Annotated in this window: 47 protein-coding genes and 1 pseudogene (2 of these 48 cut by a window edge); 29 read left to right on the top strand and 19 right to left on the bottom strand. The window is 73.7% G+C overall.

Annotated features, from left to right (window positions below; genetic code table 11):
• Nucleotides 1-121 carry the 5' end (the start) of a class I mannose-6-phosphate isomerase gene (locus tag OIE12_RS00775; RefSeq protein WP_329130574.1) on the bottom strand. It extends 1,598 nt beyond the left edge of the window, so only the first 121 of its 1,719 coding nucleotides appear in the window; it begins with the start codon at nt 119-121; its stop codon lies beyond the left edge, outside the window.
• Between the two features lie 291 nt (nt 122-412).
• Between OIE12_RS00775 and OIE12_RS00770 the strand changes: the two genes are divergently transcribed.
• From OIE12_RS00770 to OIE12_RS00740, 7 genes are all read left to right on the top strand, one after another.
• Nucleotides 413-1,726, top strand: coding sequence for an ABC transporter substrate-binding protein (locus tag OIE12_RS00770; protein WP_329130572.1), 1,314 nt, complete (start codon nt 413-415; stop codon nt 1,724-1,726).
• Entirely contained in the window at nt 1,723-2,688 is a 966-nt protein-coding gene (locus tag OIE12_RS00765; RefSeq protein ID WP_329130570.1) for a carbohydrate ABC transporter permease, read from the top strand. Before OIE12_RS00770 ends, OIE12_RS00765 begins: the two co-directional genes overlap by 4 nt.
• A gap of 3 nt (nt 2,689-2,691) precedes the next feature.
• Nucleotides 2,692-3,507 carry a carbohydrate ABC transporter permease gene (locus tag OIE12_RS00760; RefSeq protein ID WP_329130568.1) on the top strand — a complete coding sequence of 272 codons (816 nt, stop codon included), beginning with the start codon at nt 2,692-2,694 and terminating at the stop codon, nt 3,505-3,507.
• 45 nt (nt 3,508-3,552) lie between these two features.
• Complete coding sequence (locus OIE12_RS00755) at nt 3,553-4,758, top strand: glycoside hydrolase family 76 protein (protein WP_329130566.1); 1,206 nt, start codon at nt 3,553-3,555, stop codon at nt 4,756-4,758.
• 86 nt (nt 4,759-4,844) lie between these two features.
• Nucleotides 4,845-7,970 carry a glycoside hydrolase family 38 C-terminal domain-containing protein gene (locus OIE12_RS00750; RefSeq protein ID WP_329130564.1) on the top strand — a complete coding sequence of 1,042 codons (3,126 nt, stop codon included), beginning with the start codon at nt 4,845-4,847 and terminating at the stop codon, nt 7,968-7,970.
• Nucleotides 7,971-8,102: 132 nt separating this feature from the next.
• Complete coding sequence (locus OIE12_RS00745; RefSeq protein ID WP_329130562.1) at nt 8,103-10,076, top strand: acetoacetate--CoA ligase; 1,974 nt, start codon at nt 8,103-8,105, stop codon at nt 10,074-10,076.
• Nucleotides 10,077-10,192: 116 nt separating this feature from the next.
• The gene (locus tag OIE12_RS00740) at nt 10,193-12,151 is read left to right on the top strand and encodes a helix-turn-helix domain-containing protein (RefSeq protein ID WP_329130559.1); all 1,959 of its coding nucleotides are present in this window, start codon (nt 10,193-10,195) and stop codon (nt 12,149-12,151) included.
• Here OIE12_RS00740 and OIE12_RS00735 read toward each other — a convergent pair.
• Complete coding sequence (locus OIE12_RS00735) at nt 12,129-13,040, bottom strand: cyclase family protein (RefSeq protein WP_329130557.1); 912 nt, start codon at nt 13,038-13,040, stop codon at nt 12,129-12,131. The genes OIE12_RS00740 and OIE12_RS00735 overlap by 23 nt on opposite strands.
• A 194-nt stretch (nt 13,041-13,234) precedes the next feature.
• On the opposite strand from OIE12_RS00735, the gene OIE12_RS00730 reads away from it, so the two are divergent.
• Nucleotides 13,235-15,106 carry a LamG-like jellyroll fold domain-containing protein gene (locus OIE12_RS00730; protein ID WP_329130555.1) on the top strand — a complete coding sequence of 624 codons (1,872 nt, stop codon included), beginning with the start codon at nt 13,235-13,237 and terminating at the stop codon, nt 15,104-15,106.
• Here OIE12_RS00730 and OIE12_RS00725 read toward each other — a convergent pair.
• On the bottom strand, nt 15,090-17,426 hold the full coding sequence (locus OIE12_RS00725) for a wHTH domain-containing protein (RefSeq protein ID WP_329130553.1): 2,337 nt from the start codon (nt 17,424-17,426) through the stop codon (nt 15,090-15,092). The genes OIE12_RS00730 and OIE12_RS00725 overlap by 17 nt on opposite strands.
• Before the next feature lie 36 nt (nt 17,427-17,462).
• Nucleotides 17,463-18,431 carry an STM4015 family protein gene (locus OIE12_RS00720; RefSeq protein ID WP_329130551.1) on the bottom strand — a complete coding sequence of 323 codons (969 nt, stop codon included), beginning with the start codon at nt 18,429-18,431 and terminating at the stop codon, nt 17,463-17,465.
• 210 nt (nt 18,432-18,641) lie between these two features.
• On the opposite strand from OIE12_RS00720, the gene OIE12_RS00715 reads away from it, so the two are divergent.
• The 3 genes from OIE12_RS00715 (at nt 18,642) to OIE12_RS00705 (ending at nt 23,809) form a co-directional block, all read left to right on the top strand.
• A complete protein-coding gene (locus tag OIE12_RS00715; protein WP_329130549.1) occupies nt 18,642-19,631 on the top strand; it encodes an NAD(P)-dependent alcohol dehydrogenase in 990 nt (329 codons plus the stop codon).
• Nucleotides 19,632-19,733: 102 nt separating this feature from the next.
• Nucleotides 19,734-21,167, top strand: coding sequence for an SWIM zinc finger family protein (locus tag OIE12_RS00710; protein WP_329130547.1), 1,434 nt, complete (start codon nt 19,734-19,736; stop codon nt 21,165-21,167).
• Entirely contained in the window at nt 21,167-23,809 is a 2,643-nt protein-coding gene (locus OIE12_RS00705; protein WP_329130545.1) for a DUF6493 family protein, read from the top strand. Before OIE12_RS00710 ends, OIE12_RS00705 begins: the two co-directional genes overlap by 1 nt.
• Nucleotides 23,810-23,842: 33 nt before the next feature.
• On the opposite strand, the gene OIE12_RS00700 is transcribed toward OIE12_RS00705, so the two are convergent.
• From OIE12_RS00700 to OIE12_RS00690, 3 genes are all read right to left on the bottom strand, one after another.
• Nucleotides 23,843-25,042 carry a PP2C family protein-serine/threonine phosphatase gene (locus OIE12_RS00700; RefSeq protein ID WP_329130544.1) on the bottom strand — a complete coding sequence of 400 codons (1,200 nt, stop codon included), beginning with the start codon at nt 25,040-25,042 and terminating at the stop codon, nt 23,843-23,845.
• A 222-nt stretch (nt 25,043-25,264) separates the two neighbouring features.
• A complete protein-coding gene (locus OIE12_RS00695) occupies nt 25,265-25,684 on the bottom strand; it encodes a spore-associated protein A (RefSeq protein ID WP_329130543.1) in 420 nt (139 codons plus the stop codon).
• Nucleotides 25,685-25,888: 204 nt separating this feature from the next.
• Nucleotides 25,889-27,859: a sigma-70 family RNA polymerase sigma factor gene (locus tag OIE12_RS00690; RefSeq protein ID WP_329130542.1), complete on the bottom strand. Its 1,971-nt coding sequence runs from the start codon at nt 27,857-27,859 to the stop codon at nt 25,889-25,891.
• A gap of 261 nt (nt 27,860-28,120) precedes the next feature.
• On the opposite strand from OIE12_RS00690, the gene OIE12_RS00685 reads away from it, so the two are divergent.
• Nucleotides 28,121-29,329 (top strand): metallophosphoesterase, encoded by a 1,209-nt coding sequence (locus OIE12_RS00685; RefSeq protein ID WP_443054010.1) that lies wholly within the window; start codon nt 28,121-28,123, stop codon nt 29,327-29,329.
• On the opposite strand, the gene OIE12_RS00680 is transcribed toward OIE12_RS00685, so the two are convergent.
• Nucleotides 29,298-30,860, bottom strand: coding sequence for a monooxygenase (locus OIE12_RS00680; protein ID WP_329130541.1), 1,563 nt, complete (start codon nt 30,858-30,860; stop codon nt 29,298-29,300). The two genes, OIE12_RS00685 and OIE12_RS00680, sit on opposite strands and share 32 nt — an antisense overlap.
• Nucleotides 30,861-30,918: 58 nt before the next feature.
• Between OIE12_RS00680 and OIE12_RS00675 the strand changes: the two genes are divergently transcribed.
• Nucleotides 30,919-31,605, top strand: a complete 687-nt coding sequence (locus tag OIE12_RS00675; protein WP_329130540.1) for a TetR/AcrR family transcriptional regulator C-terminal domain-containing protein — start codon at nt 30,919-30,921, stop codon at nt 31,603-31,605.
• Between the two features lie 10 nt (nt 31,606-31,615).
• On the opposite strand, the gene OIE12_RS00670 is transcribed toward OIE12_RS00675, so the two are convergent.
• The gene (locus tag OIE12_RS00670) at nt 31,616-32,053 is read right to left on the bottom strand and encodes a VOC family protein (protein ID WP_030377259.1); all 438 of its coding nucleotides are present in this window, start codon (nt 32,051-32,053) and stop codon (nt 31,616-31,618) included.
• A 228-nt stretch (nt 32,054-32,281) separates the two neighbouring features.
• On the opposite strand from OIE12_RS00670, the gene OIE12_RS00665 reads away from it, so the two are divergent.
• Together OIE12_RS00665 and OIE12_RS00660 are read left to right on the top strand one after the other, a co-directional pair.
• Nucleotides 32,282-32,416 (top strand): hypothetical protein, encoded by a 135-nt coding sequence (locus tag OIE12_RS00665; protein WP_329130536.1) that lies wholly within the window; start codon nt 32,282-32,284, stop codon nt 32,414-32,416.
• On the top strand, nt 32,413-32,703 hold the full coding sequence (locus OIE12_RS00660; protein WP_329130534.1) for a low temperature requirement protein A: 291 nt from the start codon (nt 32,413-32,415) through the stop codon (nt 32,701-32,703). The genes OIE12_RS00665 and OIE12_RS00660 overlap by 4 nt, the downstream gene beginning before the upstream one ends.
• A gap of 73 nt (nt 32,704-32,776) precedes the next feature.
• On the opposite strand, the gene OIE12_RS00655 is transcribed toward OIE12_RS00660, so the two are convergent.
• From OIE12_RS00655 to OIE12_RS00645, 3 genes are read right to left on the bottom strand one after another with little or no spacing between them, the layout of a single operon-like run.
• The gene (locus OIE12_RS00655) at nt 32,777-34,105 is read right to left on the bottom strand and encodes an alpha-L-fucosidase (RefSeq protein ID WP_329130532.1); all 1,329 of its coding nucleotides are present in this window, start codon (nt 34,103-34,105) and stop codon (nt 32,777-32,779) included.
• Between the two features lie 41 nt (nt 34,106-34,146).
• Nucleotides 34,147-34,887: an SDR family NAD(P)-dependent oxidoreductase gene (locus OIE12_RS00650; protein ID WP_329130529.1), complete on the bottom strand. Its 741-nt coding sequence runs from the start codon at nt 34,885-34,887 to the stop codon at nt 34,147-34,149.
• Nucleotides 34,884-35,720, bottom strand: coding sequence for a fumarylacetoacetate hydrolase family protein (locus OIE12_RS00645; protein WP_329130526.1), 837 nt, complete (start codon nt 35,718-35,720; stop codon nt 34,884-34,886). The genes OIE12_RS00650 and OIE12_RS00645 overlap by 4 nt, the downstream gene beginning before the upstream one ends.
• A gap of 136 nt (nt 35,721-35,856) precedes the next feature.
• Here OIE12_RS00645 and OIE12_RS00640 point away from each other — a divergent pair, with 136 nt between their 5' ends.
• The gene (locus tag OIE12_RS00640; RefSeq protein WP_329130525.1) at nt 35,857-37,155 is read left to right on the top strand and encodes an L-fuconate dehydratase; all 1,299 of its coding nucleotides are present in this window, start codon (nt 35,857-35,859) and stop codon (nt 37,153-37,155) included.
• Entirely contained in the window at nt 37,152-38,090 is a 939-nt protein-coding gene (locus OIE12_RS00635; RefSeq protein ID WP_329130523.1) for an aldo/keto reductase, read from the top strand. The genes OIE12_RS00640 and OIE12_RS00635 overlap by 4 nt, the downstream gene beginning before the upstream one ends.
• 10 nt (nt 38,091-38,100) lie before the next feature.
• Here the strand turns inward: OIE12_RS00635 and OIE12_RS00630 are convergent, their stop codons facing one another.
• Together OIE12_RS00630 and OIE12_RS00625 are read right to left on the bottom strand one after the other, a co-directional pair.
• Complete coding sequence (locus OIE12_RS00630) at nt 38,101-38,973, bottom strand: amidohydrolase family protein (RefSeq protein ID WP_329130521.1); 873 nt, start codon at nt 38,971-38,973, stop codon at nt 38,101-38,103.
• Complete coding sequence (locus OIE12_RS00625) at nt 38,973-39,644, bottom strand: FadR/GntR family transcriptional regulator (RefSeq protein ID WP_329130519.1); 672 nt, start codon at nt 39,642-39,644, stop codon at nt 38,973-38,975. Before OIE12_RS00625 ends, OIE12_RS00630 begins: the two co-directional genes overlap by 1 nt.
• Before the next feature lie 68 nt (nt 39,645-39,712).
• Between OIE12_RS00625 and OIE12_RS00620 the strand changes: the two genes are divergently transcribed.
• The 3 genes from OIE12_RS00620 to OIE12_RS00610 all read left to right on the top strand — a co-directional run bounded on the left by OIE12_RS00620 (nt 39,713) and on the right by OIE12_RS00610 (nt 42,669).
• A complete protein-coding gene (locus tag OIE12_RS00620) occupies nt 39,713-40,369 on the top strand; it encodes a maleylpyruvate isomerase N-terminal domain-containing protein (RefSeq protein ID WP_329130517.1) in 657 nt (218 codons plus the stop codon).
• Between the two features lie 126 nt (nt 40,370-40,495).
• Complete coding sequence (locus OIE12_RS00615; RefSeq protein WP_329130515.1) at nt 40,496-41,983, top strand: PepSY-associated TM helix domain-containing protein; 1,488 nt, start codon at nt 40,496-40,498, stop codon at nt 41,981-41,983.
• Nucleotides 41,980-42,669: a DUF5134 domain-containing protein gene (locus tag OIE12_RS00610; RefSeq protein ID WP_329130513.1), complete on the top strand. Its 690-nt coding sequence runs from the start codon at nt 41,980-41,982 to the stop codon at nt 42,667-42,669. Before OIE12_RS00615 ends, OIE12_RS00610 begins: the two co-directional genes overlap by 4 nt.
• A 54-nt stretch (nt 42,670-42,723) precedes the next feature.
• On the opposite strand, the gene OIE12_RS00605 is transcribed toward OIE12_RS00610, so the two are convergent.
• The gene (locus OIE12_RS00605; RefSeq protein ID WP_329130511.1) at nt 42,724-43,386 is read right to left on the bottom strand and encodes a TetR/AcrR family transcriptional regulator; all 663 of its coding nucleotides are present in this window, start codon (nt 43,384-43,386) and stop codon (nt 42,724-42,726) included.
• Between the two features lie 58 nt (nt 43,387-43,444).
• Between OIE12_RS00605 and OIE12_RS00600 the strand changes: the two genes are divergently transcribed.
• From OIE12_RS00600 to OIE12_RS00590, 3 genes are all read left to right on the top strand, one after another.
• Entirely contained in the window at nt 43,445-44,374 is a 930-nt protein-coding gene (locus OIE12_RS00600; protein WP_329130509.1) for an SDR family NAD(P)-dependent oxidoreductase, read from the top strand.
• Between the two features lie 76 nt (nt 44,375-44,450).
• Nucleotides 44,451-45,815, top strand: coding sequence for an MFS transporter (locus tag OIE12_RS00595; RefSeq protein ID WP_329130507.1), 1,365 nt, complete (start codon nt 44,451-44,453; stop codon nt 45,813-45,815).
• A gap of 232 nt (nt 45,816-46,047) precedes the next feature.
• Complete coding sequence (locus OIE12_RS00590) at nt 46,048-46,881, top strand: PIG-L family deacetylase (RefSeq protein ID WP_329130505.1); 834 nt, start codon at nt 46,048-46,050, stop codon at nt 46,879-46,881.
• A 195-nt stretch (nt 46,882-47,076) separates the two neighbouring features.
• Here OIE12_RS00590 and OIE12_RS00585 read toward each other — a convergent pair whose 3' ends face one another.
• Nucleotides 47,077-49,818 carry an FUSC family protein gene (locus OIE12_RS00585; protein WP_329130502.1) on the bottom strand — a complete coding sequence of 914 codons (2,742 nt, stop codon included), beginning with the start codon at nt 49,816-49,818 and terminating at the stop codon, nt 47,077-47,079.
• Complete coding sequence (locus OIE12_RS00580; RefSeq protein ID WP_329130500.1) at nt 49,815-50,291, bottom strand: MarR family winged helix-turn-helix transcriptional regulator; 477 nt, start codon at nt 50,289-50,291, stop codon at nt 49,815-49,817. Before OIE12_RS00580 ends, OIE12_RS00585 begins: the two co-directional genes overlap by 4 nt.
• Before the next feature lie 141 nt (nt 50,292-50,432).
• Here OIE12_RS00580 and OIE12_RS00575 point away from each other — a divergent pair, with 141 nt between their 5' ends.
• The 6 genes from OIE12_RS00575 to OIE12_RS00550 all read left to right on the top strand — a co-directional run bounded on the left by OIE12_RS00575 (nt 50,433) and on the right by OIE12_RS00550 (nt 56,224).
• Nucleotides 50,433-53,738 carry a CHAT domain-containing protein gene (locus OIE12_RS00575; protein ID WP_329130499.1) on the top strand — a complete coding sequence of 1,102 codons (3,306 nt, stop codon included), beginning with the start codon at nt 50,433-50,435 and terminating at the stop codon, nt 53,736-53,738.
• A gap of 37 nt (nt 53,739-53,775) precedes the next feature.
• Nucleotides 53,776-54,195 (top strand): hypothetical protein, encoded by a 420-nt coding sequence (locus OIE12_RS00570; RefSeq protein WP_329130497.1) that lies wholly within the window; start codon nt 53,776-53,778, stop codon nt 54,193-54,195.
• Nucleotides 54,192-54,824, top strand: a complete 633-nt coding sequence (locus OIE12_RS00565) for a hypothetical protein (protein ID WP_329130495.1) — start codon at nt 54,192-54,194, stop codon at nt 54,822-54,824. Before OIE12_RS00570 ends, OIE12_RS00565 begins: the two co-directional genes overlap by 4 nt.
• A gap of 68 nt (nt 54,825-54,892) precedes the next feature.
• Nucleotides 54,893-55,078, top strand: a complete 186-nt coding sequence (locus OIE12_RS00560) for a hypothetical protein (protein WP_329130492.1) — start codon at nt 54,893-54,895, stop codon at nt 55,076-55,078.
• On the top strand, nt 55,075-55,386 hold the full coding sequence (locus tag OIE12_RS00555) for a hypothetical protein (protein WP_329130490.1): 312 nt from the start codon (nt 55,075-55,077) through the stop codon (nt 55,384-55,386). Before OIE12_RS00560 ends, OIE12_RS00555 begins: the two co-directional genes overlap by 4 nt.
• Nucleotides 55,387-55,495: 109 nt before the next feature.
• Entirely contained in the window at nt 55,496-56,224 is a 729-nt protein-coding gene (locus OIE12_RS00550; RefSeq protein WP_329130488.1) for an MgtC/SapB family protein, read from the top strand.
• Between the two features lie 46 nt (nt 56,225-56,270).
• On the opposite strand, the pseudogene OIE12_RS00545 reads toward OIE12_RS00550, so the two are convergent.
• Together OIE12_RS00545 and OIE12_RS00540 are read right to left on the bottom strand one after the other, a co-directional pair.
• Nucleotides 56,271-56,693: pseudogene (locus tag OIE12_RS00545) on the bottom strand (response regulator); the annotation flags it as partial.
• 47 nt (nt 56,694-56,740) lie between these two features.
• Nucleotides 56,741-57,108, bottom strand: partial view of a hypothetical protein gene (locus OIE12_RS00540; RefSeq protein ID WP_329130486.1) — the end only. The gene runs 544 nt beyond the window's last position; 368 of the gene's 912 nt are visible here — the last part of the coding sequence; the start codon falls outside the window, past its right edge — the gene reads right to left on this strand; it ends in the stop codon at nt 56,741-56,743.

Genomic DNA, 57,108 nt, shown 5'->3' with positions numbered 1-57,108 from the left:
CCACCGCCAGGACGAGCGGGCCGGGCGGCAGCGCCGCGGCCGGGACGGACCAGCCGGCGGCCACCTCCCCGGCGGCCGGCGGATAGCTGGGCAGAGGGTCGTACGAACGGGACACGGGCACAGCTTGCTCCTTGCTCGGCTCCACGGTGTCAGTTAACGATAACAACGCTTGGCCGAAGGTGTCCATGGTGGTTCGGATGTCTCCATGAAACTCGTGTGCGTCCATAACCAGCATGTTTACTGGCATCGGCTCGCCGCGCGGATTCTTTTCCTTTCGAAGCCTTGCTACCGCTGGAATGGTGTCGTTAACCTCCACGCAACACGTACCGGGCAGCTCCGGGGTTCCTCCGGCGTCGCGCGCCCTGTGCTTCACATCCGGCCATGCAGTGGCCCGATTCCGTGAAGGTGATCAATGTCAGCATCGGGCAGGACCAGCCGTGCGGCGGAGCCGCTCGCCCGGCGCCGCTTCCTCGCCGGGGTGGCCGCCGGCGCGGCCGCCCTGACGGCCGGGGGCTGCGCACGGGGAACGAGCACGTCCGCACAGCCGGGCACCACGAGCATCTCCAACGACAACGCCACCTGGGACGACGGCTACCGCGCGGCCGGCCAGGAGCTGAAGAGGATCACCGGGTACTCGCTCAGGCCGCTGTCGAACCCGTCGGTCACCTCCTATCAGCAGGTCGTGCAGATGACCTTGCAGACCTCGAAATCCTCCGACCTCGTGAAGTGGGCCTCCGGCTACCAGCTCAAACGGCTGGCCCGGGCCGGCGGCCTCACCGACCTGGGCGGGGTCTGGAAGGGGTACGCGGACAAGGGCTGGGTCCGCGGCGCGTCCCGGGACGCCTTCTCCTACCGCGGCACGGTGTACGGCATCCCGCTGTACGAGTCGTACTACGTGCTCTTCTACAGCAAGCCGGTGTTCAAGAAGCTGGGCCTGTCCGCCCCGGCGAGCTGGGACGAGCTCCTGCACTGCGCCGAAGTCCTCAAACGCAACAAGATCACGCCGTTCCTCGCCAGCCAGGTGGGCGGCTGGCCCGCCATCGAGTGGTTCCAGGAACTGGTCAGCAAGACCGACCCGCACTTCTACCAGCGGCTGGTGGCCGGGCAGGCCTCCTACACCGACGAGCCGGCCCGCCGGGCGATGGACCTCTGGCAGGACTTCATGCGCAAGGGCTGGATGACACCCCCCGACTTCGACCAGGCACGCGGTCCCGGCGCCCTCAAGGAGGGCACGCTGGGCATGTTCCTGCACGGCACCTGGCAGGCCGCCGGCATGGCCGCGGCGGGCATGAAAGCGGGCACCGACTACGGCGCCTTCCTCCTGCCGACGGTGCGCCCCACCACCGCCAAGAGCGTGATCGCCGAATCGGGCGTCTTCGTCGTGCCCAGCCGGGCCTCCTCGCACCAGGCGGCCATGGCGAACGTCGCGGCCTGGCTCGACCCGTCCGTGCAGCGGGTGTGGAGCGACTTCCTCCAGGACAGCTCCGCCAACCCCACGGTGCGCTCGAGTAACCCGGTGGTGGCGGCACTCCAGCGGGACATCGCCCGCGACCACCGGCTGCCGCTGGTCCGCTACTGGGAGGCCAGTCCGCCCAGCCTCATCCAGGGCAACACCGACGACCTCGGCGGCTTCATGGCCGGGCAGACCTCACCGGCCACGACCCTGCGCCGGATGCAGGAGCGCGCACACGACGAATGGGCGGCCTGGAAGCGAGACGAAGCATGAGCACCTCCCTCACCTCCCTCACCTCCCTCACCGACCGACGCCCGCCGAGCGCGGCCGACGGACCGACCGCACCCCGGCGCACGGCCCCCGGGCACTCCCGGCACACCCTGCGCGAACGGCTGGCGGCCGGCGGTTTCATGGCCCCGGCCGTCGTCCTGGTCGCCCTGTTCCTGCTGGCCCCCTTCGTGTGGACGGTCTACCGCAGCCTCTTCGGCGACTCGCGGACCTCGCCGTTCAGCTGGTTCGACAACTACGCGCTGTTCGCCTCCGACCCGGCCCTGGCCCGCTCCGTCCAGAACACCCTGCTCTGGGTGGTCGGCACGGTCGCCCTCCCGTTCGTGCTCGGCCTCGCCATCGCCTGCATGACCAACGCCGGCCGCTTCTCCCGCCTCGCCCGGCTCTGCGTCGTCCTGCCCTACGCGCTCTCGGGTTCCGCGGTGGCGGTGGTGTGGAACTTCATGCTCACCACCGACGGCGCCGTCAACCAGGTCCTGACCACCCTGGGCCTGGACTCACTGGCGCAGGGCTGGCTGCTGACCTGGCCCGGCAACACCCTGGTGATGATCCTCGCCAACGCCTGGCAGGCCACCGGTGTGGCCGTCATCCTCTTCCTCGTCGGACTGCAGTCCATCCCGCCCGAGACCCTGGAGGCCGGCGCCCTGGACGGCGCGAGCGGCTGGCAGCAGTTCCGCCACATCGTCCTGCCCCAGCTCCGCCCCGTGTCGATCATCGTGATCGGGATGAGCCTGGTCAACGGCCTCAAGTCGTTCGACCTGATCTGGGTGCTCACCCAGGGCGGCCCCGGACGGGCCACCGAGACACTCGCGGTGTCCATGTACAACGAGACCTTCCTGGAACTGCGGCCCGGCGCGGGAGCGGCGATCGCGGTCGTCCTCACCGTGATCGTGCTGGCGGCCTCCTGGCTCTATCTGCGCCGCCAGCTCGACGTGAAAGGCGTGTGACCCATGTCCCTCGGCCGCGTACTGCGCAACGCCACCATCGCCGTCCTCGCCCTGCTGTGGCTGGTGCCCACCTGGCTCCTCGTCGTCAACGCGCTGGTCCCCGCGACGAGTTACTCCGGCAGCCCGCACTGGCTGCCCCAGGACTTCGGGCTCTTCGACAACATGTCCCAGGCCTGGGACAAGGCCCACCTCGGACCGGCCCTCGGCAACAGCCTCCTGTACGCCGTGGTCAGCGCCGTGGCCGCCGCGGTGCTGGCCGGCTTCGCGGCCTTCGCCACCGTCATCATGCCCGTCAGACGGCAGGCGGTGTGGTTCTGGGTCATCTACTCCGGCACCCTCCTGCCCCTCCAGGTCTTCCTGCGGCCCCTGTTCCTGTCGTACGCGCACACCTCGCTCTACGACACCCAGCTCGGGCTCGTGCTCATCTACACGGCGATCGCGGTCCCGTTCGCGTTCTTCGTCCTGCGCAACTACGCCCTGACGCTGCCGCGCGAGGTCGTGGAGGCCGCGCGCATCGACGGCGCCTCCTGGTGGCGGGTGTTCTGGCAGATCCACGTCCCGCTGACCCGGTCCGCGATGATCGCCGTGTTCGTGTTCCAGTTCGTGGCCGTCTGGAACGACCTGATGTTCGGCATCACCATGGTCACCAGCCGCAACATCCGGCCCGTGATGGCCGCGCTCGCCGATCTGCAGGGCAACTACTCCAACGTCGGACCGCCCGTCGTCCTGGCCGGCGCCCTGCTGGTCTCGCTGCCGACCCTGGTGCTGTTCTTCTCCGCCCAGCGCTTCTTCGTCAGCAGCCTGAAGATCCACCGCTGATCCCGCACGCCTCTTCCCCTTCCGTCGTCACCAAGGGACACCTCGATGCCGCGCTCACTGCTCACCCGTGCCGCCGCCCCCGTACTCTGCGCCGGACTGCTCTGGACCGCCGCCCCCGCCCACGCCCAGAGCCCCGCACCCGCCCGCCCCGTCACCTCCGGTACCTGGGCCGACCGCGCCACCGGCGCCTACCGGGCGCTCCAGAACCACCTGTACGAGGGCTCCGACCACCACGGCCTGTACCTGGAACACACCCCCCGGCAGGCCGGCGACCAGGAGCACTCCTTCCTCTGGCCGTTCCGCGAGGCCGCGCAGGCCGCCGTCGACATGCAGGAACTGCCGGGCACCGGGCCCGCCTACCGGCAGGACGCGGCCGAGCGCTTCGACACCGCCGAGCTGTACTTCGCCGGCGGCGACCGCCCCGGCTACGCCTCCTATCTGCCCGCCCCCCTCGGCACGGGCGGCGACACGTACTACGACGACAACGCCGTGGTCGCCCTCACCGAACTCGACCAGTACGAGGCGACCGGCGAGGCACGCTACCTGGAGCGGGCCGAGCGGATCCTGCCCGTCGTCTCCCGGGCCTGGGACGAGGACACCGCCAAGGCCTGCCCGGGCGGCATGGACTGGTACGACTCGCCGAACAACACCATCCGCGCCACCAACGTCACCGCCCTGTCCGCCCAGCTCGCCGCGCGCCTCTACACGCACACCCACGACCGCGCCCACCTGGACAAGGCGGAGCGGTGGTACGGCTGGGTGTACTCCTGCATGCGCAAGGCGCCCGGCCTGTACGTCAACGACCGCGGCGACGACGGCACTACGAACGAGACCCTGTGGACCTACAACTCCGGCGCCATGATCGGCACCGCCACCGCGCTCTACCGGGGCACCGGAGACACCGGGTACCTGAAGAAGGCGGTGGCCGACGCCCGCGGCTCCCTGGCGTACTGGACCGAGGGCAGCAGGCTGCACGACCAGCCGGCCGTGTTCAACTCCTTCTACTTCAAGGACCTGCTCGACCTGGACGCCGTCCGTCCCGACCCCGCCTACCTCAAGGCCATGAGCACCTACGCGGACAGCACCTACAAGTCCAACCGGGACCCCGCCACCGGGCTGTTCCGCTTCCAGCCCTCCAACGGCGGCGACTACGACCCGGCGGCGCCGGCCGCGACCCTCAACCAGTCGGCCATGGTCCAGATCTTCGCCACCCTCGCCGACGCCACCCGGCACAAGCACCGGCGTTCCTGACGCGACGGACCGCACCACCCCCACCGGCGCTCCCGACGCTACGGACCGCACCGCCGCACCCCCAACGCAAAGGACCTCACCGCACCATGTCCAAGCCACCGCTCACCCGGCCCTCCTGGTGGGACGCCGACCTCGCGCGCGACCTGCTGAAGGAGCGCGTGGCCACCACCGCCCACCTCGGCGGCGCGCGGGTGCGGCTCTCCGGCGAGCCACTGCTGCGCCACGACGGCAGGGGCGGCCTGCTGCAGTCCGTCCGGCTGCGGGTGGACCGCCCCGACGGCACCCGCCCGCCGCGCCTCACCAGGGCCCGGATCACCACCGCCGGGGGCACCCCCGTCCACTGCGAGCTGCTCCCGGGCCCGGACGGCGACACCCGCCTCCTCGTCCCCGAAGTGACCGCGCCCACCCCCCTGTCGATCGAACTCCCCGAACTCCAGGAGGGCACCGCCCTCCCCTTCGAGGCACACCCGCAGCGCCACTGGACCCTGCACCTCGTCCAGCACTCCCACCTGGACATCGGCTACACCGACCCGCAGGGCAGGGTGATGGCCGAGAGCCGCGCCTACCTCGACTCCCTCCTGGAACTGTGCCGCGACACCGACGACTGGCCGGAGCCCGCCCGGTTCCGCTGGGCCGTCGAGGGGTTCCACTCCTTCCAGGACTGGCGGGCCCACCGGCCCCGGCGCCAGGTGGACAACTTCCTGGACCGGGTCCGCGAGGGACGCGTCGAACTCACGGCCATGCCGTTCAACCTGCACACCGAGACCTGCTCCACCGACGAACTGCACGAACTGCTGCGCCCCGTCGCGGAGTTGCGCGAACGGCACGGCATCGAGCTCACCACGGCCATGCAGACGGACGTGCCCGGCCAGGTCGTCGGGCTGCCCGACGTCCTCGCGGACAACGGCATCCGCTACCTGTCCGTCGCCCACAACTGGGCAGGCCGCGCCGTGCCCCACCTCGTCGGCGGGGAGCACCTGCCCCGGCTGTTCCGCTGGCAGGCGCCCAGCGGCAACAGCGTCCTGGTGTGGCGCACCGACACCCCGCACGGCCTGGCCTACATGGAGGGCTCGATCCTCGGCTTCGACGAGTCCTACGACCACGTCGACGACCTGCTGCCCGCCTACCTCGGCGCCCTGGCCCACTTCCCCTACCCCCACCAGGGGCGCGGCATCCCCGGCTTCCCCGCGCTCGACCTGCCCGGCACGGCGGACCCCTACCCGTGGGACGTCCTGCACCTGCGGGTGCTCGGCAAGTTCGCCGACAACGGCCCGCCCCGCCGCATCATCTCCGACACCGTGCGCCGCTGGAACGAGGAGTGGGCCTACCCGCGGCTGCGCGCCTCCCGCAACCAGGACTTCTTCGAGGACGCGGAGAAGCGGGTCGGGGACCGCCTGGAGACCTACCGGGGCGACTGGACCGACTGGTGGGTCGACGGCGTCGGCGCCGGCGCCGTCCCGCTGGCCGCCACCCGGCGCGGCCAGGCGGCCCTCGCCGAGGCGCAGACCGTGGCCGGGTACGCCCAACTGCTCGGCGTACCCGACAGCACGGCGGTCACCGCGGGCGCCCCGGCCGTCTACCGCTCCGCCTCGCTGTTCAACGAGCACACCTGGGGCGCCGGCGACCCCTGGACCCACGGCGACCACGGCCACGGCTCCGGCGAGACGCAGTGGCACTGGAAGTACGCCCAGGCCCTGCGCGCCCACGACGACGCCGAGACCCTCCTGGACGCCGCCTCCGCCCTGCTGGGGGAGGCCCTCGCCCCCGCCGCCGACGCGCTCGCCTCCTTCTACGCCGTCAACACGTGCAGTTGGCCGCGGACCGAGACGGCCCGGCTCTTCCTCCCGGAGAGCACGGTCGCGCTCGACGAGGCGGTCCACGTCCTCGACGGACGCACCGGAGAGCCCCTCTCCTTCGCCGAGGAGGCCCAGAGCAACGACCGCCACCGCGCGGCGGGCCGCTTCCTGAACGTACCCGTCACCGACGTGCCGGCCTGCGGGGCCGTGCGCCTGGACGTCGTCACCGGCACCGCCTCCCCGGCGCGGGAGGACGCGTCGGCGGCGGGAACCGTCCTGGAGAACGACCACCTGCGCGTCACCGTCGACCTGCGCGAGGCATGCGTCTCCTCCGTCGTCGACAAGGCCACCGGCCGCGAGATGGTGCGCCAGGACGCCGCCGTCGGCTTCAACGGGTACGTCTACGACGAGTACGCCACGGCCGGCGGCTTCAACCACCAGTCCAGCAAGACCGTGGCCGACGACTCGATGCACCTGCTCGCCTCCCGCAGCACCGCCCCGCCCGCCGCACTCGTCGACCGCACCACGGACGCCACCGGCCAGACCCTCGTCTACGAGTGCGCCCCCGCCGGCACCCGCAGGCTCCGCGTACGGGTGCACCTGCCGCACCATGCGGCCCGTCTCGACATCGAGAACCGGATCGACAAGAGGGCGACCCTCACCAAGGAGAGCGCCTACTTCGCCTTCCCCTTCGCCCTCGACCGCCCCACCGTGCACACGGAGACCACCGGCGGCGTCCTGGGCACCGACCGCGAGACCGTGCCGGGCTCGGCGGCCCACATGCGTGCCGTGCGGCGCTGGATCAGCCTCAGCGACGGTACGCACCACGCCGCCCTGGCGACGGCCGACGCCCCGCTCGTGCAGCTCGGCGGAATCGCGATCCCCTACGTGCCCTACCCGCCGTCACTGCCCCGGGAGGAGCCGGGCACCGTCTTCTCCTGGGTGCACAACAACATCTGGGACACCAACTTCCCCGCCCAGCAGGCGTTCGACCACGTCTTCCGCTACAGCGTCGGCTTCACCACGGCCGAGGAGGACCCCTCGGCGCACGCCGCACGTGTCGCCGCCGTCACCAGCCACCCCCTGGTGCCGGTCCGCGCCCGTGCCGGAGCCGGGGCCGTGTCCCCGGCGCGGACACGGTTCCTGACCGTGGACGACCCCCGGGTACGGCTCGTCGGGCTCACCATCCCCGCCGACGGCCAACTCCTGGTGCGCCTGCAATCGGTGGCCGACACGCCCGTCACCTGTCGTCTGCACACCCCCTTCCCGGTGGCCCGCGCGGCGCGCACCACCTATCTGGGGCTGGCCCCGCGCGACATCGGTCCGCGGCCGGACGGCGCGGTCCCGGTCGACGTTCCGGCGCTCGGCACGGCGGCGGTCGTGCTGCACCTGTCCGCGTCCGGGAGCGGAGCCTGATCCGCGGGACGGCTCCCGCGGACGGTATGTGCTCCGGCACACGGGCACGCCCGCCTCTGTGTGCTCCCGGGGGATCGCCCCTGCCCGCGTTCCGGCCTTGACTGGGGAGTCGTCGGACAGGAGGGCAGGGACGTGACAGTGGAGAACCAGTACGGCGGAGGGCGGGACCACGCGGTGACCGGACTGGGGCAGGACCCGTCCGCACTGGGGGCCTTCTGCCGCCGGCTCCGGGAGAAGCGGGGGCTGGACTTCGCCGACTACGGGGAGCTGCACCGCTGGTCGGTGACCGACCTGCCCGGCTTCTGGTCCGCCGTGCAGCAGTACCTCGGCGTACCGTTCCGCACCGCCTACCGGGACGTACTGGAGGAGGAACGGATGCCGGGGGCCCGCTGGTTCCCCGGCGTCCGCACCAACTACGCCGACGGACTGCTCGCGGACGGCGATCCGCGGGAACCGGCACTGATCACCGTCCGCGAGGACGGCACCGCCGCACCCCTGCCCCTCGGCGAGTTCCGCCGCCAAGTGGCCTCGTTGGCACGCTCGTTGAACTCTCTGGGAGTCGGCGTGGGCGACCGGGTGGCCGGCTGCCTCCCCAACGGCGCCGAGGCGGCGGTCGCCTTCTACGCGGCCGCGAGCATCGGCGCCGTCTGGGCCTCGGTCGGCGCGGACCACGGGCCGGACGCGGCGGCGGCCCGGCTCGCCCCGCTGGCGCCGAAGGTGCTCATCGCCGTCGACGGTTACCGTCACGCCGGTGTCGACCGGGACCGCGGGCCGGCCGTGGCGGCACTGCGGGAGGCGGTCGGCCCCGCGCACACGGTCCTCGTGCCCCGGCTGCGCCCGACGGTGCCGCCGGACTGTCTCGACTGGCGGGAGCTGACCGCGGGCGAGGCCGCCCTGGAACCCGTGGCCGTGCCGTTCGACCACCCGCTGTGGGTGCTGTTCTCCTCCGGCACCACCGGCGCCCCCAAGGGCCTCGTGCACAGCCACGGCGGCGTCCAGCTGGAGATGTACAAGACCCTGAAGCTGCACTGGGACCTCGGCCCCGGCAGCCGGGTGCTGTGGGCGACCTCCCCGAGCTGGGTGATCTGGAACCTGCTGGTCTCCGCGCCGCTGGTGGGGGCCACCGCCGTGCTGTACGAGGGCAGCCCGACGTTCCCGGACACCGCGGGACTGTGGCGGGCCGCCTCCGCGCACCGGGTCACCCACTTCGGGACCAGCCCGGGCTTCCTCGCCGCCTGCGAGCGCGCGGGCATCGTGCCGGGCCGGCTGTGCGACCTGTCCGCCCTGCGGCAGATCATCGCGACCGGCTCGCCCGTCCCGGCCTCGGCCCACGCGTGGGTCACCGCCCGCGTCGGACGCCATGTGCCCCTCGTCGTGATCAGCGGCGGCACCGACGTCGTGGGCGCCCTCGTCGGCGGTGCGCCGACCGTACCCGTGGTCCCCGGGGAGATCTCGGCGCCCTGCCTGGGCGTCGCCGTCGAGGCGTGGGACCCGCACGGGCGGCGCCTGGTGAACGAGATGGGGGAACTCGTCGTGACCCGCCCGATGCCCAGCATGCCCGTCGCACTGTGGGGCGACGACTCCGGGGAGCGGCACCGGCAGGCGTACTTCGCCCCCTACCCCGGCACCTGGCGGCACGGCGACTGGATCACGCGCACCGAGCGGAACACGGTCGTGGTCCACGGCCGGTCCGACGCCACCCTCAACCGCAACGGCGTCCGGATGGGCAGCGCGGACATCTACGCGGCCGTCGAGGACCTGCCGGAGATCCTCGAAGCGCTCGTCGTCGGAGCCGAACTGCCCGACGGCGGCTACTGGATGCCCCTCTTCGTCGCTCTCCGCGAGGGCGCCGAACTCGACGACGGCCTGCGCGACCGCGTCCGCCGGGCGATCCGGCGCCGGGCCTCGCCGCGCCACGTGCCCGACGAGATCCTCGCGGTGCCGGCCGTCCCGCACACCAGGACCGGCAAGAAACTGGAGGTCCCGGTCAAACGGATCCTCATGGGCGCCGACCCCGGCACCGTCGTCGCCCCCGCCGCCGTGGACGACCCGGAGGCGCTGGAGTTCTTCGTGCGGCTGGCGGAGCACCGGGCGCCACGCGGGTGACGCCCGGCCGGCGGCGCGCACCGGCCGTTCCCGAGGTCCGCCGACGGGCCACGGGACCGGCCGGCTGCTCTACGGTGACCGGTGGCGGGGCGGCAGGTTCCCAAGGGGGCAACGACATGACACGGCACACCTTCCTGCGCCTGCTGGCCGACGGGGCACCCGCCCTCGCCTACGAGGACGCCCTGCGCGCCGCCCTCGCCGCCCCCGGAGCCGACGGGGAGGCACTGCGGGAGGAGTACCGTCTCGCGCTGCGGCTGCGCGACCGGTTCGACGCCCAGCAGGCCGCCCACACCGCCCAGCGGGCCCGCCACGCCTCCGAGCGGGCCCTGCTGGCCTCCGCCACCGAGCTGGCGGAGGCCGCCGGCGGCGTCGACACGGTGCTGGCCTCCGTCGTCACCCGCGCCCGGCGGCTGCTCGACTGCGACCTCGCCTACCTCAGCCTCAACGACGCCGCCCGCCCGGAGACCCACGTCCGGGTCATGGCCGGGGCCACGACCGGCGACTGGAGGGGCGTACGGATTCCCTTCGGCACGGGCATCGGCGGCAGGGTCGCCGAGTCGGCCGCGCCCCTCGCCACGCCCGACTACTTCCACGACGAGCGCCTCGACCACGACGCCGCCGTGGACGGCTCCGCGCGGGCCGAACGCCAGGTGGCGATCCTCGGCGTCCCCCTGATGCACCGGGGCGACGTCACGGGTGTCCTTTACGCGTCCAACCGGAGCGCCGGTGCCTTCCCGCCGGAGGCGGTGCTGCTGCTGGCCTCCTTCGCCGCCCCGGCCGCCGCCGCGATCGCGCGCGCCCGGTCTTCGGACGAGTGGGAACAGGCCCTGCAGGAGGCCCGCGGCGCCCACACCGCGCTGGAAGAGCGTGCTCGCGCCACCGCGCGCGAACTGGCCGCCCACGACCACGGCATGGACCTCGTCCTGCGGGGCGGGGGACTGCGGGAGGTCGTCGACGGCGCCCGCTCCTTCCTCGGCGGCCACCTGGCCGTCGTCGACGAACGGGGCACCCCGCTGGCGTGGACCGACGGCACTTCCGAGGACCGGCTGCACTCGATGATCCGGGCGGCGGGGCCTCCGCACGCGGACGCGGCGCGCGGCACCGGGACCGACGGCTGCCGGGTGACGGCCCTGGGCACGGACGAGGGCCCCCTCGGCGCCCTGGTCTGGGCCCCCGCCGGCGACACCACCGCCGCCGACCTCCGTCTGCTGGAGCGCACGGCGGCGGTGGCGGCGCTGCTGCGGCGGTTCGCCCGGAACCTCGCCGCGGCGGAGGCACGCGTGCGCGGCGACCTCCTCGACGACCTGCTCAGCGGCTCCGCCCGGGCCGGCGCCGCACTGGACGCGCGCGCCCGGCGCCTCGGCCACCGGCCGCACGAACCGCACGCGGTCCTCGTCGCCCACGTCCCCGCCCGCCGGCTGCCGCCGCTCACCGCGGCCACGGCCGAACTGGCGGCCGCGCGCGGGGGTCTGGCCACCGTCCGGGACGGCCTCGCCGTGCTCACCCTGCCCTCGACGGACGCGGCCTCAACCGGCAGGCAGCTCGCCGGTGCGCTGTCCCTCCGGCTCGGCACCCCGGTCACCGTGGGCGCCGCCGGACCCGTCGCGGACCCCGCCGATCTCCCGGACGCCTACCGCGAGGCCCTGGCCTGCGCCCGGGCGCTGCTGCGACTGGACCGCGCCGGGGAGTCGGCGACCGTCCGCGACCTCGGCTACACCGGCCTGCTGCTCGGCGACACCACCACGGCCGACGGCTTCGTCGACCGCACGCTCGGGCCGCTCCTGCGCCACGACGCACAGCGCGCCACCGAACTGCTCACCACCCTGGAGACGTACTTCGCCACGGGCCGCAGCCCCGCCCGCAGCGCGGACCTCCTGCACGTGCACCCGAACACGGTCACCCAACGCCTGGACCGCGTCCGACGCCTCCTCGCCCTCGACTGGTCCGACCCCGACCGCACACTGGACCTCCAACTCGCCCTGCGCCTGCACCGGGTACTGCGGCCCGCCCCGAGGCACGCGGCCGGGGAGGCCCCCGACCGGGCGCCGGGGCTCAGAAGATCGCCAGCGGATTGACCGGGACGCCGGTCAGCCCGTGGATGCGCGGGGGAGCCACCGTGAGCAGGAAGGCGTAGCGGCCCGACTCCGCGCAGACAGCGGCAAGTTCCGTCAGCTCCGCCACGTCGATCAGGGGCATCCCCAGCAACGGCAGCGCGACACGGTGCAGCGGTCCGGGGACGGCGGGGTCCAGCGGCGGCTGCGCGTCGCCCAGGTCACCGGCGTACAGGGACACGCCGCGCCGGTGCATCCACCACACCGCGTCCAGACTGATGCCGGGCATCGGCCGGGCGGGATCGACGGCGTACGCCCACCCGCAGCGCACCACGAGGGCGTCCCCGGACTCCAGTCGTACACCCTGGCGCGCCTCGGCCGCCTCGAGGTCCTCGGCGGTGATTCCGTGCCCCGGGGGCAGCGGGTCCTCGGGGGCCAGGTCGAGCAGGACACCCCGGGTGACGATCCCGGAGGCGAACGCTCCGGTGGACCCGTGCCGCACACCCGCCGGTGTCACGCTCTCCGCCAGGGGGCGCCCCGGGTAGACCCGGCCGTCGCGTACCTGGTGCCCCAGGGCGTCGATGTGGGTCGAGAGCACGTGATGGTTGGTCACCAGCATCACGTCCGCCGTCGCGGGAGCGCCTCCCGTGTACTGCATCACCTGCTGGACCGGTGAGGCGTCCCGGTCCAGGGGCGCGAACGGCCCGCTGAAGAGGGAGGCCGGCCGGATCGGCCGGGCCAGCGACACCGCACGTCCGGTACGCGCCTCCGCGACCCCCCTGGCCCGCACCTCGTCGGTGATCAGGTTGAGCGTACCCAGTTCGTCGTCCGCGCCCCACCGTCCCCAATTGGACGGCAGCTCCTGCTCGTTGACCGCTCCGGCGGCGTTCTGCTCGGTCTGTTCCGTACTCATGGCGGCGAACCCTACTGGACGGCTCCGCCCGCACCGTCACCGACGTGGGCCGCCCGCCCGGCCGGTCGGCCCGCCCCGGCAATCGTCGGGAACCCGGCAGCGGGCGTTCAACTTCGCGCCACTGTACGGCCGTGGCGGGTGAGGAGCGTACGGCCTGCCACAGACAGGTCCTTCACCCACTGGACGGAGCTCCCATGACAGCGGAATCACGTCACCCCGTGCACAGACGCGCGCTGCTGCGCGCGACGGCCGCGCTGCCCGCGGCCGGTGTCGCGGCCGCCGCCCTCGACGTCTCCCCGGCGCGGGCGGACAGCGCCGGCCGGGCGGGCCGGTTCGACAGCGAGAGTCCGCGCTTCACCCTGGCCGTCCTGCCCGACACCCAGTACCTCTTCGACGCCGACAGCGCCGACCCGGCACCGCTGCGCGCGACCTTCCGGCACCTCGTCGGCGAACGGTCGGAACGCAACATCGCCTTCATGACCCACCTCGGCGACGTCACCGAGCACGGCACCGAGGACGAGATCGCACGCGCCGCCGCCACCTTCCGGACCATCCACGGCAAGGTCCCCTACAGCGTCCTCGCGGGCAACCACGACATCAGTTCGAGCACCGACGACCAGCGCGGCGCCTCCGCCTACCTCGCCGCGTTCGGACCCGCGCGCTACGCCTCCATGCCGACCTTCCGCGGCGCCTCGCCCGACGGCTACAACAGCTACCACGTGCTGCGCGCCGCCGGCCGCCAGTGGCTCGTCCTCGCCCTGGACTGGCGGGTCTCGGACAAGGGCCTGAGCTGGGCGCAGGGCGTCCTCGACGCCCACCCGACCCTGCCCGCCGTCCTCACCACGCACGACATCGTCTGGGCGGACGACGACGGCAGGGCCCAGCTGTCGGACAACGGCCGCCGCCTGTGGGACGGGCTGATCCGCGGCAACGACCAGATCTTCCTCGCCCTCGGCGGACACTACTGGCCGCCCGGGCGCACGGTCCTCACCAACGACGCCGACAACGATGTCCACCTCCACATCACCAACTACCAGGACCGCTACTACGGCGGCGCCGGAATGATCCGCACCTACGGCTTCGACCTCGCCCGCGGTGTCATCGACGTCGAGACGTTCGCCCCCTGGCTCCTGACCCGCGACCCCGAGGAACGCAGCCCGCTGGAGGCCGAGAACCTCGAACTCACCGGCCCCGCCGACCGGTTCAGCCTGGACATCGACTTCGGCAAGCGGTTCGCGGGCTTCGCGCCGGTCACCCCCGCGAAGCCCCGGCCGCCCGCCGCGGTGATGCCCCGCGGCACCGTCGCCTACTGGCGCTTCGACACCGCCGGCACCCGCGCCGGGGGCAGGGAGGGCGCCCCGGTGACCGACGGGACCCTCGTGCGCGACCTCACCGGCAACGGCAACGACCTCACCGTGTGCCGGCTGACGGGCGGCGGCCCCGACACCCTGACCTGGTCCGCCGACCACCACCCGGGACAGCCCGCCCACGCCAGCCTCCGCTTCGACGGCGGCAAGGACCCGGACCGCGGGGCCATCCTCACGACCTCGGCGCGGGCGGCCCTCAACAGCGAGAAGTTCCTCCACGGCTACACGATCGAGACGTTCCTCCGGCTGCCCGAGCCCTTCGAGGGCGACCACGCCTGGATGGGCATCCTCAGCTGGGAGGGCCGCAACGGCGACGCCGGCAAGACCACCGGCTGGTCCCCGCTGGAGCCCACGTGCAGCCTCAACCTGTCACCCGAGCGGTTCCTGCAGTTCGTGGTCTATCCGCAGCGCCAGGACGCCGACCCCACGTCGTGGAGCCACGCGCTGCCCGTCGGCCGCTGGATGCACCTCGCCGTCGTCAACGACGGCCGCCGCACCGTCCTGTACGTCGACGGCTCGAGGATCGCCCGCAACCCGACGCAGCCGTCGACCGGCATCGCCACCCTCGGCAAACCCTTCGTCCTCGGCGCCACCCAGTTCGACGAGAGCTACGGCCAGGGCCTGTACGGCTCCCTCGGCGACACCCGCATCGTCAACCGGGCCCTGCCCGTCCGGGACTTCCTCACCCCGTTCGACTGACGCGCGCCTCACCGGGGCGCCGGTCCGGATACTCCAGTTCCGGCACCGGAAGCCCGAGGAAGGGCAGGCGCGCGGCCACCTCGGCCGGGCTCCTGCCCGTCCGGCTCGCCACGGCCAGCAGCTCGCCCGTGCCCCGGTGGCGGCCGCGGAGGTGCTCCAGGGCCTCCGCCAGGTCGAGGTCGGCCGTCTCGACGTGCGGTGAGACCCCGACGTGCCGCCCGAGGCGGGCCAGCCGCTCCCCGACCTCCTGCGGGCTGCGGCCGGTGGCCCGTGCGCAGCGCAGCACGTGCGCGAGCGACGGCGACTGCTCCCAGGTGAGCCAGGGACCGCGGCCGTCGGCGTTCGCGCTGAGCAGGAGGATGTCGTCGTCCTCGTACCCGCCCGGGTCGGGCAGCTCGTGCTCCCAGCGGACGAGTGCCCAGTAACCGAGTTCCCGGCAGCGGTCGTGGACCTCCCGCGGGGTGCGGCCGAGGACCTTGGCGACGAGGAGGACGTGCCCCGGGCCCCAGCCCCGCCCGACCCAGGGTGCGCGGCCGTCGGCGTCGCGGCTCGCGAGCACCGCGTCGTCGGGGTGCGGGGTGAACTCCAGCGTGTGGCCGAGGGCGAGCATCCGCAGTGCGACCTCGTGGCCGCCGATTCCCAGCACGTCGGCCGCGGTCTGGACGTGCCGGGCGGTGACGCCGGTGAGCGGGACGTACGGTGCGCCGCGGCGGGCGTCCTGGAGGATCATCGCGAGGTCACCCGCGTGTGCCGTCTCCGGCAGCCCGGAGGGCACGTCGGAGTACCCCAGCGCGCGCAGCCGACGGGCGGCCTCGGCCGGGGCGACGCCCTGGTCGTGCGCCCGCCGCACCACGTGCGGGACGGGTACGGCCGCGTCGAGCGGGAGCGGGCCGGTGTCGGCGGTGGCGAGGAGGGCGGCCCGCGCGGGTACCGCTTCGGGCAGCGGACCGTCCGGGACGACGATGTCGGTGTAGCCCAGCTCCCGGTAGCGGCCGATGACGTCGCGCGGGCTCGCACCGGAGTCCGCCGCCGCCCGTACGACACGGCCCCACGGCACGGTGTCCGCCAGCAGGGGAGTGTCGCCGTCGCCGTTCTCGCTGATGAGCCGGAGGTCGTCCGCCGTGATGCGCCGGTCGGGTACGTCGGGCACATGGGCGTAGCCGAGCGTCCTCATGCGTGCCGCGACCGCCGCCGCGGTCATGTCCTGCGTGTGGGCCCGGTACAGGACGTGGCCGACCGGGACGGGCTCCGTACGCGTGCGCCAGGGCACGTGTTCGCGCGGCGTGGTCCCGCCGTCGATGAGCTTGACGTCGTCGTACGAGGCCTCCTCGGGCAGTGCCGCCTCCGGCACGGTGAAGCCGAGCGCGCGCAGCCGGCGGGCGACCTGTGCGGGGGCCCTGCCGGTTCTGGCGGCGGCCGCGACGACGTGCGGGAACCAGTGGGGATCCTCCTGGGCGAGCCAGTCCCGCCAACCGCGTTCGAGGAGCTCCACGTCCTCGCTGTCCACGGAACGCGGCAGGGTCCCCCCGGGCAGCAGCCGATGGCCGAACTGACGCAGCCGTGCGACGACCTCGTGGGGGTCGCGGTCCAGTTTCCGGGCGACACGCAGGACGTAGTGGAGGGGTACGGGATCCTCCGGGTGCAGCCGGCGTCCGTCGCCGCCCGGGTCCTCGCCGAGCAGCGTCAGGTCGGCGGCGGTGATCCCCATGACGACGGGGTCGAACCGGTAGCCCAGTTCGGTCATGCGCGTGCGCACCGAGACCACCTCGGACAGCTCCCGCTCGGCGTCCTCGGGTTCGCCGCGCGCGTTGGCGGCCGTCAGGAGGTGGTGGACCGGTACGGGGACGTCGTCGGGGATGAGGCGGTCCTCGAAGCGGGCCAGATACAGGTCCTCGGACGTCAACCGCTCGGGGAAGCTGTCCGGCGCGGGGGCCGGGTGGCCCAGTGCGGCGAGCCGGGCCGCGATCCGGGCGGGCGGCTGCCGCAGCCGGTCGGCCGTCCACAGCACATGGCCCCGCAGGTAGGCGGCGTCCCCCGGGCCGAGCCAGGGCGGGCGGCTGTAGTTGCCGATACTGAGCAGGGGCAGGTCGTCCACGGTGGCCGTGGCCAGCAGCGCGGCGGAGGGCACTTCGTACCCCAGCTCGGCGAGCCGGGCGCCGACCGCACCGGGGGCGAGGCCGCGCTCCGCGGCCGCGTACAGGACGTGGCCCAGCGCCACGGGTTCGCCGGGGTCGAGCCGGGGTTCCTCGGCGTTCAGCCCCCGGCTGGTGAGGTACCGGTCGTGGTCGTCGGGCGCCGGGGTGGGGGTGGGGTCGGGCATGTCGGCCTCTTGGGGGAAGGGGGGCGGACGGAAGTGTCACTCGGAGACGCTGACGTAGCGCTCGCCCTGGTCCGCGCCCCGCTCGTGCGTCTTCTGTTCGGACATGTCCACCCGTACGCCGGCCGGTTCGAGGGCGTCCCAGAGGCGCAGCATCATGGCGTCGTCGAGATAGTTGTCGCGCAGGTCCAGGAAGCGCAGATGGGTCAGCGGCTGCCCGCCGAGCAGAGCGGTGGCGCCCTCCTCGTCGAGCGTGCCCATCGACAGCCGCAGGGACTGAAGCCGCGCCACCACCGGGGCGTGGGCCACGGCGGCCGCGATCTCGTTCTGCGACGGGCTGTTCTGCAGGCCCAGATGGCGCAGGGCGGGCAGCCGCGCACCGCCGAGCAGCGGGGCGAGGTCGTCCGGGGTCACGTCACCGCCGTAGTCCTCCAGGCCCAGCCACAGTTCCAGGTACTCCAGCGCGGGCAGGTCCGAGGCGACGACGTTGCGCACGACCGAGGCGGGCAGGCCGCCGCTCTCGAAACGCAGGGTTCGCAACCCCTCGTGGCGTGTGACGGGGAACGCCAGGTTCTGGCTGCCGCGCACGCCGAGTTCCCGCAGCCGGGGGTACGCCTCGAGCAGGGGCGCCAGGTCGGTGTGCTCGATCCAGGAGGTCTCGCACTCCTCCGCGACGACGTCCCCCAGGAACAATGCCTCCAGGGAGGTCAGCCGGGACCGCGACTCGACGAGCTCACGGACGACTTCCGGCCCGTCCTCCTGGCTGAACCAGGGGTGGCCGACGACGAGCGCACGCACCCGCTCCAGCGGCACGGACTCGGCGAAGCGGTCCCAGCAGTCGCCCTGGGCCTCGTCGGTGTCGCACCCCATGCGCCACGCCACCGAGGACACGTCGTCCGGCAGGGGACGCAGATCGTCGGCCAGGAAGGTCCGGACCTCGAGACCGTGGAACGTCTCCAGGTGATCCACGGCATGCGGGTGCCGTGGCACACCGGCCAGCAACTCCATGGCGATCCTTGCACAGTTGACGACTCGCGGCGTCCTTTCTAGCAGCCGGATACGACACCGGGAGCGGCACGGTGGCGATGAACCGTGTCACCCCCGGCGGGCGGCCCCATGTCGTTGACGGCCGCACCGTGCGCGCCTACCTTGCCCTCACCGTCGCGGCAGCCGGCATGTGCCCGCCGCGGTGGTTGCGCGGGAGAGGGGAGCGGGGCGATGAGGGCAGTGCTCCAGGAGCGGTTCGGGCCGCCGGACATCCTGCGGCTGGGAGAGACCGACCGGCCCCGGCCCGGCGCCGGCGAGGTACTGATCCGGGTGCACTGCGCCGCGGTCAACCCCTACGACTGGCACATGCTGCGCGGAGACCCCTATGCCGCCCGCCTGCTGGGCGGGATGGGACTGCGCCGCCCCAAGTGCCCGGTGGCCGGCATCGACGCCGCCGGGGTGGTGGAGGCGGTCGGCGCCGGGGTGGACGGGCTCAGGACCGGCACCGCGGTGCTCGGCTTCTGCCGGGGCACGTTCGCCGAGTACGCGTGCGCCCCGGCGCAGTGGGTGGTGCCCAAGCCCGAACGCCTGTCCTTCCCCGAGGCCGCGGCCGTGCCGATGGCGGCGGTGACCGCGCTGCGCGGCATCCGGACGGTGGGCCGGGTACGGGCCGGACACCGGGTGCTGGTCAACGGCGCGGGCGGCGGCGTCGGCACCTTCGCCGTGCAGCTCGCGGCCGGCCTGGACGCGGAGGTCACCGGGGTGTGCGGGGCCGGCAGCGCGGCACTGGTGCGCACACTGGGCGCGGCCCACGTCCTCGACCACGCCCGTGAGGACTTCACCGACGGCTCCGTCCGCTACGACGTCATCCTGGACAACGTGGGCAACTACTCGCCGGTCCGGTTGCGCCGGGTCCTCACCCCGACCGGGACCCTGGTGGCCAACGGCGGTGGCTCGCCCGGCCGGGTGTTCGGGGCGATCGGCAGCATGCTGAAGGTCACCGCGGTCGCCGCGACCGGCCGGCAGCGGCTGCGGCCGATCGTCCCCGCGACCCCGGACGGCCCGGTCCACGAGGACCTGCTCGCCGTGACCGCGCTCATCGAGGCGGGCCGGGTCGCGCCCGTGGTCGGCCGCACCTACTCCCTGGCCGACGCCGCCGAGGCCGTGCGCCACGTGGAGGCGGGGCACGCCCGCGGGAAGACCGTGCTCACCGTGCGCTGACGTGAGCATGGGGCTGGGGCCGGGACGCCGGCCCACACACGGCCATGCCCGCTTCCACCGACCGCGGGGGCGTTGTCAGTGGTGGCCCCTAGTCTTCCGCGCATGACTCACGACGCACAGACGTACGCCTATTTACGGCCCTCCGCGGTCCGCCCCGCGGCGGAGGGCGGCACGCTCAGCCTGGAGACCTCCGGCGGGACGACACCGGCGGGGCGGCAGGCCCATCCGCGGTTCTTCCACGGGTTCCTGACCCGGCCCCAGATCGCGGCGGCCGGCCTGCTGTGCGTCGCGGACGTCGCCGCCGCCCGCTACCACCAGCCGCTGGACCCCGCCTGGCGGGACCCGGTGGTCACGGGGAACGGGGACCGGCTGCGGTTCGAGTCGTTCTCCGGCTGCTGCGGCGTCTACGCGCGGCTCGACATGCTGGGCGACGCGCTCGACGGTGACGACGTCGGACACGGCACGACCAACGTCGACGTCAACCTCCCGCTGCGCGAAGCCCTCACCCGCGTCGGCCCCGTCGACCCGCTGCTCATGGAGGTCGGGCCCGACGAACTGACCGTCACCACTTTCGACGGACCCGTGGTGGAGAAGAAGGTGCCCCTGCCCGACCGCTGGCTGCGCGGCTTCGCCGAGACCCAGGTGGTCGCCGCCGGGTTCGAACCCCGCGCCGAACTCTCCGCCGCCGAGGCCGTGCGCTTCCTGCGAGCACTGCCCCGCTCCGGCGCCTCCCGGGCCGCCCGCTGGGTCGTCCCGGCCGGCCGCTCGCTGCGCGCCACCACCCGGCCGGTCCCCGGCGCGGTGTGCCTGCCGGGCCCCGACCGGCTCGCCGCACTGAGCCGGGTGCTCCGCCACGCCACGGGCCTGCGGATCCACGGCCCGGCCGTCACCACCGGCAGCGGCCCCGTGGCGAGCGCGTGGGAGGTGGGCCTGCCCGGAATGCGCCTCACCCTCACCCTGTCCCCGGACCCGGCGCGGGGCTTCTCCGGCGAGGGTGGCGTCCTGGAGGCGCTGGCCACGGAGGAGTCCGCCGAGGACGCCGAACTGGTGTCGGTGCTCCTCGCCTGGGACCCCGCCGTCGACGTCGCGGACCTCGCCGCGCAGAGCGGCCTCACCCCGCAGCGTGTCCGGGCGGCACTCACCCGCCTCGGCACCGCCGGGCGCATCGGCTACGACGTGACGGAGGCCGCGTACTTCCACCGCGAACTGCCGTACGACACCGGGCGAGCCGAGCGCCACAACCCCCGACTGCGCGCCGCCCGCGCCCTGGTCGAGGCGGGCGCGGTGCGCCTGGACGGCGAGCTGGCCACGGTCACCGTCGACGACCACGTCCACCGCGTCAGAGCCGCCGAGGGGCGGCTGACCTGCACCTGCCGCTGGTGGGCCGCGTACCGCGGCGGCCGCGGACCGTGCAAGCACGCCCTGGCCGTCCGCCTCGTCCGCCGCTCGGCAGGGGCGGGCACGACCGCCACCGCACCCGGCACCGCCGCTGCCGCCCACCCCGACACCACCACCCCTTCCCACGGAGCCGTCTGATGCGCGGGACCCCCAGGTACGACATTCCCGACGAGGTCACCGAGGCCCCGTACGAACTGCTGCACGCCGTGCGCGAGGGCCGCGCCGAGGCGGTGCCCAAGCTGTCCGAGGCGCTCACCGTCGCCGAGCGGCGCACCTGTCTGCCGGTGCTGAAGTCCTGGCGCTCGTCCCTGCGGAGGGACTGGGCCAACGGGCACTCGAACATACGCGTGGCCCTGCTGGCGGCCGGTGCGGCGTGCTCCACCGGCGCGGCCGCCGCCGCCCAGTGGCTCGCCTCCAACGAGCTGCGCTGGGCCATGCGGGACCCCACCCCGGTCGTGGAGACGCTGGCCGACCGCGACCCCGAGTGGCTGGGCCAGGTCGCGCACCGGCTGGCCGGGCGCCGCACCGTCGCGCGGGAGGAGTACCCGCTGATCTCCCGGCTGGTGAGCGCCGCGAACTGCGCGCCGCCCACGACCGACGGCTTCGTCCTCGGCTGGGAGGAGGCCTGCAGCGGGGTCGCCGGCGAGCCGGTCGGGGAGACACTGCGGAAGAACCCCTTCCTGACGGTCATGATCCCGCGGCTCTTCGAGGTGCCGCAGGCCGGCTCGCACCTCCAGGACAGCTGGGAGCACGACCCCGGCTGGGCCGCGGCGCTCGCCGGGTTCGCCCGGGAGGGTCTGCTCAGCCGGGAGGCGCTGCTCGACGGCTGCCTCTCCCGGCTCTCCCGCGAGACCCGGCTCGGCCTCGTCAAGGGCTTCCTCGCCCTGCTGACCGCCCTCGACCCGACCGAGGACGAGCAGGCGGCGCACACCCCGACCTGGGTGCGGATGGTGCCCGACGCCCACGGCCTGGTGGTGGCCCGGGCCCAGGAGACGCTGGCCGGGCTGGACGCCGCGGGCCGACTGGAGGCCGAGTACCTGATCGAGGCCTCGGAAGCCGCCCTGACCCGGCCCGAGAAGAAGATCGTGCGGGCCCAGCTCACCCTGCTGGACAAGGCGGTCAAGCGTGGCGGCCCGGACACGGACGCGTTGCTGCGCGCTGCCGCCGTCGCCTTCGGCCACGAGGAGCACAGCCTCCAGGAACGGGCGCTCGCCCTGGTCGTGCGCCACCGCAAGCGCGCGAGCGACGCCGTCCTGGCCGAACTCGCCCAGAGCGCCGGGCAGCTCGGACCCGATCTGCGCGCACGCGCGGCCGACGCGCTCGGGGAGGTCCTCCCCGACGAGGGCGCCGGCACCCCGCCCGACGAGGGGGACGGACTGCCGCCCGTGCCGGAACCCGAACGCCTCGCGCCCGTACCGCCCACCGCCGCAGAACTCGCGGAGGAGGTCGGTGTCCTGATGCACGGCACCGACGAGGCACCCGGGCAGGCGGAACGGGTGCTCAACGGCCTCGTCGTGCACGCCCACGCCGACCTGCCCGGCCTGCGCGCCGCCCTCCAGCCGGTCGTGGGACCGCTGTTGGAGAACTGGATCACGGACTACCGTTCCCTGGGCTGGTACTGGCGGAACTTCGTCGTCATCGCGTTCATGGGCGGTGTTCCCCAGGAGGAGCTGGACGGCATCCGCCGACTGGCCCTCGACCCCAGCAGCACGCACTCGGCCGGCGCCTCCGTCCTCGCCGTCCGCGTGGCCGAGATCGCGACCCGGCTGCACGGCGACCCCCTGCCCTTCCTGCTGGCCACCCCCACCTGGACCACGGGCACCCTCGACCCCGCGGAACTGGTGGAGCGGCTCGCCGCCTACGAGCGCTCCGGCACCGAACCCGGCCCGGCCGACCTCGACCAGGCCCTGCTGCGCCTGGACCGCGCGATACCGCCCGACGCGGTGACGGCCGCCGCGAAGCTCACGTCCCCGGCCGGACGCCGGCTCGCCGCCCGCCTCGCCGAGGGCGCGCTGCCCGACCCGGCCGCCTCCCGCGAGAGGGAGCGGCTCAGGCTGCGGAACCCCCTGCCCGGCGTGCTGGTCCGCACGGAGGCCGTCGCCGGACGCGAGGACTTCTCCGAGCCGTTCCGTTCCCTGCTCGGCGCGCACGACCCCTTCGACAGCCCGGACACGGGCAGACACATGGAGTGCACCCCGGAGTCGCTGGCGCTCCTGCCCCAGCACCGGGAGGTCGTCGCGGCCCGGATGCTGGTCACCTTCGCCGCCCACGCCGACTGGAACCGGACCGGCGACGGCGCGCCCGTGCTGCCCGCACTGGCCGAGTCGGGGGGACCGGCCGGGCCCGCCACCCACCTCCTCGTGGCGTACGGCCTGGGCGCACGGCGGGCCGACGAGCAGTTGTACGCAGTGGACGCGCTGCTTCTCCTGGCCGCCCGCGGCGCGCTCGACGCGGCGCGGCTCGGCGGGGACATCGCCGAACTGACCGGCCTGCGGCGGCTCACACTCCAGCGGGTCGTGAGCGCCCTGCGGGAGGTCGCACGCGCCGGCGCGTACGCCACGGTGTGGGCGGTGCTGTCGGCCGCCCTCCCCGCCCTGCTCCAGGGCGGGGCACCGCACGCCCTGCCCGCCGCGCTCATCCTCGCGGCCGACTGCGCCGAAGGCTGCGGGGCCCGCGGGACCCTCCCCCCGGAGATCGACGCGCTGGCGGCCCGCACGGGCTCGTCCCAGACGGTGAAACAGGCGCGGCGCATCAAGAACGCGCTGGAGAGGACGGCATGAGCCCGTAGCACCCCGGGCGTGCCCCGAGCGGCCTCAGCGGCGCGCGGGGCCGGGTCCGGCTGCGGACGGCTTCTCGCGGCGGGTGCCGTACCAGTCCAGGACCAGGACGGTGGCGTCGTCGCCCAGCTGCCCGTGGCAGGCGTCCAGGACCGCGGTCGTCAGAGCGCGGACGGCCTCCCGCGGGTGCAGGGGGCGGGTGTCGCGGACGAGTGAGGCCAGGTCGACGGCCGCGGCACCGCGGTCCTGCATGCCGTCGGTGAGCAGGACCAGCCGGTCCCCGGGGCGCAGCTCCAGTTCCTGCACCCGGTACGGAGTGGGCGCCGCCACCCCGAACGGCAGGTTGACGGCGAGGGAGACCTCCTCGACGACGCCGTCGCGCACCCGCAGCGGCCAGGGGTGCCCGGCGTTGACCAGCTCGCAGGCACCCGTTCCGAGGTCGACGCACAGCAGTTGACCCGTGGCCAGGCCACGGGCGTGGCGCAGCAGGGCCTGGTGGGCCTCCCGGGCCTGTCTGAGCGCGTCGCAACCACTGCGGCGCGCCCGGCGCAGCGCACCCACCAGCAGGGTGGCCAGCAGCGCGGAGTCCGTGTCGTGCCCCATGGCGTCGGTGATGGAAAGGTGCAGCGTGTCACGGTCGAGGGTGTAGTCGTAGGTGTCGCCGCCGATGTCGTCGGCCGGGACGAGCCCCGCCGCCAGGGTGAACTGGGCGGCCTCGCAGCAGGAGGCCGAGGGGAGGAGCTGGTGCTGGATCTCCGCGGCCAGACTGGTCCGGGTGGTCCGCCGGCCCAGGTGGTAGAGATCGGTGAAGCGGCGGTCCGTGACGACGATGTACGCCAGCACGTGCGCCGCTTCGGCGATCTGCTCCAGCGTGGCCTCGTCGGCGTGCTGGAGGGTCACCTCCAGTACGCCGAGGCAGTCGCCCCGATTGGTGACGGGCGTGATGACACGCTGTCCGCCCTGGTCCTCCGGTTCCACGTACTGGTGCTGGCTGCGCAGGACCTCGTCGTAGACACTGCCCCGCAACGCGAGGGGCTCGGCGCGGTCGGTGCCGTCGTCGACGCCCGCGGACAGCCGCACCAGTTGCTGGCCGACCAGGTCGGCGTACAGAAAGGAAACGCGCTCCGCCCCGAACCTCTTCTGCAGGTCGCGTGCCACCACGTCGACGGACTCTCCCGGAGGCGCTGCCTCCGCGGCGGTGAGAAGCTCACCCAGTTCGACATCCGCACTCTCCACGGCAACCTCCCATCGGCTGCCGTTCCTTCTGCCCCCGCTTTCTCCGAGGCCACCTGGCACGACCCGTTACGACCGGTCCTGAACGGGTATGGCGTTTTCTGTCACGGGTGGCACGGACGAGATCGTTTCCGGGCGCGACAGGGACGCCGGCATGACGGAGTTCCGCCCCGTGGCGGAGCTCCGCCCTGGGACGGAGCTCCGCACGCGTGTCGCCGGTGACGGTCAGCCGCAGAAGCCCGCGAAGCTCTCGTACGCGTCGTCGATCTGCCCCCGCACGGTGACGCACTCGCCGCGCCCCGGGACGTAGACGGGGCCCGCGTACGTCGTGTAGGCGCCCGAGTCCGAGGCGCTGACCTGGGTGTGGTCGGTCTGGTACACCTTCGCCTGCATGTACACGGGCGCGCCCTTCCGCGCCCGCACGGTCACGGCGCAGTTCTCTCCGGTCCGCCCGTTCCAGGTGAGGTAGACGGTGCCGAGCTCGCCGATGTCGTAGCCGTGCAGGACGCTGTACCCGGAGCCGCAGGCCCCGTTGTACGCGGCCGCGTAGGCCCCCTGCGCGGTGGCGGAGGCCGGTGCCGCGAAGACGGCGGCCGAGGCCACCGTCGCGGCGGCGACGGCGGTGACGGTGGCGGCTCGATGCATGCGCTTCATGATGTTCCCCCTGGGGAGGGACCGTACGGCCCCTCCGTCGCATTGGTCGCCCTGCCGGGCGGGCCGCGGGTTGTTCCCGCACCCGCCCAGTTGGACCGGCGGCCCGGCCGAAGGGTTGGTGACGGAGATGTCACCGTTCTGTCACCGCTCACCTTCGGTCCGTTGCCGCCCGTCGGCGCGCCCGCCCGGCGACGGTCACAGCGCCGAGCGGAACGCGCGGCCCTCCGCCGTCAGGGCGGAGCCCGAACGGAACAGCGTGGTCCCCGGCCCCGTCTCGTCCGTGCCGAGGCCGAACCAGGCGTAACGCTTCAGATAGGGCAGCCCGGCCAGCATCTTCGTGGCCGAGGTGAGGAACGCCGCCTGCTCGGCGTCCGTGGGATAGCGGGTGCCCCGGGAGAAGTCGATGAGGGCGAACTCGGTGAGCCAGATCGGCTTGTGATAGCGCGCGTACACCGCGCTCAGATAACCGCGCAGCTGCTCCACGGCCGCCTCGGTGCGGAAGTCGCCGCCGTACCAGTGCAGTGCGATGAAGTCCACGCGGTACCCCCGCTGCTTCGCGCCGCTCATGAAGCGGTCCAGCCAGCCGCCGGCCCGGTCGCCGCCGTAGGCCACCGCGGGGCTGCCGAGCGTGGCGCCCGTCGACTGCAACCTGGGCCACAGGTCCAGCGCCTGGTCGACGGTCATGTTCGACTGGGCGCTCATGTCGGGTTCGTTGAAGCCGAGCAGATAGGGACCGGCCGCCTTCGCCTCCGACAGCGCCTGCGCGGTGACGCTCTTGGCACCCCAGATCATCGGTACGAAGTCGGCACCGCCGGAGGCCGCGATGCCGGGGTGCGCGGTCGACCACGTGTAGTACCAGCCGGCCCCGGAACGGCTCAGCGCATCGGACATGCCGGGGAAGGACCAGACGCCGACACCCTTGCGGGGCGAGGAGACCACCGGATCGGCGGCGGGCGCGGCGGCCTCGTTGCCGGGCGCCCGCGACGCCCGTGCCGTACCGGCCGACGCCGACGGCTTCGACTCCTTCTCCTTCTTTTCCTTCCGCTTCTTCTTCGCCGACGGGCTGGGGGAGGGCGAGAGGCTCGTCGGCGTACCGGCGCTCGTCCCCGCGCTGCCCGCCGTCGGCGCGCCCGCCGGGGCCGCGGCCGTACGGTCGGCGCCCTGGTAGTGCACCAGGGCGAAGGCGCCGAGGACGACCGTCGCCGTCGCGACCGCCGCCGTGACCGTGCGGGCGTGCCCGGCGCGGCCCGGCGTACGGCGCCGGGCCGCGGCCCATCCGGCGGCGTGCGCGCCCCGGGTACGCGGACCCGCGCTCCCGGGCGCCCCCGCCTCCGTGCCGCCGGCCGACGGCACCACCGGCGCGATCGTCGCCCACACCGCCTGCTGGAGTCCGGCGGGCGGCACGACCAGCGGGAGCCCCATGAGCAGCCGGCCCACGGGAACCAGCCGCTCCTGCCGCGCACCGCAGTGCGCGCAGCCCCGGGCATGGCGCGCGATCCGCTTGCGCCACAGGGGACTCGGCACCGCGTCCCACCCCTGGATCAGCTCGGACAGCTCCGGGCACGCCGGCCGCGCGGCGAGCACCCGGACCACCGTCCTGGCCACGTCGAGCTGCTCCTTGAGCCGCTGGACGCGCACGGCCGTGTGCTTGCCGGACAGGCCGAGCGCCTCGCACACCTCCGCCCGCTCCAGCTCCCCGGTCTCCTCCAGCCACCACAGCGACAGCAGTTCCCGCTGGTCCTCGTCCAGCCAGCGCGTCGCCTCCGCCACCTCCCGCCGGTCGCTGTCGAGTTGCAGCCGCAGCACGGTCAGGGACGCGAAGTCGGACGCGGGGTCGGCGAACCGCGCGGCCAGCTCGACGGGTTCGCGGGTCTCCCGGTCCTGTGCGCGGCCCCGTATCCAGTCCCGTATCTGCCGCACGGTGATGGCCACCATCCACGATCGGTACGACGAGGGGTTCTCCAGCCGGTCCAGGCCGCGCACCACACGCAGCAGCGTCTCCTGCACGACGTCGTCGACGTCCTGGCCCCCGCCCAGCGCACGGCCGACGATGTTGTAGACCAGCGGCAGGGACTGCGCCACCAACCCCTCGACGGCCTGCGGATCGCCCGCACAGGCGGCGGACACCAGCCCGGTGCCGGGATCGCTCCCGTGGTCTGTACGCATGAACCGTCTCTCCCTCGTCTCACATCCGCAGGGCATTCTTACCGCCCACTGTCGGAGACGGGGGCCGGCGGGAAGGACAACAGAAATCCGCGCACGGATCGGCCGTTGTCCACAGGGGTGCCCGGCGGTGGGCGCGAGGGGCGAAGATGGAACCGTTCATCGGGCTGTGAGTGGGTGCGGGGTGGGAACGTGACGGACGTACGGACCGGACCGGCCGGGGGAGAGGACGCCGCGGTCTCCGGCGCGCCCGCCGACGAGCATGTGCCCGCCGACGAGCACGGCGCGCCTTCCGACGAGCACGGCGCGGCGGAGGCACCGGCGGGCCGGCGGCGTGGGTGGATCGGCCGGGTGCTGGTACTGCTCGCCGTGCTGACCTCGCTGTTCTTCCTGCCGTGGTGGGTACTGCTGGCGTCGGGCACCGGGTGGCCGGCCCCGGTCGTCGCCGGCGGCGCGATCCTGTGCGGGGCCGCCGAGTTGGCGCTCCCGGTGGCGATGGTCCTGGGCCACGGCGGGCGTCAGCTCGACGGGGCGGCCCGTACGGCCGACACCACCCTCGGCGTGGTCTGGGTCCTGTTCGTGTGGTCCGCCCTCGGCGGTGTGCTGCGGATCGTCCTGGCCGTCGCGGGGGCCGGGGGACAGGAGACGGCCAGGGCGGTGTCCGTCACGGTCGCGGTCGTCGCCGCGGCCCTTCTGACGTGGGGTTACGTGGAGGCCATGCGGGTGCCCCGCATCCGGCGGGTGGAGGTGACGATCCCCCGGCTGGGCCCCGGCCTCGATGGGACCCGCGTGGTCGTCCTCGCCGACACCCACTACGGGCCCATCGACCGGGCCCGCTGGTCGGCGCGGGTCGCCGACGCCGTCAACGCCCTGGAGCCCGACATCGTCTGCCACGCGGGCGACATCGCCGACGGCACGATCGCCCGGCGCCGGGAGCAGGTCGCGCCCCTGGGCACCGTCCGGGCCCGGCTGGCCAGGGTCTACGTCACGGGCAACCACGAATACCACGGGGAGGCGCAGGGCTGGCTGGACCTGATGACCGGGCTCGGCTGGGAGGCGCTGCACAACCGCCATCTGACCGTCGAACGCGGTGGCGACCGGCTCGTCCTCGCGGGCGTGGACGACCGCACCGCCGCCTCCTCCGGACTGACCGGGCACAGCGCCGACCACGACACCGCGCTCGCGGGCGCCGACCCCGGCCTGCCGGTGCTGCTCGTCGCCCACCAGCCCAAGCAGGTGACACAGGCCGTGGCCTCCGGCGTCGACCTCCAGGTCTCCGGCCACACCCACGGCGGGCAGATATGGCCCTTCCACTACCTGGTACGGCTCGACCAGCCCGTGGTGCGGGGGCTGAGCCGCCACGGCGACCGGACCCAGCTGTACACCAGCCGGGGCGCGGGCTACTGGGGGCCGCCGTTCCGGATCTTCGCACCGAGCGAGATCAGCCTGCTGGTGCTGCGGTCGCCCGCGTGAGGCCCGCCTCCGCGTCCTGAGGCGCGTTCACGTCCCCCACCCAGTCGGCCAGCGCGGTCTTCCGCTCGGCCTCCCGTTCGTCCGGGTCGCCGGTGCGGGAGGCCCAGGCGAGGTGACCGTCGGGGCGCACCAGGACCTCGTGGACCCCGTGCAGGTCGGCGTGGTCGTCGTGCGCCGTCGCGTGCACGGCGGTGACGTGCGGGTGCGTCTCCCGGACGGGCCGGTGCTGCCCGTCGCCCGTGAGCTCGATCCGTACGAAGCGGCCCGGGACGAGGAGTTCATGGACGCGGGTGGTCCCCGACTCCGCCGTGGTCAGCGCGATGTCCGGCATCCGGCGGCCCACCAGCGGGTCGGCTCCCGGGGGCGGCGCGTACACCGTGCCGATCGCGGAGGTACGGTCGGCGAGGAGGCGGTTGACCTCCTCGATGCCGAGGAGTTCGTCGAACAGTGAGCGCAGGGCCGTGCCGGCCCGGCGGTACTCCGGTACCAGCGACAGCTCGACGAGCAGCGTCTGCACCACCGTGTTCTCGGTGACCGCACGGCCGACCGGCCGGCGCTCGGCGTCGTAGCTGTCCAGCAGCCCCGGGCCGGACCGGCCGCCGATCTCGGCGGCCAGCTTCCAGCCCAGGTTCATCGCGTCCTGCAGCCCGGTGTTGAGGCCCTGCCCGGCCGCCGGGAAGTGGATGTGCGCGGCGTCTCCCGCCACCAGGACACGGCCCTGGCGGTAGCGGTCGGCCAGGCGGGTGGCGTTGCCGAAGCGGGACAGCCAGCGCGGGTCGGCGATGCCGTGGTCGTGGCCGCAGAGCCGGAGCAGTGCGGCCCGGAACTCCTCGAGGGTGACCGGCTCGCCGGACGGCACGCGCATACGGGCGGGGTCGATGCAGACGACGCGGGTCAGCCCGCCCTCCAGCGGGACCGCGAGGATGCCGGCCGCCTCGGCCGCCGCGCGTGCCTCGGGCGGGGCGTCGTACACCGCGAAGTCGCCGAGCATGCCCGTGAGGGACTCGTCGGTGCCGGGGAAGCCGATGCCGGCGGCCTGCCGCACGGTGCTGCGTCCGCCGTCGCATCCCACGACGTACAGCGCCCGTGCGGTCGTGTCCCGGCCCGCGTCGTCACGGAGTTCGAGGCGGACTCCTGTCGCGTCCTGGGTGAGGCCCCGTACCTCGCAGCCGCGGTCGATCCGGACGCCCAGCTCCCGGGCCCGCTGCTCCAGCAGGGCCTCCGTGCGGAGCTGGGGCAGGAACAGGGTGTACCCGTGGCGGGTGTCCAGCGCCCGGAAGTCCAGCCGGGTGCGCAGGGTCGCGAAGTGCCAGCCCGGCACGGTGCTGCCCGCGGCGAGGAAGCGCGGGGCGAGCCCGCGCATGTCCAGCACCTCCATGCTGCGCGGGTGCAGCGTCAGGGCCCGGGAATGCGGTGACGGCTCCCGGCGCCGCTCCACGATGCGGGTCCGTATGCCCGCCAGGGCCAGTTCGCTGCCGAGCATCAGACCGGTCGGCCCGGCGCCGACGACGATCACTTCTGCTTCCGTCATGGCATGTCTCCTTTAGTGAACGTTGTTCACGTGAACGGCGTTCACTATAGTGAGGGTCATGTCTTCGATGTCAACCGCGGGCCGGGGCCGGCCCGCACGGCTCGACCGGGCCTCGACCGTCGCCACCGCGCTGGAACTGCTCGACGAGGTCGGACTCGAGGCGCTGACGATGCGCCGCCTGGCCGACCGGCTGGGCGTCCAGGCGGGCGCGCTCTACCGGCACTTCACGACCAAGCAGGACCTGCTGACGGCCATGGCCGAGCGCATGCTGCGACCACTGGCCGAACCACTGCCGGAACCGGACGGGGCCGCCGACGGGGCCGCCGACGGGGCCGCCGACTGGGCCGCCCGGCTGACCGCGCTGGCCCACACCATGCGCCGCGCCCTGCTCGCCCGCCGAGACGGCGCCCGGGTCTTCGGCGGCACCCACACCACCGGCCCCCACACCCTGGCCTTCGCCGAAACCGCCCTCGGCGCGCTGCGCGAGGCCGGCTTCCGCGACGAGGACGCGGCCCGCGCCTTCCTGACCCTCGTCAACTACGTCCTCGGCCACACCCTGGAGGAACAGGCCGCGCTCTCCGACGCCCCCGAGGACACCGGAGCGGTCGGACGCCTACGTGACGCCACGACACCCGGAGCGCACCCCCACCTCACGGCCGCACTCCCCGCCCTGACCAGCCCGGACTTCGACACCCACTTCGCCTTCGGCCTCCACGTCCTCGTCGGAGGCCTGCGCCATCTGTGATGCTCCTGCCTCAGCCCTTCCTCAGCTCCTCGGCGAGCATCACGATGATGCCGCTGGGGCCGCGGACGTAGGTGAGCTTGTAGATGTCCTCGTAGGTCGCCACGCCGCGGAGCGGATGGCAGCCGTGCCTCGCGGCCGTCTCGAGGGCCGCGTCGATGTCGTCGACGGAGAAGGCGACACGGTGCATGCCGATCTCGTTGGGACGTGTGGGCTCCGACTCGATCGCCTCGGGATGGAGGTACTCGAAGAGTTCGAGGCGACCGTGACCGTCCGGGGTCTGGAGCATCGCGATCCTGGCATGGTTGCCGTCGAGGCCGACGGCGGTGTCGGTCCACTCCCCACTGACCGTGTCCCGGCCGAGGACGGTCAGACCGAGGTCTGTGAAGAAGGAGATCGCCGCTTCGAGGTCACGGACGGCGATACCGACGTTCTCGAGTCTGATGCCCATGGACCGCATGCTAGTGACCGGGCCGTGCCCTCGCCGGACACTCCGGGCGAGGACACGGCCCGTGATTACCGTGGGGGGCTGCCAGTAGTCTGCCGCCGTGGCTCAGGCATTGACGAACGTTCCCGCGCACGGCGCACCTGCTGCACGGCGAACCCGGATGGCACGACGTCGCCTGGACGTCGTGACGTCGCCGGGGAGAACACCCACGTCCGCAGGCTCCTCGCGGGCATGTTCGGCCTGACGGTGATGGCGGCGGCCGTGCACGGCGTCCAGGAGGGGCAGAAGGGCACGGCGTTCGCCATCGCCTACACCGCCACGCGCTTCCTCGGCGGCAGTGCCTTCAGTACCAGCGCGAGCGCTTGAGCCTGCGGCAGGCCCTGCTCGTCGAGGCCGGCCGGTACCCGGCAGGGGAGGGCACGGTGACCGTCGCCCGCACCGACACCGAGCATCTGGCCGAACGGCTCGGCCTGTTCGCCATCATCGTGCTGGGCGAGGGTGTCATCCAGCTCGTCGAGGCCGGTTCCGAGGCCGGGTGGGACGAGCACTTCTTCGCCGTGATGCGGAACACGTCGACGGCCGGCTCCCGGAGCAGGCGGCCTGGCCGCTGGTATCCGCGTCGGGCGCCTACCTCCTCGTCGCCACCGCGCTGACCCCCTTCGCGCGCCCCGGCGGCCTCGGCCACTCCGCCACCCCCGGCGTGACGCCCGTCCATCCGCCCGGCCGTCAGCGCAGCGGCACGTCGACCCGCACCGGCCCGACCGGGGCCCGCTCCCCGGGCGTCACAACGAGCGTGCCGTCGATGACCTCGGTGCGCGCACCCGTGGCGGCGGAGAGGTCCAGGGCGTCACCGTTCGCGTCGAGGGGGACGCGGGTGCCTGTCGGGGCGTCGAGGAAGGCGTGGGCGTGGGTTTCCGTGCGGGTCCAGCGGACCCAGGGCTCGTCGTGGGGGCGGGCCACGGCCGTGCCGAGGGGGCGGGAGGCGAAGACCGCGTCGGCGTGGACGCGGTTCCAGACGCCGAGTGCCTCAAGGGTGCTGCGCTGGACCGGGGGGACCTCGCCGGAGGCGGTGAGGCCGATGTTGAGCAGCAGGTTGCCGCCGCGTGAGACGACGTCCAGGAAGTGGCGGATCGCCTCGGGGCCGCTCAGTGAGTGGGACTCGTCCTCCAGTCGGTTGTGGCCGAAGGAGAAGCCGACGCCCCGGCAGTTCTCCCAGGCGCCGTCGCCCTCGCTCGCACGGTCGTGCGCGTACTCGCTGGTGCGGAAGTCCCAATGCGTCTCCCCCCAGCGGTCGTTGACCACCCCGTCCGGGCGGGTGGCGTAGAAGCGGCGGAAGAGTTCGACGAGGCTCTTGCCGCCCTCTGCCTTGCCCGCGTCGGGGTACTCGATGTCGCCCCACAGCAGGTCCGGCCGGTACCTCTCGATGAGGTCGGCGACGTGGTCGAAGGCGTAGTCGGCGTAGGCCCGGTCCTGGGGGCGCACGGAGTCGTCGATGTGACGGACGAGGGGCGGGGCCGGGGCGAAGTGCCAGTCGAGGCCGCCGGAGTAGTACACGCCGAAGCGGATGCCCCGGCGCGCGGCGGCCTCGCGGAACTCGCCGACCAGATCGCGCCCGGGGCCCCGGCGGACGGTGTTGCGGTCGCCGGTCCCGGGGGCGTCCCAGAGGGTGACACCGTCGTGGTGCTTGGTGGTGGGCACGAAGTAGCGGGCACCGGTGGCGGCGACGAGGTCCATGACGGCGTCGGCGTCGAACGCCTCCGCCCGCCAGGCGTCGAGGAACGTGTCGTAGTCGGCCCCGCCGTAGGTCTCCTGGTGGTGCCGGCGGGCCGGACTGCCGTCGATGCGGATGGTGTTGGCGTACCACTCGGCGTAAGGGTTGCGCCGGAACCACTCCTCCTCGTCCTCGACGCTGCCGAACACCCCGAAGGGCTCGGCCCAGGCCGGCACGGAGTACGGACCCCAGTGGACGAAGACGCCGAGCTTGGCGTCCCGGAACCAGGCCGGGGTCTCCCGGGCGAACTGCCGATAGAGCGGTGGGCGTTCGGACATGGCCATGGCGGGGATCCCTTCCGTGACACGTACCGGGCGAAGCGGGGTCAGCGGCGCGGCCTGAGCCCCGACATCCCGCCGTCGACCTCGACGACCGTGCCCGTCGTCGAGCCCGCGCGGGGACTGGCCAGATAGGCGACCGCGTCGGCGACCTCCGCGGCCTCCACCAGACGCCCGTGCGGCTGCCGGGCGTCCAGGGCCGCGCGCTCGGCCACCGGGTCCGCGGCGGAGTCCAGCAGCCGGGTCACCCAGGGGGTCGCCGCGGTGCCGGGGCTGACCGCGTTCACCCTGATCCCCTCGCCCACGTGGTCCGCCGCCATCTGGAGCGTCAGCGAGTGCAGCGCCCCCTTGCTCGCCCCGTACAGCGCGCGCTCCGGCAGCCCCGCGCTCGCGGCTATGGAGCACATGTTGACGATCGCGGCGCAGGGCGACCGGCGCAGCCACGGCAGCGCCGCCCGGCTGACCCGGACGGCCCCGAGCACGTTGACGTCCAGGACGTGGTGCCACTCGTCGTCGGAGTTGTCGGCCACCGTGCCCCGGGCGCCGATCCCCGCGTTGTTGACGACGACGTCCAACCCGCCGAACGCCTCGGCGACACGTGCCACCGCCGCCCGCACCTCCTCGTCCCTGCCGACGTCCACCCGGTGGGCGTCGGGGTCGCCCGCGAGCGGGTTCAGGTCCAGTACGGCGACCCGCGCACCCTCCTCGCGCAGCCTGGCGACGATCGCCGCGCCGATTCCCGACGCGCCGCCGGTGACCAGGGCCCTGACGTGTCCGAAGCCGGTCACCGGGTCACCTGCCGCTGCCGGCCGAGTCCGTCGATCTCGAGTTCGACGACGTCACCGGGGCGCAGATAGGGGAAGCGGCCGGACAGGGCGACGCCCTCGGGCGTACCGGTCAGGACCAGATCGCCCGGCTCCAGGACCAGGAACTGGCTCAGCCGCCACACGATCTGGCCGACGTCGAAGATCATGTCGGAGGTGCTGGAGTCCTGGCGCGGCTCGCCGTTCACCCAGCTGCGCAGCCGCAGCGCGCCCGGGTCGATCTCGTCGGCGGTGACCAGCCAGGGGCCGACGGGGGAGAAGCCCGGGAACGACTTGCCCTTGCCCCACTGGCCCCCGGACCGCTCGATCTGCCACTCGCGCTCGGAGACATCGTTGGCCAGTGTGTACCCGGCGACGTGTGCGAGCGCCTCGGCCGGCGAGCCGAGGTAGCTCGCCCGGCGGCCGATCACCACGCCGAGCTCCACCTCCCAGTCGGTCTTCACACTGCCCGGCGGGATGGCGAGGTCGTCGTCGGGACCGGCCACGGTGTTCGGAGTCTTGAGGAACACCACCAGATCCTTCGGCGGTTCGGCCCCGGACTCGGCGGCGTGGGCGGCGTAGTTCATCCCCACGCAGACGACCGCGGACGGCCGGGCGACCGGCGCGCCGATCCGCTGTCCCGCGCGCTCGATCCGCGGCAGGTCACCGGCGCGCACCGCGGCGGCGGCACTCTCCAGGGACCGCGACAGGAAGGCTCCGTCGATGTCGTCCGTGAGGGCCGACAGGTCGAGGTAGTGGTCCTCGGCGACGACGACCGGAATCTCCCGGCCGGCCTCCCCGATCCGTGCGAACTTCATCAGACCCCTTCCGCAATCGGATTCCGGACGGATTCCGGACATCGGAACTCCCGGCCCCTGCGACACGTGAGCCGACGGCACCCTACCAGTTGACCCCAGGAATGATCCGATGTTTGGATGCGTTCCGGGAGGGCCCATGACCACGATCACCTCCGTCTCCACGGCGGACGTCCGCTTCCCGACCTCCGCGTCGCTCGACGGCTCCGACGCCATGAACCCGGACCCCGACTACTCGGCCGCCTACGTCGTCCTCCGCACCGACGCGCCCGACGGCCACGAAGGACACGCCTTCGCCTTCACCATCGGCCGCGGCAACGACGTCCAGGTGGCCGCCATCCAGATGCTGGAGGGCCACCTCGTCGGACGCGCGGTGGAACCGCTCCTCGACGACATGGGCGAGGCATGGCGGATCCTGGCCCACGACTCCCAACTGCGCTGGCTGGGACCCGAGAAGGGCATCATGCACATGGCCGTCGGCGCGGTCCTCAACGCCCTGTGGGACCTCAGGGCCAAGCGGGCGGGACTGCCGCTCTGGCAACTGCTGGCCCGGATGTCTCCCGAACAGATCGCCGACCTCGTCGACTACCGCTACCTCACCGACGCCCTCACCCGCGACGAGGCCCTCGCCCTGCTGCGCCGCGCCGAACCCGGCCGGGCCGCACGCGAACAGGCCCTCCTGGCCGACGGATACCCCGCCTACACGACCAGCCCCGGCTGGCTCGGCTACTCCGACGCACAACTCGCCCGCCTGTGCCGCGAGGCCCTCGACGCCGGATTCCCGCAGATCAAACTCAAGGTCGGCGCCAACCTCGACGACGACATCCGACGTCTGCGGCTCGCCCGCGAGATCTGCGGCACCGGCTACCCCATCGCGGTCGACGCCAACCAGCGCTGGGACGTGGCCGCCGCCGTCGAGTGGATCCGCGCCCTCGCGCCCTACGACCCGGCCTGGGTGGAGGAACCCACCAGCCCCGACGACATCCTGGGCCACGCCGCCATCGCCCGCGCCATCGCCCCCGTTCCGGTGGCCACCGGCGAACACGTGCACAACCGCGTCATGGTCAAGCAGTTCCTCCAGGCCGGAGCCGTGCAGATCCTCCAGATCGACGCGGCCCGCGTCGGCGGCGTCAACGAGAACATCGCCCATCTGCTGCTCGCCGCGAAGTTCGGCATCCCCGTCTGCCCGCACGCCGGGGGCGTGGGCCTGTGCGAGGCCGTCCAGCACCTGTCGATGTTCGACTTCGTCGCCGTCTCCGGCACCAGGGAAGGACGCATGATCGAATACGTCGACCACCTCCACGAACACTTCGTCACCCCCACGGTGATCCGCGACGGCCGCTACCGCGCCCCCACCGCCCCGGGCGCCGGAACCGAGATGCGCGCGGCCTCGCTCGCCGCACACCGCCGGCCCACCGGAACGGAAGCCGCCGCATGACCGGCCGGCTCGGCTTCGGAGGCGCACCCCTCGGCAACCTCTACCGCGAGGTCTCCGACGAGGACGCCCACGCCGTACTGGAGGAGGCCTGGGCGGGCGGCATCCGCGACTTCGACACCGCGCCCCACTACGGACTGGGCCTCGGCGAGCGCCGCCTCGGCGCGTTCCTGCGCGAACAGCCCCGTGACAGCTACCGCCTGTCGACCAAGGCCGGCCGCCTCATCGTGCCGAACACCGGCCGCCGGCACGGCACCGACGAGGCGAGCGGGTTCCTCGTGCCCGACGACCACGTACGGCACTGGGACCCCGGCCCGGACGGCATTCGGCGCAGCCTCGACGACTCACTCGAACGACTCGGCCTCGACCGCGTCGACACCCTCTTCCTCCACGACCCCGACGTCTACGGTCTCGACGAGGGACTGCGGCAGGGGTTGCCTGCACTCGTACATCTGCGGGAGGCCGGACTGGTCGACGAGATCGGGATCGGCGTCAACAGCGTGGCGGCGGCAGTCCGTGCGGTCCGCGAGGGCGACCTCGACGTCGTCATGATCGCCGGGCGGTACACCCTGCTCGAACAGCCCGCCGCCGCCCAACTCCTGCCCCTGTGCCAGGAGCGCGGGGTACGGGTCCTCGCGGTCGCGGTGTTCAACTCGGGGCTCCTCGCCGCCGACGACCCCGCCACGGCCCACTACGACTACGGCCCCGTACCGCCCGAACTCGCCGCACGCACCGTACGGTTGCGCGAGACCTGCGCCCGCTTCGGCGTCCCGCTGCCCGCCGCCGCCCTCCAGTACCCGCTGCGCCACCCGGCGGTGGACCAGGTGGTCGTCGGCACGGCGAGCCCGGCCGAGATGCGCGCCAACCTCCGGCACATGAGGACCCAGATCCCCGACGGACTGTGGGAGACGCTGCGCGAAGAACGGCTGATCCCCTGACGCGCCTCCCTCAGCCGGCGATCCCGTAGACCCGGCGCGCGGTGCCCGCGGCGACCTGGGGCCAGTCCGCGCGGCCGACGACGTCCCGCACCAGGCCGAACCACTCGGCCGTCGTCGTCCCGCCGTCGGCCCCGGTGCTCACCGGCCAGTCACCGCCCAGCAGACAGCGCTCCGGGCCGAACAGGTCGAGGGCCGCGCGGAGCAGGTCCGGGCCGTGCCGTCGCAGCGTCTCCGCGTCGCGGGCCTCGGCGGGCAGCCCGGAGAGCTTCACCGTCAGCCGCTCATGACGGGCCAGCCTTCGCAGCGACGCCAGCCAGGCCCGCCCGGCGTCCGAGCGCAGGCCCTCGTCCACCGGCGGCTTGCCGAGATGGTCGAGGACGGTGGTCCCGTCACCGGAGCCGGCCAGCAGACGGCCGAGGTCGTCCAGCTGGGTCCAGCGCACGCACGCGTCGAAGACGAGACCGGCGCGAACCACCTCGGCGAGCCCCGCGCGCAGCGCGGGCGCCACGAGCCGCTCGCCCGGCAGGTCCTGGAGCAGTTGGCGGACGCCGCGCACGAGCGGCAACGCGGCCGCCCGCTCGATCCGTTCGCCCGCGTCGGGCGCCTCCAGGTCGGCCGCCACGACCATCGCCGCCAGCCCGGGCCAGTCAAGGCCCGCGACCCAGCGGGCCTCGTCGGGGGCCGCCTCCGGGGCGACGTCGGCCTCGACGAACACCCACCGCGTCACCGCGCCGTCGGCGTCGTCGATGTCACCCGGCAGCCTCGGCCGGTCCAGCGCCGTACCGGCGAGCCAGTCGTACCGCAGCCGACGGGGGTCCCAGACGTGCACATGCGCGTCGATCACCTCTGCGACACGGCTGCCGGATGGCGGTGCGACACGCATCAGCGGGCCCTGCGGAGCCAGTGCTCCACACCGCAGACATGGACGAACATCAGCGCCTGGGCGAGTTCCGCGTTCCGGTGCCGCAGGGCGTCCAGGATGCCGCGGTGCTCGTCGATCGTGCGGGCGACCGAACCGCCCTCGGTGATGCCGCGCCAGATGCGGGCGCGGACGGTGTCGCCGGACAGGGAGTCGAGGAGACTCGTCAGATAGGCGTTGCCGGTCGCCTCGGCGATCGCGTGGTGGAACGCGATGTCGTGGGCGACCAGGGTCTCCACGTCGGCGTCCGCACCGACGTCCGCGAGCCGCCGCTCGATCGCGGCCAGCCGCTCGTCGGTGATCGAGCGGCACGCCAGCGCGGCCACCTGCGGTTCGAGCATCCGCCGTACCGCGAGGACCTCCAGGACCGAATCGTCCTGGTGGAGGTCGACGACGAAGGACATGGCCTCAAGCAGCAGCCGCGGTTCGAGACTGGTGACGTAGGTCCCGTCACCGCGCCGCACGTCCAGCACGCGGATGACCTCCAGTGCCTTGACGGCCTCCCGCAGCGAGTTGCGCGAGAGCCCGAGCGCCTCGCTCAGCTCCTTCTCGGGAGGCAGCCGGGACCCGGGCGACAGCTCGCCCGAGACGATCATTTCCTTGATCTTGAGAATAGCCGCGTCGGTGACCGCCATGCGGCCCACTCTAAGTCCGGCGTCCGGTCCGCTTGTCCGTCACTCCGGGGCCGACCTACCGTGCCCTGATGGATCTCTTCTCGCGCTCCTGGACAGCACTGCTCGCGGCGGTCGCCGAACTGTCGGAGGAGGACTTCGAGCGGCCGTCCGGCTGTGCCGGGTGGCGTGTGCGGGACCTGGTCTGCCACCTCGTCATCGACGCCCAGGACGTGCTGATCACCCTCGTCACGCCCAGCGGGACCGAACCGACCGCGGACGCGGTCACCTACTGGACCCTCCTGGACGAGCCGCCGACCGGCGAGGACCCCCTCGACGCGCTGATCCCGCGGCTGGCCGCCGCGTACGGTCCGCCGCGATGGCTGACGTTCCACCTGGACGACGTGGGTTCCGCCGCGGGCCGGGCCGCGCGACTGGCCGACCCCGCCCTCCGCGTCAGCACCCAGGAGAAGGTACTGACCGTCGGCGACTACCTCTCCGCGTACGTACTCGAATGGACCCTGCACCACCTCGACCTCATCGCGCACCTGCCGTCGGCCGCCGAGCCGCCCGCCGAAGCCCTCGCCGCGGCGCGCGCCCTGCTGGAGCGGATCGCCGGGGCCCCGTTTCCCGCCCGGTTCTCCGACAAGGACGCCCTGCTGATCGGCACCGGGCGTCGCACACCGACCGACGCCGAGACGGCCGCGCTGTCCGGCCTCGCCGCCCACCTGCCGCTCATCCTCGGCTGACGGCGCTCCGGCGGACGTGACCCCGGTCACATGTGGCACCGGGAACTTCCTCCCTTGCCGCTCCGACTCCTGTGCTGCCGTCGCCGAAACGGTCGGCCGCGGCAGCGGTGGGGAGAGGAGTCGCGGATGCCCGAGACAGGGACACAGCCGGGGGTGGGGGCCGCGCCGGAGGCGGAGCCCGTACCGGAGGCGCGGGCTCCCGTCGGTCTTGATGCCGACGTACCGCCGTCGCCGCGGTCGGCCGGGGAACCGGTTCCCGCGCCCGCGCCCGCCGTGCCGGGACCGTGGAGCGGGCTGCGGCCCCTGCTGCTGCGGCTGCACTTCTACGCCGGTGTCCTCATCGGCCCGTTCATCCTCGTCGCCGCCGTCACGGGACTCGCCTACACCGTCACGCCACAGGTCGAGTCGATCCTTTACGACCACGAGCTGAAGGTGACGCCCCACGGCAGCGCCGAGCCGCTCGCCGCCCAAGTGGCCGCCGCGCGGCGGGCGGTGCCCGGCGGCACCCTGGTGTCCGTCACGAAGGGCGCCGGGCCCACCGACTCCACCCGCGTCACCTTCGACAAGGACGGCCTGCCCGCGGGCTACACGCTCACCGCCTTCGTCGACCCGTACGACGGCGAAGTCCTCGGCGAACTGCGGACGTTCGGCCAGTGGCTGCCCGCCCGGGCCTGGCTCGACGATCTGCACCGCAATCTGCACCTGGGCGACTTCGGCCGCAACTACAGTGAGATCGCCGCGAGTTGGCTGTGGGTCGAGGTGCTCGGCGGTCTCGCCCTGTGGGCCGGCACCGCACGCAACCGCAAGCGGCTGCGCCGTCTGCTGCTGCCCCGAGGGGGTCCCAAGGGCCGTCGGCGCACGCTCTCCTGGCACGGCGCGGTCGGCCTGTGGGCCTCCGCCGGCCTGCTCGCCCTCTCCGCGACCGGCCTGACCTGGTCCGCGCACGCGGGCGCCAGTATCGGGCGGATCCAGGACTCCCTGGGCGGCAGCACGCCCTCGGTCTCCACGGTGCTGCCCGCCGCCACCGGCGCGGAGCAGGGCGGGGGAGACGGGCGCGAGGACGTCGGCATCGACGCGGTCGTCGCCTCGGCCCGTGACGCCGGGCTGGTCGGCGTACTCGTCGTCACCCCGCCCGCCGACGCGGACTCCGCGTACACCGTGAAGGAGAACACCCGCAGCTGGCCCGAACAACAGGACGTGGTCGCCGTCGACCCGGCCACTGGGAAGGTGACGCACGAGCTCGACTTCGACGACTTCCCGCTGCTCGCCAAGATGACCTCCTGGGGCATCAACGCGCACATGGGCCTGCTGTTCGGCCTCGCCAACCAGATCGTCCTCGCGCTGCTCGCCCTCGGCGTCATCGGGATGACGCTGTGGGGTTACCGCATGTGGTGGCTGCGCCGGCCGACCCGCGCGCAGGGCCTCACTGCCGGCCGCGCGCCGGTGCGCGGGGCCTGGCGCCGGGTGCCCGGCCGGGTCCTCGCGCCCCTCGTGGTGGCGGCCGCGGTCATCGGCTACTACGTGCCGTTCTTCGGTCTGCCGCTGCTCCTGTTCGTCCTGGTGGACGTGACGGCGGGCGCGGTGCGGCGGCGCCGGGCGGGGGTGACGGCGTGATCGCGGCGACCGGACTGCGCTGGATCCTGACCCTGCTGTTCGCCGTGTCCGCCGCCCACGGGGTGTGGCGGGCCGTCCTGCCCGGGACGGCCGTCACCGCGCGGGTGGACCACGCGCTGCACGTGGCGATGAGCGCGCTGATGGCGGCGATGGCCTGGCCGTGGGGCATGGACCTGTCGGCCGGACCGCAGATCGTGCTCTTCTCGGCGGGCGCGCTGTGGTTCCTCGCCGCCGCCCCCTTCCGTCCCGGCGACCGCACCCGGCGCGGGGCGGTGCTCGCCGCGTGGCCACACGTGCTGATGATGGCGGCCATGGCCTGGATGGTGGCGGCGATGGCCTCCTCCGGTGCGATGGCGGGCGGCTCCGGCGGGGGCAGCATGGAGGGCATGGACATGGGCGACGGCTCGGGGCTCGCCGCCATGACCCTGACCGGTACGGGGCCGAGGCTGGCGGCGGGCGTCCTCGCCGCCGCGTTCGCCGGGCTCGGCCTGGTCTGGCTGGCCCGTGCGTTCGACCGGGCCCGCGCCCTGGACCCGGCGGTCCGGCCGGGCGCGACGGGTGCGGCGGCCGTAACGGTCACGACGGCCGGGGTGCCGGGCGAGGGCGCTGCCGTCGCCCTCGGGCTCGGCTGCCATGCGGCCATGGCGCTGGGGATGGCGGTGATGTTCGTACTGCTCGTCGGATAGCGCTGAAGGGCGGGCCCGTGGCCGCCGCACCGGTTCCGGCGCGGCGGCGGCACGCTATGCGTCCGCGTCGCCGGTGATCCCCCGGAGCAGGCCGCCCAGGACCCGGCGCAGCCGGGGCTCCACCTCCACCACGGCGTGCGCGAGCCGGGGGTCGTCGCGGTAGAGCGCCTGGATGTGCGGGCCCGGCGTCGCCATCTGCCACAGGGCGCCGGCGAGGCTGGTGGCCGTCGCGATGACATCGACGGCCCGCTGCTCGTCCAGGCCGAGCAGCCGGCCGAGTTCCGCGCCGATCCGTGCGACCTCGTCGAGGGTGACGAGCTTGAAGGCGCGCACCGACTCCACCGACACGTTCCGTTCCAGGTTGAGGGGCGCCTGGGCGAGCAGGTCGCAGAACAGCGGCCGGGCCGCCAGCGTGGCCGCGAGCACCTCGCCGACGCCCTCCGGCCCGGCGTGCGGCAGCTCACGCAGCCGGCCGCACAGCTCCGCGGACCACTCCCGCCACCCCTCGGCGGTGATCCTGAGGAAGATCTGCTCCCGCGTCTCGAAGTAGCGCAGCAGCGCGGACTTGTGCATGCCCACGGCGGCGGCGATGTCGGTGAGGGTGATCTCCCTGATCCCGCGCTCGGCGCCGAGCGCGCGGGCCGCCTCGAGGATCGCCGCTTCGCGCTGCTGCTTGGCCTGTGCGCTGCGGGCGCGCTGGAATCCGGACGCGGTCATCGCCCCATCGTAGAGCAACGCTGTTGCACTATTAACGCAACGGTGTTTCACTAATGGTATGGAACCTCAGGAACGACAAGAGCGACAGGAACGACAGCAAGGGAGCGCCCCCGCTGCGCGGGTCTGGTTCGTCACCGGCTCCTCCCGCGGCCTCGGCCGCGCCCTGGTCACCGCCGCGCTCGACGCGGGCGACCTCGTCGCCGCCACCGCCCGCCGGCCGGAGCAACTGGACGATCTCGTACGGAAGTACGGCGAGGACCGGGTCCTCGCGCTTCCGCTCGACGTCACCGACGGCGCCGCCACACGGACGGTCGTCGACACGGTGCTCGGCCACTACGGACGCATCGACGTGCTCGTCAACAACGCCGGGTACGCCAACGTCTCGCCCGTCGAGACCACGGACGACGACGACTTCCGCACCCAGTTCGAGACCAACTTCTGGGGTGTCTACCACGTCACCAGGGCCGCCCTGCCGGCCCTGCGCGCCCAGGGCTCCGGGACGGTCGTGCAGATCTCCTCGGTCGGCGGCCGCGTGGGCGGCTCGCCCGGCATCGCGTCCTACCAGGCCGCCAAGTTCGCCGTGGACGGCTTCTCCCGGGTGCTCGCCGCGGAGACGGCGCCCTTCGGAGTGCGCGTCATGGTCGTCGAACCGAGCGGCTTCGCCACGGACTGGGCCGGCTCCTCGATGACCGTGCGGGACATCCCCGCACCGTACGAGGAGACCGTCGGCCTGATGAACCGGCGCGTACGGCAGAACGACGCCGGAGCGGCCGGCGACCCGCAGCGCGCCGCGCGGATCATCGTCGACGCGGCCGGTCGCGACAATCCCCCCTCGCACCTGCTGCTCGGCGTCAACGCCGTGGAGATGGCGCAGGACTACTCCCGCCGCCAACTCGCCGAAGCGGCCACCTGGGAAAAGGTGAGCCGCTCGGCCGACTTCGCAGAGCCGTACCCGGCCGCGTTCCCGCCGGACGAGGCGCCCGCGTAAGGGGGTGCCGCCGCGCAACTCGGCGGCGTACAGCGGACGTGCGCGGCGGACCGGGAGGTCGCGGCATGATTCCTCCGTGGCCCCGACGCATGACACCCCGGACCGCACCCCGACCCGCCGGGCGGCGCGACTCGTCCACCCCGACTTCCGGTCGCTCTGGATCGGCCAGACCGTCAGCGGACTGGGCAGCAGCATCACCGTGGTGTCCGTGCCGCTGATCGCGGTGGTGACGTTGCACGCCGACTCCACCGCCGTCGGCCTGCTCGCCGGGGCGGTGTGGGTGCCCTGGCTGCTGGTGGGGCTGCCCGTGGGCGCGTGGGTGGACCGCGTGCGGAAACGGCCACTGATGATCGCCTGCGATCTGGTGTCCGCCGCGGCGCTGACGAGCGTCCCCCTGGCGGCGTGGTGCGGCGCGCTCACCCTCGCGCACATGGCCGTCGTCGCGCTGCTCTGCGGTACCGCGGCGGTGTGTTTCCACACCGCCTACCACTCGTACATACGGATCGTGCTCGACGGCCGGGGCCTGCTGGAGGGAAACGCCAGGCTGCAGGGCGGCGAGGCCGCCGCGCAGCTCGCCGGGCCGGGGGCGGCGGGGGTGCTCGTCCAGGCCTTCGGCGCGGTCGCCGCGCTCGTGGCCGACGCGGCGACCTTTCTGGTCTCCGCCTTCTGCCTCACGCGCATCCGGGTGGCCGAACCGGTCCACGCCCCCGGCGCGGACCGGCCACCGCTGCGACGGCAGATCGTCGAAGGGCTCGGCTTCGTGGGCCGGGACCGGTACCTGCGGCCGATGGTCACCTGGGGCGCCGTCGTGAACATGGCGCTGATGGGGTACCAGGCGGTTCAGGTCGTGTTCCTGGTTCGCGCCGTCGGACTGGACCCGGCCATGGTCGGGCTGCTGCTGACCAGCGGCAGCGCCGGCGGCATCGTCGGCGCGGTCGCGGCCACCAGGGTGAGCCGGCGCATCGGCACCGGGCGCGGACTGCTTCTTCTGCAACTCGCCACCGCACCGTTCGCGCTGCTCCTGCCGATGACCACCGCCGGGCCGGGGATGCTGCTGTTCGCGGCGGGATCCTTCCTCGTCGGGACCGGCGTCTCCGTGGCCAATGTCGTGGTCGGCAGCTTTCGGCAGAGCTACTGCCCGCCGCACCTGCTCGGCCGGGTCGTGGCCACGGCCGCGGTGATCAACCACAGCACCATCCCGCTCGGCTCCGTGCTCGGCGGGCTGCTCGGCGACGCCGTGGGGTACCGACCGGCCATGTGGATCACGACAGGTGTCGTCGCGCCCAGCTGGCTCGTCCTGGCCATGAGCCCGATGCGCCGTGAGCGCGACCTTCCGCACGTCGGCGATCTTCCGCTCGCCGACGACCCCTCGTCCACCGGCGATCTCGCTCCCCCCGACGCGCCGACACGCCGCGAGGACTCCAACAACCCGCCCCTGTAACCTCGTTCACGTCGGACGCCGAGATCCGTAAGGACCGGCCGCCGCCCCGGGAACAGTCGGTCCCGTCGGTGCTGTTGCACCGGCGGGGGGCCGGCGCCGCACGGGCGGGAACCACGCAGACCACGTGGTTGTCCGTTTCCACAGGGTCCGATCCCCGCAGGAACCCGCGGCACGCCCGCCGCACACTCGGACCAGTACGCATTTTTTGCGCGATCGCAGGAGGACTGTTTCCATGGCCGACCGGCCCTTGACGCTCATGGCAGTACACGCCCACCCCGACGACGAGGCCACCGGCACCGGAGGCGTCCTCGCGCGGTACGCGGCGGAAGGCATCCGCACGGTTCTCGTGACGTGTACCGACGGCGGTTGCGGTGACGGACCGGGAGGCGTCAAGCCGGGCGATCCCGGCCACGACCCGGCGGCGGTCGCCCTGATGCGCCGCAAGGAACTCGAGGCGAGCTGCGAGGTCCTGAAGATCAGCGATCTGGAGATGCTGGACTACGCCGACTCCGGGATGATGGGCTGGGCGACCAACGACGCCCCCGGATCCTTCTGGCGGACCCCGGTGCAGGAGGGCGCGGCCCGGCTCGCGGACCTCATGCGGCAGTACCGCCCCGACGTGGTCGTCACCTATGACGAGAACGGCTTCTACGGTCACCCCGACCACATCCAGGCCCACCGCATCACGATGGCGGCACTGGAGATAGCCGGGCCGGTGCCGAAGGTGTACTGGACGACGATGCCCCGCTCGGGGATGCGGCGGTTCGGCGAGATCATGCGCGAGTTCGGTGAGGACATGCCCGAGCCGGACCCGGCCGAGGCCGCCGCGATGGCCGAGATCGGCCTCCCCGACGACGAGATCACCACGTGGGTCGACGCGACCGGGTTCAGCGACCAGAAGTACGACGCCCTGGCCGCGCACGCCAGCCAGGGCGAGAACATCTTCTTCCTCAGGATGGGCAAGGAGAGGTTCGGCGAACTGATGGGCGTCGAGACGTTCCTGCGCGTCCGGGACACCACCGGCGCGACCCTGCCGGAGAACGACCTCTTCGCCGGCCTGCGCTGACCCGTCCACCCGTCTGCCCGTCTGCCCGCCGGCGGGCAGACGGCCCCGCACGTGCCTCAGGATGAAGCCGGCCGGCGCCTCCGCCCCCGCGCGCCGGCCGGCTTCCCGAGTCGCACGTTCCACCCGGCTCCGGTGCTCCTCCCACCACACCGAAGTCGCCCACACGTCCGCGGTCGGCTCGGCACCGTCCCCCGTCTACAGGCGGACGTCCAGCCGCCGGCCGTTCCGTGTGCTCCGCACCATGACGGACTCGGCGCGCGGGGGGTGGCCGGTGGCCGAGACGACCAGGGTGTGGGAGCCCGGCCGTAGCCGGAGCCCGTAGTCGCCGTCCTCCGTGTACGTCTGGGCGACCCGCCGGCCGCGTGCGTCGATGACGGTGATGCGGGCGGCGCAGCCGCCGGGGTGGGCTGCGCAGCGTACCGAGCCGGTGAGGCGCGCCATGGCCGTGCCGGCCGGGTCCAGGGTTCCGGCGGTCCCGGTGATCCCAACACTCCCGGTGCGGCGTAGGCCGTTGTCCCCTCCGGCCGCCGGCTGCGTCCGGCCCGCGCCGGGCTCCACGGTGAGGCCGCACTGCTCCGCGAACGCGGCCAGCGTCGTGTCGAGCGCCTCCAGCTCGTGCAGGGCGGTCCGCAGCCGTCGCGCGCGGGGGCCGGGCACGGCGGACCATGCCCCGTCCCGCAGCTCACGGACGTACGGGGTGACGGGGCGCCAGACACCCTGGGCCGTGCCGTTGGCGAGGTGGTGGTCGAGCGCGCGCAGCGAATCGGTGAAGGTGTGCGTGATGAGCCGAAGGCGCTCGGACAGGCTCGCCGAGAGGTCGATGTCGATGTCGGCGGCGGACGCCAGCGCCCGGGCGTGCCCCGCGGCCGTGGTCAGCAGCGCCATCCGGTGGTGCGGCCCGCGCCCGCGGACCCCGAGCGGCATGCGCACCACCGGCCGGGACGCCTCCGTCACCTCGAACAGAGCGGCGTCGACGGCCCGTGCCGCACCCCGCAGCCGTACCGGACTGTCCGGTTCCTCCCAGCGGGTCGCGACCTGGGTGAGGAGCGTCCGCACCGCCTGGACGTACCCGTGTTCGGCCTCGCGGACGACGGTCCGGGTGGACAGGGGAAAGATCAGTGCGGCGCACGCCGACGCCACCAGGATGCCGATGCCGTTGTCGACGAGCCGTTCGCCGAGCAGATGGTTCATCGCGCTGTCCGGCGTGGTCAGCCCGTACAGCTGCACCAGGGCGACGACCAGTCCGGTGGTCCACAGGGCGTAGGCGCGCTGCATGCCCCAGGAGCCGAGGGAGAGCCCGAGAACGATGACGGCGAGCGTCCAGTGGATGTGCTGGTGACCGGTCCAGTGCAGCAGGAGCACCCCGAGCACGGCGCCGGCGATGGTGCCGGCCATGCGGTGGCCGAACTTGCGCAGCCGCTCGTGGGTGGTGCTGGTGCCGAACAGCGTGATCATCACCCCGACCAGGCCCCAGTAGAAGCGCTGCGGATCGATGGCGTCGGCGATGGGACAGACGACGGCGGCGGCCACCGCCGCGTGCAGCGGGGCGCGCACGAAGGGCACCACACGCTGCCATCCGCTCTCCGTACGGGCGGTGAGCGCGCGCCGCATCGGCGCGGCCGAACCGGGGATCCGGTTGTTCTCCAGCGCCACCGCGGGCTGGAAGGGCACCGCGGCAGGGGCGTGCGGTGTCCGCCGGCCCAGCGCCAGCCAGCCGGTGAGGGAGTCGGCGAGGGAGTCCATGAGCTCGGCCACCCGGCGGGCGAGGACGGCGCACTCGGCGTCCCCGGGGTCGGCCCCCGGATCGCGCAGGACGGCATCGGCCTGCGCGCGGATCGTCTCCACGGCGGGCCGCAGACCGCTCGCCCGGTCCGGCGGGGTGTCCCGGGCCAGCAGCAGCCCCACCGCCAGCGCCCGGCGCAGCCCTTCGGGCGGCGACTGCGCGGCGAGCATCTGGACCGCCTGGCTGATCCCGCGCAGGGCCAGCTCCGCGTCGAACAGTTGCCGGTGCAGCAGCTCGGCCACGACGGGGTCGGCCGCGGCCTCGGGCTGGGCGAGGCGCGCGTCGATCGTGAGGGTGACGACGTTCAGCCGGCGCAGCGAACGGTTCGTACGGCGCTCGACCCGCCGGGGGCCGGCGTCCGGGTCGAGGGCGTCGACGGTGGCGTCGGCCAGGCGGCGGGCCTCCACGACGAAGGCCCGCTGTGTGCGGAGCAGGTCCTCCCGGGGCATCGGGTAACACAGCAGCAGCCGGGTGGCCAGCACCGCCGCGGCGGACACCAGGGCCACCGCGAACGCGCTGCCCATCATGGCCGTGGGGATGGCCACGATGGTCCCCACCAGCAGGCCGTTGAACAGCATCATGCCGGTGAGCAGTGCCAGGGGGCCGAACCGGGCGAGCAGGAAGGTCAGGGCGAGCGCGGCGACGTTGAGGCAGATCTCCAGCGTGCGGTCGCCGTGCAGGAGCGCGGTCAGCCAGAGCACGGCGGTGTAGGGGAACGGCATCCACAGGATGGGCCCGGCGAGCTGCTTCCAGGTGTTGCCGGACACCGCGAAGGCGCTCATCAGGCCCATCATCCCGGCGACCATCATGGCGATCATCGCGGGGAGACCGAGGGCCCGGCCCATGCCGTGGCCGACGGCGAGGGCGGTGACCATGGCGACCAGCGTCCGCCAGCCCGCCTGCAACTGCCCGAGCCCGGGGTCGGCGACCAGCACCCGGTCCCACCACCGGTAGGGACCGGCCACCCGCCGGGGCGCCACATCGAGGGACAGGGCACCGGAGGGCCCGCCTTCCGCGGTGCCGGAGCCCCGGGCTGTCGCGGTACCGGAGGCCTGGCCTCCCGCAGGAGCGGCGGTCCGGTCCTCCATGACGTCGGCGGATCGGTCTCCCGCGCCGTGGTCGGCGTCCTGCCGGGCGGTTCCTGGGCTGGTCAAGTGGTCTCCGGTTCCATGGCTTCGGCGAGGGTGGCGACGGCCTGCCGGGCGTCGCACACCGTGCGCTCGCAGGCGTCGACGGTGGGGGAATGCAGCGCGGTCAGCAGGGCGGCGGCCATCCGCTGCCGCCCCTGTGCGAGCAGCCGGCGGCCGGCGGGGGTGAGCTCGGTCTCCACCGCGCGCCGGTCCGCCGTGCAGCGCCGGCGGACGACGAGGCCACGGTCCTCGAGCTTCTGCAGCAGGACGGTGACCTGCGGCTGGACCATGCCGGTGCGCGCGGCGACCTCGGTCACCCGCAGCGGCCCGGCCTCCAGCGCGTCGAGCAGGGACGCCTCGCTGCGCGTCAGCCCGTACTCACCCGCGCGGAACAACGCCCGGGAGAGCCGGGAGAGGTCGCGCAGCATGCCGTGCGCCGCGCCTTCGATGCGGCGGGCGTCCGCGAGGGCGCTGTCGCCGTCCGAAAGTACATGCATATGGAAACTATATAGCGCGGGAGGAGCCGGCCGGACCCGGCCGATGGGGAGCCGTCACATGATTTTTCGGAAACATGACGAGATGAGTGCCGGTCGCCCTACGATGACCGCCCGGGCCGGTGATCCAACGGGGGTGGGGCCATGGACGGCGACGCGGCAGAACCGTCTTCGGCGTGGCGGCTCCTGCTCGAAGGGCAGGCGCTGTGGAGCGAGTACACCACCGGCGGCGACCGGGCGCAGGAGGACCGTGCCCTCGCGGTCCTTGCCCGGGCGGTCGAACAGGCCGACAGGGAAGGCGACCCCGCTCTGCGCGGAGTGACCAGATCCTCCCTCGGCACGATGCGCGTCGCGCGGTACGAGATGTCGGGCGCACAGTCCGACGTCGACTCCGGGGTCGAACTGCTGACCGCCGCGCTGCGGTACCTGCCACCGGACCACGGGGAGGTGCCGGGTGCGCTCGCCACCCTCGCCAGCGCCTCGCTCCACCGCTACCACCGGTCGGGCGTGGCCCGTCACCTCACCGAGGCCGTCGAAACGGCCCGCCGGGGCATCGAGGCAGTACGCGACCCGCGGGACTTCAGGCTCGGGGGCTGGCACTCCAATCTGGGTGGTCTTCTGCGCCTCCGGTTCGAACTGACCGGGAACGAGCGGGACTTGGACGAAGCGATTGTCAGCGGACGCAGGGCACTGGAGTGCGTTCCCCCGGCGGACCGCGCGTTGGCCCTCGGCGCCCTGATCGGGCACTTGATCCAACGCGCGGTCCGCCGGGGAGACTTGACTGACGCGGCAGAGGCACTGGCCGCAGGACGCGAGGCGCTCGCCGCCATGCCGCCCGGGTACGTGGCGCGCTACCAGGTCATCGGCGCCGCCGTCTCCGCGCTGCGGTTCGACCACCAGATGGCCGGACACCGTGCCTCGCTGGACGAGGCCATCGACCTCCAGCGGGAGCTCACGGCCTCCCTGCCCGAGGGCAGGCCCGACGCGGGTATCCACTTCAGCAACCTCTCGGAGTTGCTGCGCCTGCGCTACGAACAACTGGGCACCCGCAGCGACCTGGACGAGGCGGTGGACACCGCCCGCCGGGCCGAGGAGGCGAACACCGAGCGGGCGAGGGCGCCGCACCTGGCGGCGACCCGCTGCCTGGCGGCACGTGCCCTGTCGACGGAACTGGCGGAGAAGGGGGACAAGGAGGGTGCCACAGTCGCGGCCACCGAGAGCGTCGCGGCGGCCCGCCGCATCGTCTCGGGCTCCGCCGGTAATCCGCTGCTGCTCGCCCGCGGTCTGCTCCACCAGGCGAACGCCCTGCTGGCGCTGGCCGTCGCCACCGGTGAGCGCGACCGGCAGAGCGAGGCCCTCGCCTGCCTGGAGCAGGCCGCCGGGATCGCCCCCGCCGACGACCCGCAACGGGCAGTCCTCCTCACCACCATGGGCCTCGTGGGCCTGAACGCGCTCCCCGACGACGCCGGCGCCGACGCGCTCGACCCGGTCGTCACCCAGCTCAGGCAGGCCGCGGTACTCGGCGGCGACAGCGGCCCCAACGCCTCGCAGGCCGCCGCCAATCTGGTGGTCGCCCTGTTCCGGCGCCATCGGGACACCGGGCGGCCGGAGGACCTGGCGGAGCTCCTGAAGTGGAGCGACACCGTCCTCGAGGCCGATACGACGCCGCCCCCGCAGCGCGTACGGATCGCGAACCTCGCCGCCGGCGTCCTCATGGAGACGGGTGACCACCGCGAGGCGGCCCAACGGTACGCACGTGCCGTCGAACTGCTGCCGATGACCGCCTGGCAGGGGGCGGACCGGGCCAGCGTCGAGACCCAGCTCACCGAGGCGCGCGGGCTCGCCTCCGACGCGGCGGCGGCCCGGCTGACCGCCGACGGGAACGCCGAGGCGGCCCTCGTGCTGTTGGAGACCGGTCGCGGGGTCATGTGGACACGGATGCTGCAACTACGGGCGGAAAGCACCGCGTTGCAGCGGGAGCACCCCGAACTCGCCACGCGCCTCGCGGAGATCGCGTCGCGGCTCACCCTGCTCGACGGGGACGGCGAGTCGGCGGGACTCGTCCCGCTGTCACCCTCGCAGCGCATCGACCACCGTGCCCGGCTGGCGCGCGAGTACCGGGATCTGGTCCGCCAGGCCGTGGCCGCGGGGCACGGCGACTTCCTCGCGCCGCCCTCCCGCGAGGAACTGCTGTCCGCTGCCGCGGCGGGCCCGGTCGTGGTCGTCAACATCAGCCGCTGGCGGTGCGACGCGCTCGTCGTCACGACGGCGGGCGTCACCGCCTGCCCCCTGCCCGGCCTCGACGCGGCACGGGTGGAGGAGTGGGCCGCCGCCCATCTGGCGGCGCAGCACCGCGTCGACCGGGCGCACGCCGCCCTGCACCGTGCCCGGACCGCCGGGGTGAACCCGGCTGCGTTCCGCGCTCAGCACGACGCGCGCAACGAGGTCCGGCAGGCCACCCGGCACGCCGAGACGATGCTGGAACGCGTCCTCGGACTGCTGTGGGACACGGTCGCGGAGCCCGTACTCGCCCATCTCGCCGAGACGGGCAGTGCCCCCTCGGCGGGGCGGGCCGCGCACGGCGCGTCCCCGGCGGACGTCGGAGGCGGCGATCGTCCCGCCACGCCCGAGCAGGACGACGCTCCCCGGCTGTGGTGGTGCCCGACCGGAGCGCTGGCGCTGCTTCCGCTGCACGCCGCGGGTCACTACGAGTCCTCCCCGGACGCGCCGGCGCCCGCAGGCGGCCCGCGGACGCTGCTCGACCGTTTCACCTGCTCGTCCGTTCCGACGGTGCGGGCGCTCGCCCGCGCCCGTACCGTGCCGCGGCACCACGCCGGGGAACCCGGGGCCGCCGGAGCCGGCCGGATGCTGATGGTGGCCATGCCGGAGACTCCCGGACAGCCGCCCCTGCCCGAAGTGGACGAGGAACAGGCCCTGCTCCGGACGCTGTTCCCCGCCGCCCTCCTCACGGTGCGTACGCCGCCCGAGGCCACCCGCGCGGTCGTGCGGGAGGACCTGCGCCGGCACGACTGGGTCCACGTCAGCTGCCACGGCACCCAGGACCTGGACGCTCCCTCCTCGGGCGGGCTGCTGCTCGTGGACGGCATGCTCACCGTCGCGGACATCGGCGCGGGACAGCACCGGGGCGAGTTCATCCTGCTGTCGGCCTGCCGGACGGTGACGGGCGGACGCGGCCTGCCCGACGAGGCGATCAGCCTCGGCGCGGCACTGCACTACAGCGGCTACCGCCACGTCGTCGGCACCCAGTGGTCGGTCGACGCCCGGGCGGCGGAGAGGTTCGGCGCGAGCGTCCACACCGCGCTCGCCTCGGACGGGGGCTACACGCCCGAGCGGGCCGCGGCGGCGGTCCGTGGCGCCGCGCTCCGACTGCGCGCCGACACCGGCCTGCCGCGTTTCAGCTGGACCCCGTTCACCCACACCGGCCCTTGAGGCGGTCGGTGACCACCAGGAAGGCGGCACGCGCACGATGACCACGGTCGAACCGACTCCGGCCCTCATACCGTTCAAGGAGATCACGGAGCCCGGCTACGCGAGCAGGTTCGTCGACCGGGGCCTCACCCAGGAAGAGCTGCCCGGCGACGGCCTCCACCTCCACGGCCTCTGTCCGCGGTGCGACGCCCCGATCCAGGCGTTCCTGCCCAGCAGCACGGTCAGATCGGTCGCGCCGCCCCCGGCTCCGCCGGCCGACGGCAGCGTCGCGGCGCCGGCACCCGGCAGCGCGGGCGTGGCCGCGGACAGCGGGGACGGGAGTCCGGACGCTCTCGCCGCGGACACGGCACCCCTCGTCTGCAACTGCACGGCCTGCGACCACCCGGGCCGCCCCGCCGAGTACGCCGACGGCTGCGGTGCCTACTGGCTCCTCACCGTCGAGCGGGAGGAGGCATGACCCTGCGGGTCCGGCCGGCGGACCGGCAGGCCACCCCGGCCGACCTGGCGCTCGCCAGGGCCCGCGAGTCACTCGTGCGCAGTGAGCTGCCACGCGTACGCACCGCCGCGGTGGCCTGGCGCAACGGACTGGCCGGCCTCCTGGTGGGACTGCTCGGTTTCAGTCTCGTCAAGGGGCGCTCCGACGTCTCCCAGCTGGCCTCCGGGTGGGCCCTCACGGTCGGGGCGCTGCTGGCGCTCGCCCTCGTCTGCGGCGGGTTCGGCGCCCTCCGGCTGATGAGGGCCGGGCACGGGCTGCCCACGGTGACACCCGTCTCCCGGCTGCGACCTCAACTGCTCGCCGACCACGAAGAGGCGCTGCGCGCGGCGCGCGACCTGCGCTGGGGCATCCGCGCCACCCTGTGCTGCGCCGGTCTCCTGGTGATCGCCGTGGGCGCGACGTGGTACGGCCCGGCCGCCGCCGACCCCGCCCTGCGGATCACGACCCCCGCCGGCACGGAGTGCGCGACACGGCTGACCCTGGGCCCCTCCGGGGGCGCCCTCACCACGAAGGAGGGTTCCGTGCCCCTGCCCTCCGGCGAGTCCGTCACCGTACGACCCGGCGGCACGGCCTGCGAACAGGCCGGATGAACGACTGTTCGGGAACGGACGGAGCACGTCGCTTCCCCGAGGCCACCCATGACGCTAGATTTGACACCATGACTGCCATCACCCTGCGCATCCCCGACGCCATGGACAAACCGTTGCGTGACGCGGCCGCCGGTGCGCCGTCGCTGAACGACTACATCATGCGGGCCGTGCGCCGGCAGATGACGCTCGACGCCGCGCGCAAGCTCGCCTCGATCGCGCCGCTCGACCTCGCGGGCGAGGGCGACGCCCTGTGACCGTCCGCAAGGGCGACGTCTGGGACGTCGACACCGGCAAGGGCACCCGCACGGTGCTCGTCGTCAGCCTCGACGGCCTCGCCGAGGCGTACAGCGCGGTCGTCGTCCTGGTGCTGCACGCCCCCGCGCAGCACCCCGACACGGCGATGAGCGTGCGACTGACCACCCCGGTCGACGCCTCCCTCGTCGCCGTGAACCTCCTCCAGCTCTCCGCCCTCCGTTTCGAGACCGCCACCCTGCACGGCAACATCGGCCCCGACCAGCAGGAACTCGTCGACAACGCGCTCAGGGCGGTCCTCGACCTGTAGGCGGTCCCGAGCCGCACCGGCCGCCCGTACCGGCACGGCCCCCTCACCCGCGCAACAGGAATGGCGGTCCACGCCCCGGGGAAGGGACAGTGCCTGGAGGGAGGTGGTCATGACCGCGCTCGCGGTTCCGCTGTGGGACGTCGGCAACGGCCAGGGGCTGCGGCAGCTGTCCGAGCTGGGCCTCGCCCTGCTGCTGTCGGGCCTGATCGGCTGGGAGCGGGCGGCGCAGCAGAAGAGCGCCGGTCTGCGCACCCACACGCTCGTGGGCATCGCCAGCGCCCTGATGATGGAGGTGTCCCAGCACGGTTTCACCAACGTGCTCGGCCTGGACAACGTCTCCTTCGACCCGTCCCGCGTGGCCGCCCAGATCGTCTCCGGCATCGGCTTCATCGGCGGCGGCCTGATCTTCGTACGACGGGACGCGGTGCGCGGCCTGACCACCGCCGCGACCATCTGGCTGACCTGCGCGGTCGGCATGGCCTGTGGCGGTGGACTGCCCATCCTCGCCCTGGCCGTCACGGCCGTGCACTTCGTGGTCGTTCGCGGCTACCCCCGGCTGGCCGCGCGCCTGCTCCCCGGCACCGCCTCCGCGTTCGAACTGCGCATGACCTACCGCACCGGCACCGCCCTGCTGCCCCAGCTGATGGAAACCTGCACCCGGCGCGGCTTCCGCATCCTCCAGGTCCGCGTCGACCGCCTCCCGGGCCGCGCCGACCCCGCCGCCCGCGTCCTGCTCGAACTGGAGGGCCCCGCCGACACCGGCACCCTGACGTCCGAACTGTTCCACAACGACGGCGTGATCGACATCGAGGTGACCGCCACGGACGACGACGGGTAGCGGCACCGACGAACGGCCCCGGTGCGGACGGTCAGCACAGGGTGCGGCGGGCCAGGTCGCCGGTGTCGGGCCGCTGCCGGGTGGCGAGGTGGTTGGTGATGATCCGCCGGGTGACCGCGGGACTCAGCGCGCTGTACCCGGCCGCCGTCGCGCGTACGGCGGCGGTCAGTTCCTCGTAGGAGCTGTTCTTCAGCAGGAACCCCGACGCCCCGGCGGCGAGCGCCTGGTCGACGTACTCGTCGAGGTCGAACGTGGTCAGGATGAGTGCCCGGGTGCGGCCGGGGCCCAGCAGGCCGCGCCGGTCCGGCTCGGTCAGCGTCCACAGCCCGTCGCCGCGCGGCATCCGGATGTCCAGCACGACCAGGTCGGGCCGGAGCCGTCCGCACGTCTCGACGGCCTCCTCGCCATCCACGCCCGCGGTCACACCAAGGAGTGACTTCCGGCGCACCGGCCCGAGCCGTCGGCGCAGTGCGGTGGCCGCCGGACGGAGTGCGTCGAGCGTGGCACGTCACCGTGTCACCGGCGTCCCGCAACGGGAGCCACCAGCCGCAGCCGCTGCCGGCAGGTACCCACGCGGACCGTCTGCCCCCACGTCAGTTCCAGGGCGTCCCCCTCCATGCCGTCCCCGAACGCGACGAGGCGTTCGGACTCCACGGTGAGGCACAGCCGGCCGGCGGCGGCGAGTTCCCCGGCCACCAGGGAGGTGCCGGTGGCCGGGGACGGCCAGGCCTCGCGGACGAACCACAGCAGGCGGTCCTCCGTGGGGTGCGGCAGCCGCAGATCGCTGTTCCGCTGCTGCCACACCGACCGGAGCCAGCCGGTCGCGCCGGTGCCCGTGCCCACCAGCACCCCGGAGGATGCCTGGGCCTCGACGACACCCCCGT

It is taken from the genome of Streptomyces sp. NBC_00670 (genome assembly GCF_036226765.1).
In the GTDB taxonomy this organism is placed as follows: Bacteria; Actinomycetota; Actinomycetes; order Streptomycetales; family Streptomycetaceae; genus Streptomyces.
Note: the sequence above shows the minus strand (reverse complement) of the source record. Positions and strands in the feature narration are given on the sequence as shown.

Bases quoted from the DNA above. Each gene is read 5' to 3' on its own strand.
- OIE12_RS00630 (WP_329130521.1), bottom strand. From the start codon at position 38,973: ATGCGTGTCGCACCGCCATCCGGCAGCCGTGTCGCAGAGGTGATCGAC.
- OIE12_RS00730 (WP_329130555.1), top strand. From the start codon at position 13,235: ATGACAGCGGAATCACGTCACCCCGTGCACAGACGCGCGCTGCTGCGC.
- OIE12_RS00635 (WP_329130523.1), top strand. From the start codon at position 37,152: ATGACCGGCCGGCTCGGCTTCGGAGGCGCACCCCTCGGCAACCTCTAC.
- OIE12_RS00670 (WP_030377259.1), bottom strand. From the start codon at position 32,053: ATGGGCATCAGACTCGAGAACGTCGGTATCGCCGTCCGTGACCTCGAA.
- OIE12_RS00645 (WP_329130526.1), bottom strand. From the start codon at position 35,720: ATGAAGTTCGCACGGATCGGGGAGGCCGGCCGGGAGATTCCGGTCGTC.
- OIE12_RS00755 (WP_329130566.1), top strand. From the start codon at position 3,553: ATGCCGCGCTCACTGCTCACCCGTGCCGCCGCCCCCGTACTCTGCGCC.
- OIE12_RS00770 (WP_329130572.1), top strand. From the start codon at position 413: ATGTCAGCATCGGGCAGGACCAGCCGTGCGGCGGAGCCGCTCGCCCGG.
- OIE12_RS00690 (WP_329130542.1), bottom strand. From the start codon at position 27,859: ATGCGTACAGACCACGGGAGCGATCCCGGCACCGGGCTGGTGTCCGCC.
- OIE12_RS00640 (WP_329130525.1), top strand. From the start codon at position 35,857: ATGACCACGATCACCTCCGTCTCCACGGCGGACGTCCGCTTCCCGACC.
- OIE12_RS00615 (WP_329130515.1), top strand. From the start codon at position 40,496: ATGCCCGAGACAGGGACACAGCCGGGGGTGGGGGCCGCGCCGGAGGCG.
- OIE12_RS00735 (WP_329130557.1), bottom strand. From the start codon at position 13,040: ATGAGTACGGAACAGACCGAGCAGAACGCCGCCGGAGCGGTCAACGAG.
- OIE12_RS00550 (WP_329130488.1), top strand. From the start codon at position 55,496: ATGACCGCGCTCGCGGTTCCGCTGTGGGACGTCGGCAACGGCCAGGGG.
- OIE12_RS00725 (WP_329130553.1), bottom strand. From the start codon at position 17,426: ATGCCCGACCCCACCCCCACCCCGGCGCCCGACGACCACGACCGGTAC.
- OIE12_RS00740 (WP_329130559.1), top strand. From the start codon at position 10,193: ATGACACGGCACACCTTCCTGCGCCTGCTGGCCGACGGGGCACCCGCC.
- OIE12_RS00695 (WP_329130543.1), bottom strand. From the start codon at position 25,684: ATGCATCGAGCCGCCACCGTCACCGCCGTCGCCGCCGCGACGGTGGCC.
- OIE12_RS00625 (WP_329130519.1), bottom strand. From the start codon at position 39,644: ATGGCGGTCACCGACGCGGCTATTCTCAAGATCAAGGAAATGATCGTC.
- OIE12_RS00620 (WP_329130517.1), top strand. From the start codon at position 39,713: ATGGATCTCTTCTCGCGCTCCTGGACAGCACTGCTCGCGGCGGTCGCC.
- OIE12_RS00580 (WP_329130500.1), bottom strand. From the start codon at position 50,291: ATGCATGTACTTTCGGACGGCGACAGCGCCCTCGCGGACGCCCGCCGC.
- OIE12_RS00605 (WP_329130511.1), bottom strand. From the start codon at position 43,386: ATGACCGCGTCCGGATTCCAGCGCGCCCGCAGCGCACAGGCCAAGCAG.
- OIE12_RS00760 (WP_329130568.1), top strand. From the start codon at position 2,692: ATGTCCCTCGGCCGCGTACTGCGCAACGCCACCATCGCCGTCCTCGCC.
- OIE12_RS00665 (WP_329130536.1), top strand. From the start codon at position 32,282: ATGTTCGGCCTGACGGTGATGGCGGCGGCCGTGCACGGCGTCCAGGAG.
- OIE12_RS00565 (WP_329130495.1), top strand. From the start codon at position 54,192: ATGACCCTGCGGGTCCGGCCGGCGGACCGGCAGGCCACCCCGGCCGAC.
- OIE12_RS00575 (WP_329130499.1), top strand. From the start codon at position 50,433: ATGGACGGCGACGCGGCAGAACCGTCTTCGGCGTGGCGGCTCCTGCTC.
- OIE12_RS00720 (WP_329130551.1), bottom strand. From the start codon at position 18,431: ATGGAGTTGCTGGCCGGTGTGCCACGGCACCCGCATGCCGTGGATCAC.
- OIE12_RS00750 (WP_329130564.1), top strand. From the start codon at position 4,845: ATGTCCAAGCCACCGCTCACCCGGCCCTCCTGGTGGGACGCCGACCTC.
- OIE12_RS00765 (WP_329130570.1), top strand. From the start codon at position 1,723: ATGAGCACCTCCCTCACCTCCCTCACCTCCCTCACCGACCGACGCCCG.
- OIE12_RS00570 (WP_329130497.1), top strand. From the start codon at position 53,776: ATGACCACGGTCGAACCGACTCCGGCCCTCATACCGTTCAAGGAGATC.
- OIE12_RS00710 (WP_329130547.1), top strand. From the start codon at position 19,734: ATGACTCACGACGCACAGACGTACGCCTATTTACGGCCCTCCGCGGTC.
- OIE12_RS00715 (WP_329130549.1), top strand. From the start codon at position 18,642: ATGAGGGCAGTGCTCCAGGAGCGGTTCGGGCCGCCGGACATCCTGCGG.
- OIE12_RS00655 (WP_329130532.1), bottom strand. From the start codon at position 34,105: ATGGCCATGTCCGAACGCCCACCGCTCTATCGGCAGTTCGCCCGGGAG.
- OIE12_RS00560 (WP_329130492.1), top strand. From the start codon at position 54,893: ATGACTGCCATCACCCTGCGCATCCCCGACGCCATGGACAAACCGTTG.
- OIE12_RS00680 (WP_329130541.1), bottom strand. From the start codon at position 30,860: ATGACGGAAGCAGAAGTGATCGTCGTCGGCGCCGGGCCGACCGGTCTG.
- OIE12_RS00590 (WP_329130505.1), top strand. From the start codon at position 46,048: ATGGCCGACCGGCCCTTGACGCTCATGGCAGTACACGCCCACCCCGAC.
- OIE12_RS00675 (WP_329130540.1), top strand. From the start codon at position 30,919: ATGTCTTCGATGTCAACCGCGGGCCGGGGCCGGCCCGCACGGCTCGAC.
- OIE12_RS00600 (WP_329130509.1), top strand. From the start codon at position 43,445: ATGGAACCTCAGGAACGACAAGAGCGACAGGAACGACAGCAAGGGAGC.
- OIE12_RS00705 (WP_329130545.1), top strand. From the start codon at position 21,167: ATGCGCGGGACCCCCAGGTACGACATTCCCGACGAGGTCACCGAGGCC.